This window comes from Muricoccus pecuniae, from assembly GCF_014199205.1.
GTDB lineage: Bacteria > Pseudomonadota > Alphaproteobacteria > Acetobacterales > Acetobacteraceae > Roseomonas > Roseomonas pecuniae.
Genome location: NZ_JACIJD010000004.1, coordinates 1 through 55,307, shown reverse-complemented (window position 1 = coordinate 55,307; position 55,307 = coordinate 1). Strand labels below are relative to the sequence as shown.

The window sequence follows — 55,307 nt, the reverse complement described above, 5'->3', positions numbered from 1 at the left end:
CGCCGAGATTGGGCGAGCGCAGCACGCCGAAGGCGTCCGTCCAGCGCGCGGGCAGCCCGGCCTCCCGCCGCCGGCTCAGCTCGTAGATGCCGAGCGCCGCGACCGGCCCGACGAGGGCGAAGCCCGAGATCAGCGGCCACATCATCGGCATCAGCTCCCCGTCCGAGGCGACCTGGGCGGCGACGAGGCCGATCACGGGGTAGATGAGGGCGAGGAAGACGAGCTGCGTCGGATGGGCGAGGAAATCGCCCCATCCCTCGCGCAGCGCGCTCAGGACATCGTCCGCGTCGATCCGTCGGATTCTTGGCTCCCGCGCCGCTTCCGCCCGCGGGGCGATGCGGTCCAGGGTGGTTGCGCCGGCGCCTCTTGCTGCCGCCATCACACGTCCTCCCGGGCGCCGCTTCCTGCGGCTGCCCTTGTTTCTGTTCGGAAGGCCCGGGGACCATCGCGGAAGAGGAGGAACGCGCCGCGCGGTGCCGGGTCGTCCATCCACGGAGTTGGTGCCGCCGGGCGGAAGGACAAGCCCAGGGTGGCTGGCGGCGGGCTTGCGGCGCGAGGAGGGGAGGGGCAGCTTGCGGCGCCATGAGGCTCCCCCTCCACGCCCTCCTGATCGCCCTTCTCGCCGCGGCGGCGCCGCTGGTCGCGCTGGGGTCGGAGCTGTTCCTCGGCATGGCCCCCTGCGCCCTCTGCCTCTGGCAGCGCCCGCCCTACTGGGCGGCGGCCGCCATCGCCGTGCTGGCGGCGGTGCTGCGCTCGCGCGCGCTGCTGGCGGTGGCGGGGCTGGCCGTGCTCGCCTCGGGCGCGGTCGCGGGGCTGCATGTCGGGGTGGAGCAGGGATGGTGGCCGAGCCCGCTGCCCTCCTGCGCCGCCCCCTCGGTGGCCGGGGCGGCGGGCGGCGCCGCGAGCGTGGACGACCTCATGCGGAGCCTCGCCCCGGTGCCCTCCAAGCCCTGCGACGCGCCCGCCTTCCTCATTCCCGGCCTGCCCGTCTCGATGGCGGCGATGAACCTGGCCTACGCGCTTGCGCTGGGCGGGCTGGCGCTTACCTGGGCCCGTAGAGAGACGGAGGACGCATGAGCACGACCGAGGGGCGCAGCACGCTGGAAGGTCGCCTGCCCGGCGATCCCACGCCACGCGAGTACGTGGAGCGCACGATCCGCGTGGACCATGCCGGGGAGTACGGGGCCAAGCGCATCTACGAGGGGCAGCTCGCGGTCCTCGGGCGCACGAAGTACCGGCCCATCCTGGAGCACATGAAGGAGCAGGAGCAGGTCCATCTCGACACCTTCTCCCGCCTGATCGCCGAGCGCCGGGTGCGGCCGACCGCCCTGCTGCCGATCTGGCACGTGGCCGGCTTCGCCCTCGGCGCGGCCACCGCGCTGATCGGGCATCGCGGCGCCATGGCCTGCACCGTCGCGGTGGAGGAGGCGATCGACGAGCACTACGCCGCCCAGTACGAGACGCTCGGCGAGGACGAGAAGCCGCTGCGCGACGAGATCGAGCGCTTCCGCCTGGAGGAGCTGGAGCACCGCGACATCGGGCTGGAGAACGAGGCGGAGCTGGCGCCGGCCTACAAGCTGCTCGCCGCCGTCATCAAGGCAGGCTGCAAGGTGGCGATCAAGGTGAGCGAGCGGGTCTGACCCGCCCGCCCAACGCCTTCCCCCCTACGTCCTCCATGTCGGGCCGGAGCCGGGCAGGCGCGGCCGGCGCGGCGTGGGCGGCGGGGGGGCGGGCGGCGCCGCCACGGGGGGCGGGGGCAGGGGCGCCTCCACCGCGGCCGGCACCGGCTCGGGCGGGTTCCCGGCCAGCGCCCCGATCACCCGCATCGTGACGCCCAGCAGCGGGTCCCGCAGGCCGCGGCGCAGGTCCGCCGCCTCCGGCGCCAGCATCATCGCGAGGAAGACCCGCCGCTCCAGCAGCGTGGCGCAGGCGAGCTGGCGGCGGGGGATCTCCCCGCGGAGCTGCGCGTCGAGGCAGCGGGCCACGGGCCCCGCCTCCGCCGCGCGGACGGCGAAGTGGCGGAGCGCCACGTTCTCCCGGCGGGAGGCTGCGTCCACCGCGACCGCGCGGGCCACCACCTCCATCGCCACTCCCAGCTCCGCTTCCTCTCCGCCCACCCGCGCAGGCGGCGCGAGCGCATGGATCGAGAGGGCCGACCCGTTCGGATGGACGTAGCGGGCGAGAGGGGTGCCCGGCGTCCCCTCCGGCGGAAGCCGGCGGAAGCCGTCGATCTCCTGGGGCAGGCGCCCCGCCACGCTTTCCGGCACCGGCTCGGGAAGGGTGCGTCCGCCGCAGGAGGCGAGGAGGAGCGCGAGAAGAGGCAGGACAGCCCGGCAGTGCATCCCGCCCTTCTAGCCCGGCGAGGCGCGGCGGCATAGGAAGTCCCGGGGCGGCAGGCGTGGCGGAAGGGCGGCGCGGGACAACCGGCTCGCCCCGAGAGGTGTTACCCCCGGCAATGCAGCGGCTGACCGACGGCGTGATGAATCAGGAGATGCCCGGGACCCCGGGTGAGAGGGGAGCGGCCGGGGGCCGGGAGCGGACCGTCCGCACGCGCCTCATCCTCATCGCCCTCTCGGTCGCCCTTCCGGCGGCCCTCGCGCTCGGCCTTGCCGCCCTGGAGGGCTGGCGCACCGCGCGCGAGCGGACGGATTCGATGCTGCGGGCCCGGGCCGAGGCGCTGGCGAACGGCGTGGCGCGCGAGCTCACCCTCGCCCGCGCGATGCTGGAGGCCCTGGCCACCTCCCCCGCCCTGGCCGGCGGCGACCTGGAGGCCTTCCACGGCCAGGCCGCCCGGGTGAGGAGGGGCCCGGACACGCGGATCTCGCTCAGCGGCCCTGACGGCCAGGTGCTCCTCCACTCGCGCCTTCCCTGGGGTGCGGCGCTGAGCCCGCGCGGGGATCGCGAGGTGGTCCGCCAACTCTTCGCGACCGGAGAGCCCCAGGTTTCCGATACCTATTCCGGGCCGGTAAGCGGCGATCCCCTCGTCGCGGTGGACGTGCCGGTGCGCGGCGCCGACGGGGTGGTGCTCTACGACCTCAGCATCGGCCTGTTCGCCGCCTCCTTCAGCCAGGTGATCGCCGAGCAGCGCCTGCCCGCGACCTGGCGCGCGACCGTCCTGGACGGGAAGGGCGTGCTCGTCGCGAGGAGCCACGGCACGGAGAGGTTCGCCGGCCGCATGGCCGCGCCTCGTTCGCTGGAGGCGATCCGGGCGGGGATCAACCCCTTCGAGACGACGGCGCAGGAGGGGGTGGCGGTGCGCGGCGCCCATGCGCCGGTGCCGGGCACGCGCTGGACCGCGGTGGTGGTGGTGCCGCAGGAGGAGCTCGCGCGGCCCCTGCGCGCGGGCCTCATCACCGCCGCCGCGACGGGGGGCGGGCTGCTCCTGCTCGGCCTCTTCCTCGCGCTCTGGCAGGGGCGCCGGCTGACGGCGGCCTTCTCGGCCCTCGCCGCGGGGGCCGACGCGCTCGGGCGCGGCGAGGTCCCCGCCCGCCCTCCGCGGGGCGTGGCGGAGGCGAGCCGCGTGGGGGCGGCCCTCGTCCGCGCCGCCGGGGCGCTGGCGGAGCGCGAGGCCGAGCGGGCCGATGCCGACCGCCGGCAGGCGATCCTGATCAACGAGCTGAACCACCGCGTGAAGAACACGCTCGCGACCGTCCAGGCCATCGCCGCCCAGACCCTTCGGCGGGAGCAGGGGGAGAGGGCGCAGGCCTTCACCGATCTCACCACCGCCTCCGCGCGCTCGCCCGTGCCCATGACCTCCTCGTGGCCGGCACCTGGGGCGACACGCCGCTGCCCCAGGTGGTCCGCGCCGCCCTCGCGCCCTGGACGGAGGCGGGCCGCATCCGCATCGCCTGCCACTGCGGGGAGGTCTTCCCCACCCTCCGGCCCGTCCAGGCGCAGGCGCTCGTCCTCGCCCTCCACGAACTCGCCACCAATGCGGCGAAGTACGGCGCCATCTCCAGCCCCGAGGGGATGGTGACGGTGGCCTGCGCGGCCGATCGGGGCGGGGCCCGGGTGGAGTGGGCGGAGAGCGGCGGGCCTCGGCTCGAGCCCGGGGTGCAGCCGCGCCGCGGCTTCGGCACGCGCCTGCTCGAGCGCGCACTGCCGCGGGAGCTCGGCGCCGGATCGCAGGTGTCGCTCCGCTTCGAGCCCGGGGGACTGCGGGCCGTGATCACGATCGGATCGGCGCCGCGGGAGCCGGCGGAGCCCGCCGGGGGCTGACCCCCGCTCCTCGGCAGCCCGCCGCGGAGGCATGACATCCTTGTTACAGGCCTGTGACCGAGAAAGGAAATTAGTAAGTACTGGGGTCTGAACGATCGTCTTGCTACGGGGAGGAAGGATTGCTCCTGACAACGGGCCCGGAAGCCCTTCCACGGCAACATAGCCGGCTCCTCGGTGCCACGGAGGCCAGGAGCGGAAGTTTCCCCTGGGTCCGTCCGATGGTCGGCGTCGCCTTCGTCCTGGTCCTCATCCAGGAGGCCGTCTCCCTCAGGCTCGGCACCATCGCGCCGCACGACTATTTCAGCCCCACGGTGCAGGCGCCCACGGCGCTCGGCGCCTTCGTGCTCACCTTCATCCTCGTCTCGCCCTCCGCCCGGGTCCGCATCCTCATCCTCGGCCTGGGGATCGAGGGGGCGCGGATCCTGTTGCAGGTCGCCACGGGGCGGCCGCTGCTCAACCTCGTGCTCTTTCCCGGCTTCGGCCTGGGCGTCGCGAGCTGGGGCTACCTTGCCTGGGAGGTGCTGGCCACGCGCGGCGCTGAGCGGCAGCGCAACATCGACCTGCTCGCCGCCGCCCTCGCCTTCCCGCTCGGGAACCTGCTGATGTGGCCGAGCGTCTTCGGCAGCATCCCCTTCCTGCCCGTGCTGTTCGACGGCGTGCTGCTCCGCCTCGACGCCACCCTCGGCTTCCAGCCGGCCGCAGCCGTCGGGGCGCTGTTCCGGGAGGTGCCGCCGCTCTTCGCGCTGCACCTCTTCGTCTATGTCCAGCTTCCCCTGGCGATGTGCGTCATCGCCGGGCTCGAGGCGCGGTCGGGGCGGCGGCTGGGGATCGGCCTCATCCCCGTCTCCCTCGCGGCGGCGGGGATCGGCTACGCCTTCTACCTCGCCGTGCCGGCGGTCGGGCCTCGGCCGGTCTTCGGCGATGGCTTTGCCGAGGCGATGCGGGGCCTTGCGGTGATGCCGGCCGAGCCCGTGGTGAACACCACCCACCCCCGCAACGTCATGCCCTCGATGCACGTCACCTGGGCGCTGCTGATCCTTCTCGCCGCCCGGCTGCACGGGAGGCGGGTGCTGATCGGGGCCGCCCTCTTCGCGCTCGGCACCGCGCTGGCGACGCTCGGCCTGGGGGAGCACTACTTCGTCGATCTCGTCGTCGCGCTGCCGCTGGTGCTGCTCATGCGCGGCCTCGGCGCGAACGGCCTTGCCATGGCGCGCGGGGAGCGCTGGGGCGCGGTCGCCCTCGGCGTGGCCCTGCTCGCCGGCTGGGCGCTGATCGGGCGCGGGGTGATCGACCCGACGACCCGGGCCGGGCTAGCGCCGATGCTGATGGCCGCCACGGCCTTTGCCTGCATCGCGGCGGAGAGGACCCTCTTCCGCGCCGAGCGGGGCCTGCGGGCGGCTCCTGCCCTGCCGATCCGCGTGCCCGTGGGGAGGCTGGGCTAGGGAGGGGTCACGCCGGCCCCGTTACCGGCTATCCACCCCCACGCCATGCTGATCGTCTTCAATCCCACTGCCGGCTCGCGCCGCCAGCGGCGCCTGGACCGCGCGCTCGCCGCCCTGCGCGGGCGGGGCCTCCGGCCCGAGGTCGCGCTCACGGCCCGCCCGGGCCATGCCGAGGAGATCGCGCGGGAGGCCGCGCGGGCGGGGGCGGGCACCGTGGTCGCCGCGGGTGGCGACGGCACGATCGCCGAGGTGGCGAGCGGGCTCGCCGGCGGCGAGGCGGTGCTCGGCATCCTGCCGCTCGGCACGGCGAACGTGCTCGCCTGGGAACTCGGGATTCCCCTCCCGCCCGAGGGTGCGGCCGCGGTGCTGGCGGAGGGGCGCATCGCCGCCCTTCGCCCGGGCATCGCGCGCTTCGGGGATGGGCGGACGCGGCTCTTCCTCCAGATGCTCGGCGCTGGCTTCGACGCCGAGGTCGTCGCGCGCCTCGACCTCGGCCTCAAGCGCCGGATCGGCCGGGGGGCCTATGTCTGGCAGACCGCGCGGGAGCTCTCCCGCTACGCCTTCCCCCCCGTGACCGTGCGGATCGGCGGGGAGGCGGTGACAGCGGCCGGGGTGGTCGTCACCAAGGGGCGCTTCTATGCCGGGCGCTACATGCTCGCCCCGGGCGCGCTGCCGGGGGAGGCGGGCTTCCACGTCGTGACCTTCCGCCGGCCGGGCGCGCTGGCCACCGCCCTCTACGGCGCGGCGCTTCCGCTCGACCTCCTGCCCCGACTGCCCGGGGTGGAGGCGCGGCGCGCGGCGGCGCTGCGGATCGAGGGAGGCTCCGTCCCGGTGCAGACCGATGGCGACCCGGCCGGCACCCTGCCGGTCGAGATCGAGGACGCCCCCGCGCCGCTCCGCATCCTTCTTCCGCGCTGAGGCACCGGGGCCTCAGCTCTCCAGCTCGGAATCCCAGTAGAGGTAGTCGCGCCAGCTCTCGTGCAGGTGGTTCGGCGGGAAGGCGCGGCCGTTCTCCTGCAGCTCCCAGCTCGTCGGCTGGCGCGGGCGGTTGCGGGGATGCATCCCGATCTCCCGTGGCAGCTTCGAGCCCTTCCGTAGGTTGCAGGGCCCGCAGGCGGCGACGACGTTCTCCCAGGTCGTGCGCCCGCCGCGGCTGCGGGGGATGACGTGGTCGAAGGTGAGATCCGGCGCCGGGCGCTCCAGCCCGCAGTACTGGCAGGCGAAGCGGTCCCGCAGGAAGACGTTGAAGCGGGTGAAGGCCGGGCGGCGCGCGGCGGGGATGTACTCCTTCAGCGCGATCACGCTCGGCAGGCGCATCGTCAGGCTCGTGGAGTGGACCTCCGTCTCGTACTCGTTCAGCACGGAGACCCGGTCGAGGAAGACCGCCTTCACCGCGTCCTGCCAGGACCAGATGGAGAGCGGGAAATAGGAGAGCGGGCGGAAGTCCGCGTTCAGCACGAGGGCGGGGAAGGACCGGCCGCCCAGGGGCATGCCGAAGCCGGGAAGATCGCCGCAACCCCCGCCGAGCCCTGACCCGCCGTGTATTCCGCTCGCGTGTAATCCGTCTGGCACGCGCCTCTCCTTGCCGGAGGCGCGGCACCACCATCCCTGGGGCTCGGCCGGGCGGTCGGGCCCCAGCTCACGCGGCGCCGCCCCGAACGGGGGGAGGATGGCAGCCGCTCGCGGGGGGCGCAACTCGCGCCTCCCCCTGCTTCATGGGAACGTCACGCAACGCCCGCCGCGCTCAGATCCCCGGCAGCCCCGCCGCGGCGCGCTGGAGGGAGATGGCGCCGGCGGAAAGCCCCGCATCGTCAATGCCGTGGCCGAGGCGGGGAGAGTACACGGCCTCCACCGGCACCCCGGCGTCGCGGAGCTGCCGCTCCGCCGCGCGGCTGCCGGCCACGGGCACCACCTCGTCCGCCTCGCCATGGACGAGCAGCACGGGCGGGCGGCCGCGCAGCTCCGCGCCGAGGGACTCGGGGCCGAGGAGAAGGCCGGAATAGGCAAGGATGGCGGCCGGCGGGGTCGCCCGGCGCAGGCCGCAGAACAGGGCGGTCATGGCCCCCTGGCTGAAGCCCATCAGCATCACATGGGTCTCGGGGATGCCGGCCGCCGCGCATTCGCGCGTGATGGCCGCATCCAGCACGGGGGCGACGGCGCGCACCCCGGCCTCCAGCCGCGCGGGGCTGCGGTCGCTCAGGTCGAACCACTGCCTCCCGAAGGGCGCGCCCTGATAGGGGGTGGGGGCGTGGGGGGAGATGAAGAGCGCCTCCGGCACGGCCTGGCCCCAGCGGGGGGCGAGGTCGATCAGGTCGTTCCCGTCGGCGCCGACGCCGTGGAGGAGGAAGACGATCTGCCTCACCCGGCCCTTCGAGGCGGGGCCCCAGCGGGGCCCGTCCAGCTCTGCCATGACGCTTTCCTTCGGTGTCCCGCCCGGCTAACCCGGGCGCCGCGATGGCAGCAAGCCCCAAGGCCTACCCGGCCGCCACAGATACCACCACACGTTTCGCGCCCAGCCCCACCGGCCTCCTCCATCTCGGCCACGCGCATTCCGCCCTCATCGCCTGGCGCGCGGCGCGGGAGGCGGGCGGGCGCTTCCTCATCCGGATCGAGGACATCGACCGCACGCGCTGCCGGCCGGAATTCACCGAGGCCGTGCTGGAGGACCTCGCCTGGCTCGGGCTGGAGCCGGACGGCCCCGTGCGCGTCCAGTCCCGCCACTTCGGGGAGTACCGCGCGGTGCTGGAGAACCTCCTCGCCCGCGGCCTCCTCTATCCCTGCTTCTGCACCCGGGCCGAGATCGCGCGGGAGGTGGCGGCGATCGGCGCCGCGCCGCACGGGCCGGAAGGGGTGCTCTATCCCGGCACCTGCCGCCGCCTCTCCACGGCGGAGCGGGAGGCGCGCATCGCCTCGGGCGAGGTCTACGCCCTGCGGCTGGACATGGCGGCGGCGCTGGCGGAGGCGGGCGGGCCGCTCCTTTTCGAGGAGGTGGGCGAGGGCCCTCTGCGCTGCGATCCCGCCCGCTTCGGGGACGCGGTGCTCGCGCGCAAGGACACCCCCGCCTCCTACCATCTCTGCGTCACCCATGACGACGCGCTCGGGGGCGTGACGCTGGTGACGCGGGGGGAGGATCTGAAGCCCGCGACCGAGCTGCACCGGCTGATCCAGGCGCTGATGGGCTGGCCCGCCCCCGCCTATCGCCACCACCGCCTGCTGCTCGGCCCCGACGGCAGGCGGCTGGCCAAGCGGGACGGGGCGCCCGCGCTGCGGGAGCTGCGCGCGGCCGGGCGGAGCGCGGCCGAGGTGATCGCCATGGCCGGGGGCTGATTGGGGGGGCGCCCGGCGCCCTCAGCGCCCGGCCCGGACCCCGCGGAGGGGAAGGGCGATGTCGCAGACCAGCCCCGTCCTGGCCCAGTCCAGCGCCACGGTGCCGCCGAGCTGCTGGCGCATGGTGCCGTCCAGCACCCGCGAGCCGAAGCCGCGCCCCTCGGGCGGGGCTGCGAGGGGCGGGCCGCCCGTCTCGGCCCAGCGCAGGCTCAGCGTGCCGTCCCGGAGCGTCCAGTCGATCCGCACCTGCCCGCCCGGCACGGAGAGGGCGCCGTGCTTCGTCGCATTCGTCGCCAACTCGTGCACCGCCATGGCGAGGGGCTGGGCGGCGCTCGCGGGCAGCATGACCGGCTCGCCCTCCAGCTGGGCCCGCCGGCCGTCGCCCCCGAGGAAGGGGCCCACCTCGCCCGAGAGAAGGGCGCGAAGGTCGGCGCCCGCCCAGCGGTCCTCGGCCAGGAGGGTCTGGGCGCGCGCCATGGCCGCCACGCGGCCCTCGATGGCCTGGCGGTAGGAGGGGAGGTCGGCGGCCCGCGTCAGCCGCAGCGCCGCCTGCACCACCGAGAGCGCGTTCTTCGCCCGGTGGTCCACCTCCCGCATCAGCAGGAGCCGCCGCTCCTCGGAGGCCTTTCGCTCGGTGATGTCCTGGGCGACGCCCGCGATGCGGCTGGGGGCGCCGGTGGCGGGGTCGTGCTCGACCACGGCGCCGAAGGAGCTGACCCAGGCCCATTCGCCATTCGGGCGCCGGACCCGGAACTCCGCCTCGAAGCGCGCCGCCTCGCCCCGGGCGGCGGCGCTGAACTTCGCCTTCGCCTCCGGCCGGTCCTCGGGGTGGATGGCGTCCAGCCAGGACCTGAACTCGAACTCCCTGTCGGACGGCACGGCGGGCAGCACGCGGGTGAGGGGCCCCGCGCGGGTACCAGCGCCGCGGAGGATGTCGTACTCCCAGGTGCTGAGCCGCGCGGCCTCGATCGCCAGGCGCAGCCTCGCATTGCTCGCGCGCAGCGCGGCCTCGGCGGCCTTCTGCTCCGTGATGTCGAAATGCGCGCCATAGGTCACGTCCCGCCCGGCCAGGCGCATGCCTTGCACGCGCACGAGCACGTCGCGGAGCTCGCCGCTCCGGGTGCGGTGGCGGGCCTCGAAGCCCTGGAGGCCGGGGCGGATCGTGCCCGCGCGGGCCCGCGCCCGGATGGCGTCGCTGTCGGCGAGGGTGTCGAGGTCCCGGATCGTGAGCCGCGCGAACTCCTCCCGCGAGTAGCCATAGGCCTCGCAGGCATGGGCATTGACGTCCAGCACTTGGTGCGTCGTGGGGTCGATGATGATGAGGGCGAAGGGGGCGAGGTCGAAGAGGGTGCGGTAGCGCTCCTCGCTCTCGCGCAGCGCGGCCTCGGCGCGGGCGCGGCCGACCGCGTCCCAGGTCCGGTCGGCCACCTCGCGCACCAGCCCGGCCTCCTCGGCCGTCCAGCGACGGGGCCTGGATTCGTGGGCGTAGAGGGTGGCGGTCAGCCGGCCGGCCTTGACCAGCGGCGCCACGACCAGGGCGCGGGCGCCGATGCTCTCCCAGGCCACCTGGCTCGCCCTGCCCTGCGTGCGCGGATCGGTCCTGAAATCCTCGATCACCACGGTCCGCCCGGCGCGCAGCTCCGCGACCAGGGTGGGGCCGAAGGCGGCCAGCGGGCGGGGGGTGTCGGCGAGGCCGGCCACCGAGCCGTCCGTCCAGTCGCGCTCGACGCGCACGGTCCCGCCTGCCAGGTCGATCTCGCCATAGCCCGCGCGGGAGATGCCGAGCGCGCGGCCGAGCATGCCGGCGGCGGCGGCCATGGCCTCCACGGGATCCGAGAGATCGCGCAGCAGCGCGTCGAGGTCCTGGCGGAAGGTCTCGCGCGTGTCGGCGCCGCCGCGCTCCTGCGCCTCCAGCAGCCGCAGCGCCGCGCAGAGCGCCTCGTCGGCGTCCCGGTAGCGGCCGGAGGCGAGGCGGGCTTGGAGGAGCGCCTCGGCCTCCGCCGCCCGCTCTGGGTCACGCAATCGCATGGCTGCCAAGGCCATCCCCGGCCGTTCCATGTCAACCATCACAGGTAAATGATAGGTCCGGAAGGGAAACTTTCAGAGATTTGCCTCGCCCCGCAGCACCGGCACGCAGCCGCCCCCGACCGTGGCGCGGATGCCGTCCGCGCCCCGCCGGGCGGTGGTGCGGAGAAGGCTCGGGCGGCCCATTTCGGTGCCCTGGGAGATGTCCAGCCGCGCCTCGGACGCGTCGGTCAGGGAGAGAAGAAGGGCGGCGAGGGGGGTGGCTGCGCTGCCCGTCGCCGCGTCCTCCACCGTGCCGCCGAGCGGGGCGAACATGCGCGCGCGGACCCGGCCCGGCCCGTCATGGGCGTAGAGATAGAGGCTGGCGCGGCCCCCGAGGCCGGGATGGGCATCCGCCATTCGCCGGAAGGCGGCGGTGTCGGGCAGGGCGCGGGAGAGGGCCTCGGGCGCGGCCTCGGCGATGATGAAGGGGTTGCCGGTGCCCGCATGGACCGGCTGATGGGCCCCCGCGCGGATCTCCGCGGGGTCGAGCCCGGCCAGGGCGGCGATCGCGGCGGGGTCGAAGCGCTCGCCGGTCGTCAGGGGCTGCGGGGCGGCGATGGTGGCGCCGGTGACCCCTCCCTTCGCGTCGCGCTCCACCCCCACCTCCACCAGCCCCGCGATCTCCTCGAAGAGAAGCCGGTCCGCGCCGGAGGAGCCTCCCAGCACGAAGCCCGTGCCGACATTCGGGTGGCCGGCGAAGGGCATCTCGTACTTGCGGGTGAAGATCCGCACGCGGGCGGTGTGGGCGGGGTCCTCGGGCGGCAGGACGAAGGTGGTCTCGCTCAGGTTGAACTCGGCGGCGAGGGCCTGCATCTCGGCGTCCGACAGGCCGCGCGCGTCGGGGAAGACGGCGAGCGGGTTGCCGCCGAAGCGGCGGTCCGTGAACACGTCCACGGTGACGAAGGGGTAGCGGCGCATCGGTCCTCCCGGCGCTCCTGGTGGTGGTTCAACCGCCGGCATCGCCCCTTTGCGCGGCCCGGGAAGCCCGGTCCCTGCGCGGCGCGGCGGCCATCGGCGGCGGGGCGTGTGCCGGGCCTAGCGGGCGGGCGGGGCGACCTCCGCATCGCCCTGGCCGCTCGCCGCCAGGGCGCGGGCGACGAAGCCGGAGGCCTTCATCTCCTCCACGAAGGCGCGGAGCCAGGGAAGGGCGACGTCCCGGCCCGCGGGGATGCCGATGGCCTGCTCGATCACCATGAAGCGCCCGGGGATCACGCGCATCCCGGGATTGGCGGCGGCATAGGCGACCAGCGGCTGCTTCACCCCGGCCGCGGCCTCCAGCCCTTCGCGCAGGAACAGCTCGACCGCTTCCGGGGAGCTGGGCGCGCGCCGGAGCTCCGCGCTCTTCAGGGCGCGGGTGAGATAGAGGTCGTAGGCGCTGCCGCGGCCGACCGCGACGCGCGTCCCCGGCCGGTCCACCTCCTCGACCGAGCGCAGGGGGGAGGCCTCCCGCACCATGTAGGTGCCCTCGATCACCACATAAGGCGCGGTGAAGAGGATGCCGGCGGCGCGGACGGGGTCGATGGCGAGGAAGCACAGGTCCCAGGCTCCCTGCTTCCCCGCATCGGTCACCTTCCCCGCGCTGTCATAGGTGACGAACTCCAGCGGCACGCCGAGGCGCCGCCCCAGCTCCGCCGCGAGCTCGGCCGAGACGCCGCGCGGCGCCCCCGTCGCCGGGTCGGGCTGGGCAAGGACGGGGTTGCCGAAGTTGATGGCCACCCGCAGCGTCCCGCTCGGGGCGAGGCTGCGGACGACCTCGGCCGGCGGGGCCTCCGCCCGCGCGGCGCCGTGGGCCATCAGGGCGAGCCCGGCGAGGCCGAGGACTGCGTGGCGGCGATGAGGCATGCTGCCCCTCCTCTGGCCGGGCCGGCGCTCAACCCGCGGATTGGGGCTGGATGCCCGCCTTGCGCGCGGCGTCGCCCCACTTCTCCAGCTCCGCCTGCACGAAGCGCCGCGTCTCCTCCGGGGTGGAGCGCACGACCTCGGCGCCGAGGGTCGCGTGTCGGGCGACGACGTCGGGGAGCATCACCGCCGCGCCGCAATCGGCCGAGAGCTTGGCCAGCACGGGGGCGGGGATGTTGGCGGGGCCCATCACCATGCCCCAGGTCGAGGCCTCGAAGCCGGGCATGAAGGCCTCGCCCACCGTCGGCACGTCGGGCAGCTGCGGCGCGCGGGCGGCGCCGGTGGTGGCGATCGCCTTGAAGTTGCCGGACTGGATATGGGCCAGCGCCGCCGGCACCGTGTCGAACATGATGTCCACCCGCCCGGCCATGATGTCCGGATGCGCCTGGGTGGAGCCGCGATAGGGCACGTAGGTCAGCTCGATCCCCGCGCGCTGGGCGAAGAGGATCGGCGCCAGGCGCACCACCCCGCCCGTGCCGGCGAAGGTGACGGGGGCCGCGCGGGAGTCCTTCGCCCGCGCCACCAGCTCGGCCGGGGTGGAGGGAGCGAAGTTCTTGCCGGCGACGATCACCAGCGGCGTGCGCGTGGTGAGGGTGACGAAGGAGAAGTCCCTCATCGTGTCGTAGGGCAGGCGGTAATAGGCCGCGTTCACGGGGTGCCCGACGGAAACGAGGGCGAGGGTGTGGCCGTCCGGCGTGGACTTCGCCACCACCTCCGTCCCGATGATGCCGTCCGCCCCCGCACGGTTCTCCACCGGCACGGGTTGGCCCCACTGGGCGGCAAGGGGTTCCGCGATCAGCCGCGCGGTGATGTCGGAGACGCCGCCCGGCGTGTAGGGCACGACGATCCGCACGGCGCGGCTGGGGAAGTTGCCCTGGGCGAGGGAGGGGCGCGCGAGAAGAAGCGCGGGCGCGGCCAGGGCGGCCTTCCCTGCGATGCGGCGGGTGATGGTCATGAGCGGTCCTCCTCCGGCGCCGATTCCCGGCTGTCCGCGGGGGAGGTTGCGCGCCCGCCCCCGCGCACGCAACGGGGGAGCGCGTTGCCCTACCAGGGCGTGAAGTCCATCCCCTCCGTCACGCGGCGGCAGGTGGCGGCCATCAGCCGGGCGCAGTTCTCCAGGTCCGACAGGCTCAGCACCTCGCAGGGCGTGTGCATGTAGCGCAGCGGGATGCCGAGCAGCCCCGTGGCGGTGGCGGCGCCGGTGATCTGCATGGCGCTCGCATCCGTCGGCGTGCCGCTGGGAGCCACGCGGATCTGGAGGGGGATGCCGTCCTCCGCCGCCGCCCGGCGGACGAGGTCGAAGAGGACGGGGTTGGCGTTCGCGCCGCGCAGGAGGCTCGGCCCGGCACCGAGGTCGAGCGCGCCGAACTCGGCCGCGCTCACGCCGGGATAGTCGATGGCGTGCTCCATATCCACGGCCAGCCCCAGCAGTGGCTTGATCTCGGCCGTCGAGGTCTGCGCGCCGCGGGAGCCGATCTCCTCCTGCACCGTGCCGAGGGCGTAGACACCGACGCCGGGAGCGAGGCCGCCCTCCTCCCGCAGCAGGCGCAGCGCCTCGGAGACGATGAAGAGACCCGCGCGGTTGTCCAGCCCGCGCCCGACCACGCGGTCCCCCATCAGCTGCTGGAAGGAGAACTGGAAGGTCGCCACGTCGCCGAGGGAGACGACGCTCTCCGCCTCCTTGCGGGAGGAGGCGCCGATGTCGATCCACAGCTCGCTGATGCCCGGCTTCTTCTTCGCCTCCTCCGGGCCGAGGAGGTGGATCGCCTTGCGCCCGATGGCGCCGGCCACGCGCTCCCGCCCGTGGACCCAGACCACCTGCCCGACCGGCACGATGCTGTCATGCCCGCCGATGGGCATGAAGTGGAGCAGCCCTTCCTCGCTGATGTGGTGGATGATGAAGCCGATCTCGTCCATGTGCCCGGCGAGCATGATCCGCACCCGCGCGTCCGGGTTGATGATGGCGATGACGTTGCCGTGGACGTCCGTGGTCACCTTGTCGGCATGATCCCCGGCGCGCCTGCGGTACAGCTCCGCCACCGGGCGCTCGAAGCCGCTGGGCGAAGGCGCGTCCAGCAGGGATTTCAGGAAGTCGAGCGAGGCTTGCTGCATGAGCGGGCATCTTTCCCTGGCGTTCCGGCACGGGTCATGCCGGGGCCACCGCGCCCGCGCCTTCAACAGGGTGAATCCGGCGGGGCCGGCGGTGCCGGGCCTTAACGGGGCAGCGCGCCGCGGGACTGCACGGCCGGGCGCATCAGGCGAGCAGGGCGTCGATCGCCGCGGCCATGCGGAGGTCGCGCTCGCTCAGCCCGCCGGCATCATGGGTGGTGAGGGTGATCTCCACGCGGTTCCATACATTGGACCATTCGGGGTGATGGTCCCCCGCCTCGGCCAGCAGGGCCACGCGGGTCATGAAGGCGAAGGCCTCGGAGAAGTCGCGGAAGCGGAACTCGCGGCGGATGGCGTCGCGCCCGGGAACGGGGGACCAGGCCGGGAGGAGCGAGGGGAGGACGTCCCGCCGGCCGGGGGAGAGGGGGTCTGCCATGCTTTTCTCCTGACGCTCTTGACCTCCGGCGCCCGCATACCCCCTTTCGCGGGATGATGAGCACCGAGAAGCGCTGGGGCGCGCCGCCCACCGCCGAGGACCTGGCCGAGCTGGCCGAGACCGCCTTCGCGGCCATTCCCGCCCCGCTGCGCGAGGCCGTGCGCGGCGCCGCCATCCTGGTGGAGGAGATGCCGGATGACGAGACCCTGGCCGAGCTGGGGCTGGAGCATCCCTGGGAACTCACGGGCCTCTACCGCGGCGTGCCGCTGACCGAGCGCTCCGTCACCGCCCCGCCCGCCGAGCCGGACATGATCTTCCTCTACCGCGAGCCGATCCTGGTGGAGTGGGTGGAGAGCGGGGAGGACCTGTTCCGCCTCGTCCGCAACGTGCTGATCCACGAGATCGCCCATCACTTCGGCTATTCCGAGGAGGGGATCGCCCGGCTGGAGGGCGAGGGGTAGCGCGGGGCTTTCAACCCGCGCGGGGACGCGGCGTTGGGCTGGGGAAGAGGAGTGCCCCATGGCCCATTCGCAGCGCTGGCCCGACACGCTCTGGATCGTCCGCCACGGCGAGAGCGCCGGGAACGTGGCGCGCGACGAGGCGCACCGGAACAACGCCGCCCGCATCGCGCTGGAGGGGCGGGACGTGGACGTGCCGCTGAGCGCGCTCGGGCGGGAGCAGTCCCGCTCCCTCGGCCTGTGGTTCGCCTCCCTGCCGCAGGAGGCGCGGCCGGAAGTGGTGCTCTGCTCCCCCTACAGGCGCGCGCAGCAGACGGCGGCGCTGGTGCATGAGAGCGGCGGGCTGCCGGTGGCGCCCGAGGACTTCGTGATCGACGAGCGCCTGCGGGAGAAGGAGTTCGGCGTGCTGGACGGGCTGACCACCCTCGGCATCCGCGACGTGCAGCCCGACCAGGCCGAGTTCCGCCGCATCCTCGGCAAGTTCTACCACCGCCCGCCCGGGGGCGAATCCTGGTGCGACGTGATCCTGCGCCTGCGCTCCGCGCTGGACACGATCAGCCTCCACCACGAGGGGCGCCGCGTGCTGATCGTGGCACATCAGGTCGTCGTGCTCTGCCTGCGCTACCTCCTGGAGAACATGACGGAGGAGGCGATCCTGGCGATCGACCGGGAGGGCGACGTGCCGAATTGCGGGATCACGGAGTACCGCTTCGACCCGAAGATCGGCGCCTCCGGGGCGCTGCGCCTGCACCGCTACAACTTCGTCGCCCCGCTGGAGCGCGAGGGCACGCCGGTCACGGCCGAGCCGGATGCGAAGGCGGTCGCGCCGTGAGGCGCGCGAGGGGAACCAGAGCATGAGCACGATCGATCCCGCCTGGCTGCGCGCCCACCCACTGCCCGTCCCGGCGGCGGATCACGACAAATCGCAGCGCGGCACGGTGCAGGTGGTCGGCGGCTGCGCCGAGCTGCCGGGGGCGGTGATGCTGGCCGGGGAGGCGGCGCTGCGGGCCGGGGCGGGGAAGCTCCGCATGGCCACCGTCCGCTCCGCGGCGGTCGGGCTCGGCGTGGCCGTCCCGGAGGCGCTGGTCATGGCGCTGGAGGAGACGGCGGAGGGCCACATCGCCCCCGGCGCCGCCGACGCCATCCTGCCGCGGCTCGGCGCCTGCGCCGCGCTGCTGATCGGGCCGGGCCTGCCTTCGGACGGGGCGGAGGAGCTGGTGGCCGCCCTGCTCGGCGGGGTGGAGCCGGGAACCGGCGTGGTGCTGGATGCCGGCGCGCTGGACGACCTGGCCGCCCATCCCGAGGCGATCCGCCGCCATGCCGGCCACAGCGTCGTCACCCCCCATGCCGGGGAGATGGCCGGGCTGCTCGGCATATCGAAGGAGGAGGTCACGGCCGATCCCCTGGCCGCGGCGCGCCGGGCGGCGGAGGCGCTGGGCACCGTGGTCGCGATGAAGGGGGCCGAGACCTGGGTCGTCGGGCCGGGCGGCGAGGCGCTGTCCTGCACCCACGGCCATGTCGGCCTCGCCACCTCCGGCTCCGGGGACACGCTGGCCGGCATCATCGCGGGGCTGCTGGCACGCGGGGCGACGGCGGTGCAGGCGACCGCCTGGGGTGTGTGGCTGCACGCCGAGGCCGGGCATCGGCTGGCCCGGCGCGTGGGCCCGCTCGGCTTCCTCGCGCGGGAATTGCTGGCGGAGGTGCCGTCGATCATGGCTGATCTCTCGGCCGGCGCGGGCCGGGGCTGAGGCCACGGGCGCGGGAGGGTCAGTCCTCCAGCGCCCGCGCCACCTCGCGCCGCAGCGCGGGAATGACCTCCGCGTCGAACCAGGGGTGCTTCTTCGCCCAGACGAGGGTGCGCCAGGAGGGGTGGGGCAGGGGGAAATGCCCGGGCAGGCTCTCGGCGAAGCGCGCCACCCGCTCCCCCAGGGGCAGGCGGGAGCCGAGGACGAAGCGGATGGCGTGCGCCCCCACCAGCAGCCGCAGCCGGAGCCCGGAGAAGAGCGGCAGCACCCGCGGATGCCAGAGCGGCGCGCATTCCGGCCGGGGCGGGCAGTCGCCGCCGCCCGGCAGGCGGCCGGGATAGCACATCCCCATGGGCAGGATGGCGACCTGCGTCGGGTCGTAGAAGCGGTCCTTGTCCAGGCCGAGCCAGTCCCGCAGCCGCTCGCCCGAGGCGTCCTCGAAGGGAATGCCGGAGAGATGCGCCTTCGTCCCCGGCGCCTGGCTGGTGATGAGGATGCGCGTGTCCCGGTGCAGCTGGTGGATCGGGCGGGGGCCGAGGGGGAGGTGCGGCGCGCAGAGCGTGCAGGCGCTGGCCGCCGCCGCGGCCCTCTCCATGGTGGCGCCGGGCGGCAGGCCGGGGTCGCGCGCGGGGCTGTCCGGGGGCGCGGCCGGCGGCGCGGGGGGAAGGCGGGGGCGGATCAGCCCCACCTGGCCAGGGTCTCCCGCACGAAGGCGGGGACGAGTTGGGTCGCCGGGCCGTGCCGGGCCTCGTCGAAGAGGTGGCTGCCCTCGCTCGGCTCCAGGTTCAACTCCAGCGTGTCCGCGCGGTGCCGCACCTCCCGCACGAAGCCCGCGGCGGGATAGACGGCGCCGGAGGTGCCGATGGAGACGAAGAGGTCGCATTCTGCCAGCGCCGCCTCGATCCGCTCCATCCCGATCGGCATCTCCCCGAACCAGACGACATGCGGGCGCAGCGTGCCGGTGCCGCCGCATTCCGGGCAGGCCGATTCCGGGGTGAGGTCGCCGGGCGCGGGGCTGATGGCGGCGCAGCGCAGGCAGCGGGCCTTGGCCAGCTCCCCGTGCATGTGGAGCAGGCGGCGGGACCCCGCGCGGTCGTGCAGGTCGTCCACATTCTGAGTGACGAGGAGGAAGCGGCCCTCCGGCCAGCTGGCATCCAGCTCCGCCAGGGCGTCATGCGCCGCGTTCGGCCGGATGGCGGGGTCGCGCAACTGCGCCCGGCGGGCGTTGTAGAAGCCCTGCACGAGGGCGGGGTTCCGGGCGAAGGCCTCGGGGGTCGCCACCTCCTCGATCCGGTGGCGGGCCCAGATGCCGTCGGGGTCGCGGAAGGTGTGAAGGCCGGATTCGCGGGAGATCCCGGCGCCGGTCAGGATGACGATCTTCGGAGGTGCCATGTCCCGCCCGAGATCGGCACGGTGCCCGCTTCAGGCAAGCTCGTACTCCACCTCCGGCACGTAGACCGGGTTCTCCTTCCCCAGGCGGGAGGAGAAGAGGGTGAAGTGCTCCATCATGACAGGCGGGGCACGGAAGAGGTTGTGGGACTGGACGAAGTTGACGAGCTTCTCCGCCGGCGCCTTGTCCGTGCGGGCGAGGGTCACGTGCGGCGCGAAGCGGCGGCGCTCGGCATCCAGCCCCACGCGCTGCAGCGCCGTCTCGATCTTCTGCTGGAGATGGGTCAGCCCCTCTGTCTTCTCCACCCCGACCCACAGGGACCCGATCTTCCCGCCCTTCTCGAAGGTGCCGACGCCGCGCAGGCACAGCTCGAAGGGGCGGCAGCGGATGGCCGAGAGAGCCTCGTCCACCTCGTCCGCGCGCCAGTTCTCCACCTCGCCGATGAAGCGGAGGGTGAGGTGGTAGTTCTCGGGGGGCACCCAGCGGGCCCCCTGGATGCCGCCCGCGAGCATGGAGAGCTGCGTGCGGAGGCTTTCCGGCAGGGCGAGCGCGACGAAGAGGCGAACCATGGTTCCTAGGCGGGCCTCACCTTGCTGAGCAGTGTCTCGACGGCGGGCATCATGCGACGCACCATTTCGTCAACGCCCTGGGGATTGGGATGGATGCGGTCCGGCTGGTTCAGCGCGGCCTCGCCCGCCACGCCCTCCAGCAGGAAGGGGTAGAAGACGACCTCCGGGTTGTCCCGGGCGATGTCCCCGAACACCTTGGCGAATTCCCGCCCGTAATCGGCGCCGAGATTGGGCGGGGCCAGCATGCCCGCGAGAAGGGTGGGGATGCCGCGCGCCTTGAGTGCGGCCAGGATGGCCCGGAGATTCGCCTCGCTGTTGCGCGGCTCGACCCCGCGCAGCCCGTCATTGCCGCCGAGCGCCACGATCACCGCGTCCGGCCGCTCGGCGAGGGACCATTCCAGCCGGGCGCGGCCGCCCGCCGTGGTGTCGCCGGAGACGCCGGCATCGATCACCGTCACGGCCCGGCCCCCGGCCCGCAGCGCCTCTTCCAGCCGCGCCGGCAGGCCCTGCTCGCGGGAGAGGCCGTAGGCCGCGGTGATGCTGTCCCCCAGCATCAGCAGCCGCACCGGCGCCTGGGCGGAGGCCCGGAAGGCTGGGGCCGTTCCGGCCAGACCCCCGGCGAGACACAGAACGAAACCGGCCGCGCCCCTACCCAGGAGGTTCCGGCGCCCCAATCTCGCCCCCATGCCGGACTCCTTGCCCCAGACCCCGCCCGCCGCGACCCCAACCCCCGGAGGGGCCGCCGCGGAGGCGCTTCCCGGCTCGCCCCTGATCGAGGCGCGCTCTCTGGCCTTCAGGGTGGTGGGGGCAGGGGGTGAGGTCAACATCCTCCGGGGCGTGGACCTCTCCGTGGCCCCGGGCGAGGCGGTGGGCATCGTCGGCCCCTCCGGCTCGGGCAAGACCTCCCTGCTGATGCTGCTGGCCGGGCTGGAGCGCCCGACCGGCGGCACCCTCCGCGTGGCCGGGCACGACATGGCCGGGCTGGACGAGGACGCGCTGGCGCGGTTCCGGCGCGAATCCCTCGGCATCGTGTTCCAGGCCTTCCACCTCGTCCCGACCATGACAGCGCTGGAGAACGTGGCCATCCCGCTCGAATTCGCCGGGCGGAACGACGCGTTCGACCGCGCCGAGGTGGCGCTGCGCTCCGTCGGCCTCGGCCACCGCCTCTCTCACTATCCCGGGCAGCTCTCGGGCGGGGAGCAGCAGCGCGTGGCGCTCGCCCGCGCCTTCGTGGCCGAGCCCGCCCTGCTGCTGGCCGACGAGCCCACCGGCAATCTCGACCGCGCGACGGGGGAGATGGTGATGGACCTCCTCTTCAGCATGCGGGACCGCTTCGCCACCACCCTCGTGCTCATCACCCACGACCCCTCCCTCGCGGCCCGCTGCGAGCGGCAGGTGCGGGTGGAGGACGGGCAGATCGTCTCCGACACGCGCGGCGACCGGGCATGAGCGACGGCATCAGCGACTGGCGCCTCGGCTGGCGCCTTGCCCGGCGGGAGCTGCGGGGCGGGGTGCGGGGCCTGCGGATCGTCCTCGCCTGCCTCGCGCTCGGCGTCGCCTCCATCGCGGCGGTCGGCACGCTGCGCGCCGCCGTGGAGGCGGGGCTGGCGGCGGATGGGGCGCGGCTTCTCGGCGGCGACGTCGCCGTGGCCAATTCCCGGCCCTTCCCGCCGGAGGCCAGGGCCTGGATGGAGGCGCGCGGCGCGCGGGTCTCCGAGGTCGTGACCATGCGGGCCATGGCCGTCGCCCCCTCGGGCGACCGGACGCTGGTGGAGCTGAAGGCGGTCGATTCCGCCTATCCCCTGCTCGGGGAACTCGCGATCGACCCGCCGGGACCGATGGGACAAGGGGCTGGCGGCAACCCGCCCGTGGTCCTCGACCCCCTGGTGGTGGAGCGCCTCGGCCTCTCCCCCGGCGCGGAGGTGCGGATCGGGGAGGCGCGCTTCGCCCTGCGCGGCGGGCTGGTCTCCGAGCCGGACAAGGTGGCGGGGCCGGCCGTGCTCGGCCCGCGCGCCATCATTCCCCTCCCGGCGCTGGACGCCGCCGGGCTGATCCAGCCGGGCAGCCTCGTCACCTATGAAATCCGCGCCGCCCTGCCGGCGGGCGCCGACGCGCCGGGCTTCGTCGCGGCGCTCCGCACCCAGCCCTTCGCCGACAATGGCTGGCGCCTGCGCGACGCCTCCCAGGGGCAGCCGGGGGTGAACCGCTTCCTCGACCAGGCCGCCTCCTTCCTCGTCCTCGCCGGGCTGACCGCGCTGCTCGTCGGCGGCATCGGGGTGGCGACGGGGGTGCGCTCCTGGCTGGAGCAGCGGGCGCGCACCATCGCGACCCTCCGCTGCCTCGGCGCCCCGGCCGGGGCGATCTTCGCGACCTATCTCCTCCAGGTCCTCGGCCTCGCCCTGCTCGGTATCGCGATCGGGCTGGTGGCGGGCTACGCGCTGACCTGGGCCGGGGCTACGGCGCTGGCGGACGCGCTGCCCGTGCCGCCGCGCCTCGGCCTCTACCCCCTCCCGCTCCTCCTCGCCGCGACCTACGGGCTGCTGACGGCGCTCGCCTTCGCCCTCTGGCCTCTCGGCCGGGCGCGGGACATCCCGGGGGCCGCGCTGTTCCGGGAAGGCGTGCAGCCCACCGCCGGGGCTCGGCCGCGGATCGGGCTGCTGCTGGCCAATGCGGCGGCCGTCGCGCTGCTCATTGGCCTCGTCGTCGCCACGGCGGAGCGGCCGCTCTTCGCCCTTTCCTTCTGCGCGGCGGCGCTCGGCACGCTCGCCCTGTTCCGGCTGGCGGCGGCGGCGCTCCAGGCCGTGGCGCGCCGCATCCCCGTGCGGCGGCGGCCCTCGGTCCGGCTGGGGCTGGCCAACCTGCACCGCCCGGGGGCGCCGACGGCGCTGATGCTCGTCTCGCTGGGCATCGGGCTGAGCACGCTGGCCGCCATCGCGCTGATCCAGGGCAACCTGCGCCAGCAGATCACCGAGAGCCTGCCAGACGCCGCCCCCTCCTTCTACTTCATCGACATCCAGTCCGATCAGGCTGGGGAGTTCGACCGCGTGGCCGGGGCGGTGCCGGGGGTGACAGAGGTGCGGCGCGTGCCCTCCCTCCGCGCTCGGATCTCGGCGGTGAACGGGGTGCCGGCCGATCAGGTCCAGGCCACGGAGGAGACGCGCTGGGCGCTGCGCGGCGACCGCGGCCTGACCTATTCCGCCACCCCGCCCGAGGGCACCCGGATCGTGCGGGGCCAGTGGTGGGCGCCGGACTACCGGGGCGAGCCGCTGGTCTCGCTCGACGAGAGGCTGGCTCGGGGCTGGAATGCCGGGCCGGGCTCGACCATCACCGTCAACGTCCTCGGGCGCGACATCCCGCTGCGGGTGACCTCCACGCGGGACATCGAGTGGCGCGGCCTCGGGCTGAACTTCACCATGATCGCCTCCCCCGGCCTGCTGGAGGCGGCGCCGCACACCCACATCGCCACCGTGCGCGGCGATCCCGCGCGGGACGCCACCCTGCTCCGCACCGTGACCGACGCCTTCCCCAACGTCACCGGCATCCGCGTGCGCGACGCGCTGGACGCGCTGGCGGCGCTGCTGCGGCGGCTGGGCACGGCGCTCTCCTCCACCGCGGCGGTCACGCTTCTCTCCGGCCTGCTCGTGCTCGCCGGGGCGGTCGCGGCGGGGCAGAGGCGGCGGATCCGGGACGCGGTGGTGCTGAAGACCCTCGGCGCCACCCGCTCCCAGATCAGGCGGGCCTGGCTGGTGGAGTTCGGCCTGCTCGGGCTCGTGGCGGGGCTGGTGGCCGCGGCGGTGGGCACGGCGGCCTCCTGGGGCGTGACCCGATTTGTCATGCGCGCCGACTGGACCTTCCTGCCCGGCACCCTGGCCGGCACCATCGCCCTCTGCGTGGTGCTGACGCTCGCCATGGGCTATGCGGGCACTGCGCTCGCGCTGCGGGCCAAGGCGGCGCCGCTGCTGCGGAACGAGTGAGGCGCGGCAGACCTCCGGGCAGGTTGCCGCTTGATTTGGATTACAGGAAGTCCATATATCTCCTCGACAGGAGGCGGCGGGTGCCGCCTCCAGGAGGAGTTCTGAAACCCATGGCCTTCGGTCCCGACAACCGGTTCCAGGGCGGCCCGTCCGCCTGGACGCAGCCGACGGGCCGCGCCGCCACCGATGCCGCGACGCTCGATGCCGGCCTGCGCGCCTACATGCTGCGCGTTTACAACTGGATGGCCTCCGGCCTCGCGCTCACGGCCATCACCGCCTACGTCATCGCGAACACCGGCCTGGCCGAGATGTTCTTCCAGGTGGTGCGCACGCCGCGTGGCCTGGCGACCCAGCCGACCATTCTCGGCTTCGCCGCCATCTTCGCCCCGCTGGCCTTCGTGATGGTGCTGTCCTTCGGCATCAACAAGCTGTCCAAGGGCGCGACCCAGGCGCTGTTCTGGGCCTTCTGCGTGGCGATGGGCGCCAGCATGGCGAACATCTTCGCCGTCTATGTCGGCACCTCGATCGCCAGCACCTTCTTCGTCACCGCCGGCATGTTCGCGGCCGTCAGCATCTACGGCTACACCACGAATGCCGACCTGACTCGGATGGGCGGGTTTCTGATGATGGGCCTGTTCGGCATCCTGATTGCCGGCCTGGTCAACATCTTCCTGCAGAGCTCGGCGCTGCACTTCGCGATCAGCGTGATCGGCGTTGTGGTCTTCACCGGCCTCACCGCCTTCGACACGCAGCGGATCAAGAACGACTACATCGAGTACGCCTATGCGGAGGGTTCCGACGAGGCGGCCAAGCGTTCGGTCTTCGACGCGCTGGGCCTCTACCTCAACTTCGTGAACCTCTTCCAGCTGCTGCTGCAGTTCATGGGCGTCCGTCAGCAGTCCGAATAAGGACCGGCGACACGCGGTAGCGACGGCCCCGGGGAGCGATCCCCGGGGTCTTTTTTTGTGCCCGTGCCGCGCCTGGGAGGGCGGCATGAAAAAGCCCGGCTCCCCTCGCGGGGGCCGGGCTCTGGCGCCGGTGGGGCGCGGGTTACTTCTCTTTCTCGACCGTCTTGAGGGTGTCGAGCAGCTTCTGCGTCGCGGCCGCCTTATCCGTGCGGTCCAGCGCCGCGACCTCGGCGGCGAGCCGGTCCATCGCCAGCTCGTAGATCTGCCGCTCGGAGAAGGACTGGTCGGGCTGGCCGGCGTTGCGGTGCAGGTCGCGCACCACCTCGGCGATGGCGATGGGGTCGCCGGAGTTGATCTTCTGCTCGTATTCCTGCGCGCGGCGGGACCACATCGTGCGCTTGATGCGCGCGCGGCCGCGCAGCGTGTCCATCGCCTCGCCCATTACCTTGTCGGAGGCGAGCTTGCGGAGCCCCGAGGAGGCCGCCTTGGCCATCGGGACCTTCAGCGTCATCCGGTTCTCCTCGAAGGTGACGACGATCACCTTAAGGCTCTGCCCGGCGACCGGAACCTCCTCGATCCCCTGCACCTGGCCGACGCCGTGGGTGGGGTAGACGACGAAGTCCCCTGTCCTGAAGTCCTTCCCGGCATTGCCGAGGGGCTTGGGCGGCGGGGCCGGGCGGATCGGGGCCTGGATGACGGGATCGGGTGCGGCTTCTGCGGGCATGCTGGGGGCGGGCGCCTGCTCCTCGGCCATGCCGCCGGGGCGCGCGGCGCGCGGCTCCTCGGATTCAGGCCGGCCGGCGGGCGCCGACTTGGCGGGGGTGGAGGCGCGGGCGGCGGCGGCCTTCGGCGCCGCGGGCTTCGCCGCATCGGCGGCCGGCCTGGCGGCCTCGGTCTTGCGCGGCGCGGCCATGGGCTTGGCCACGGCCGCCTTCGCGGTCGCGTCCGTCTTGCTGCTGCCCTTGCTCTCGGCGGGTGCCTTCATCATGCTCTCCGCGATCCTTGTGGCGCCACCGCCGGCCCGGGGTCGGACGGGCTCGGCGCAGCGGACCCCGCCAGAGCGGGAGTCCCTGCCATCAGGCGCACCGATCCTTGCCCCGCACCCTCATGGGCGGCGGGAGGGGTGATGCCGTCGTTGCGCGATCCTACCACAAAGGGCCGACTCCGTCACCTCGGCCCGCCCGCGGCCATCCCACGCAGCGTTTCCACCGGGGGCAACGCGGCGCGCGCCCTCCGGTTTGACGGAACGGGGAGGATCAGCCGCCGTTAGGGGCGGGGTCGAACAGCTCCTTCTTGCCGGGCTTGCCGTCCCAGTCCTTCGCGTCGGCCGGCGGCTCGCCCTTGCGGGACATGTTCGGCCACTGGGTGGAGTAGGTGCGGTTCAGCTCGGCCCATTCCGTCGCGCGGTCGTCGCTGTCGGGGAGGATAGCCTCGGCCGGGCATTCGGGCTCGCAGACGCCGCAGTCGATGCACTCGTCCGGATGGATGACCAGCATGTTGGCCCCGGCGTAGAAGCAGTCCACCGGACACACCTCGACGCAGTCCATGTACTTGCAGCGAATGCAGTTCTCGGTGACGACGTAGGTCACGTTCACGCCCCTTTACGGCCCGCGGGGCGATAGCGGCCCCGAGCCCCGGCAGATGGACCGATGCGGCCCGGCATGCAAGCCGGGCTTTCTGCAAGCTGGGCCGCGCCAGCGGGATGGCTGGCGCCCGGTGCCGGCTCAACCCGCGCCGAGATCCTCGTAGAGGCCGCGCGCCTCGGCCGGCGGGCCGCGCCGGGCGGCGAGGGACTGGACGCGCCAGACCTTCACCACGCCCCGCTCCGGCCCGCCGAGGGCGAGGGTGAGCACGTCCCCCGGGCGCAGCCGGGCATGGGGCTTGTCCACGGGCTGCCGGTTCAGCCGCACGGCGCCGCTCTCCACCAGCGCCGCGCAGGCCGAGCGGGTCTTGGACAGCCGCGCGCACCAGAGCCACTTGTCCAGCCGCTGCCAGTCGCGATCCTCGGCTTCCGCCATCGCGAGCTGTCAGGACTTCCCGAGCTTCAGCTTCGCCAGCACGGCGAAGGGGCTGTCGGGGTCCGGCCCCTTGCCGCGGGAGGGCTCGAAGACCGGGCGGGGCTGGGCAGGGCCCTCGTCCCGCCGGTCGCGGCGGGGGCCGTTGCCGTAGCCGCCCCGTGGTCCATCGGCGCGCTGGCCGTTGCGGGGACCGCGATCGTCCCGGTTGCCCTGGCGCTCGCCTCCGCCGCCCTGGCGATTGCCCTGGCGCTCGCCGCCCCGATCACCGCCGCCGCGGTTCTGCCGCTCGTCGCGGCGGGGGCCGCGTGGGCCGCGGGCCTCGCGCTGCGTCTCCGGCGCCGCCTCTGCCGGGATGGCGGCACCCTCGGCGGGCGCGGCCTCGGCGCCCTCCGGCGCTGGCGCGGCCTCGGCGGGAGCCCCCTCAGCGGGCTGCGCTCCCGGGGCGGGCTGCGCTCCCGGCGCGCCGTCGCGGCGGGGGCGGCGGTCGCCCCGGCCGCCCTCGCGGCGCTCGCCGCGCCCCTCGCGACGCTCCCCCTGGTTCGCTTCGCGGCGGTCGCCGCCGCGGGCGCGGTGATGGTCCTCGCGCCGGGCGGCGACGAGCTGGGGCGCGGGCGGGCCGAACATCTCCTCCGCCAGCGGCTCGGGCGAGACGAGGCGGAAGCCGAGGGCGTTCAGCACGGAGGGCAGCGTGTCGGCCTTGGCGCCGAGCCGGCTGGCCACGTCCACCGGCAGGGCGGCCGGCGCCCGGCGGGTGAGGTGGCCCAGCTCGCCCGCGATTCGCTCGGCGACGTCGAGCCGCACCAGGGCCGGGCCTGCCTGGACCCATCCCATGGTGGCGCCGAAGCCGCGCGGCCAGTCCCGCGGGGGGGTGATGGAGACGAGCCCGCCGCCGGGGAGGTCCGGCACCGCCGAATTCGCCTTCAGCGCCCAGAGCTGGGCGCGCAGCGCCATCGGGCGGGGCTTGAGCATCTCCGGGATGTAGAGGGCGAAGCGGCCGGCGCGGACGCCGATGGCCTTCAGCTTCGCACGCAGCTCCGGCGTCACCTCCCGCTCCGTGCCGCCGGGCAGGAGGCCGAGGAACTCGCGGAGGCGGAAGAGGTGGCCGCGCAGCTCCGCATCCTCGGCGGCCTTCGCCTCCGCCTCGATCAGGGGCGCGAAGTCGCGGGCGACGAGGGCGTCGAACCAGGTGGCGAGCTTGGCCCGGATGCGCTCGCGGTCGGCGCCGTCGATGAACTCGGAATCGATGGGCTCGATCACCGGCTTCTCCGGCGTGTTGCCGGGCTTGAGCTTGGCGACCTCGGCGGGCTCGGCCTCGCCATCCGCCTTCCAGGTGATGCGCTGGAACTTGGTGAGGGCGAAGGCGTCGTCGGGCGCGGCCTCCAGGGCGGCGACGCGGCGGGGCATCTCCTCGCGAAGCGCGCGGCGGGCGGCGCGCAGCATCACGCGGCGCTCCTCCTCGTCCTCGGCATCGGCGGCCGTCTCGAAGACGAAGCCCTTCACATGGCCGACGGGGTGTCCCTCCACCACGACCTCCCCGTTCCGCGCCACGGCCGAGAGGAGGTTCTCCTCCCCCTCGTCGAGCTTGCGGATGAGGTGGGCCGCGCGGCGGTCCACGAAGCGGGCGGTCAGGCGTTCGTGCAGCGCGTCGGAGACGTGGTCTTCGGCGGCGCGGGCGGCCTCCTGCATGGCGGTTGCGTCCTTCAGCCAGTCGGAGCGGGCGGCGACATAGGTCCAGGTGCGGATGCCGGCAAGCCGGGCCATCAGCGTGTCGAGATCGCCTTCGGTGTTGTCGAGGTAGCGGATCTGGGAGGCGACCCAGTCCGTCGGCAGGGTGCCATCTTCCACGAGATGCCGGAAGACGCGCGCGCAGAAACGGGTGTGGCTCTCATCGGCCAGCTTGCGGAAATCGGGGATCTGGCAGGCTTCCCAGAGCAGGCGCACCCGGGCGCGGCCCTGGGCGAACTTCCGGATCTCCTGATCGCGCGAGAGGTGCTCGAGGGTGATGTGGTCGGTCGCGTCGTTGCCGCGGGCCAGCCCCTGGAAGGGCGGGGGGCGGGAGAGGCTGTCGAGCAGCCCGTCCAGGCTCGAGAGGTCGAGGTCGCTGTTGCGCCAGGCCAGCGTCGTCAGCGGCTCGAAGTGGTGGCCCTCGATCTTCTGCACGAAGTCGTCGGCGAGCGGCGGGCACTCGGCGGTCACGCCGAAGGTGCCGTCCCGCATGCCGCGCCCGGCGCGACCGGCGATCTGGGCGGCCTCCTGGGGGGTGAGGAGGCGCGGGCGGTGGCCGTCGAACTTCTGCAGCCCGGCGAAGGCGACATGGTCCACGTCCATGTTCAGCCCCATGCCGATGGCGTCCGTCGCCACGAGGAAATCCACCTCGCGGTTCTGGTACATCTCCACCTGGGCGTTGCGGGTGCGGGGCGAGAGGCGGCCCATCACCACGGCGCAGCCGCCCCGCCGGCGGCGGATGGCCTCGGCGATGGCATAGACCTCGCCGGCGGAGAAGGCGACGACGGCGCTGCGCGGGGGCAGGCGCGTCAGGCGCGCGGGGCCGGCATAGGTGAGCTGGGAGAGGCGCGGGCGGCTCTCGACCTCGGCCTGGGGGACCAGGCGCTGGAGCAGGGGCCGGATCGTCTCGGCGCCGAGGAACATGGTCTCCACCATGCCGCGGGCGTTCAGCAGCCGGTCGGTGAAGACGTGGCCGCGATCGGCGTCGGCGCAGAGCTGGATCTCGTCCACCGCCACGAACTCGACCCGCCGGTCGAGCGGCATGGCCTCCACCGTGCAGGCGAACCACTTGGCCCCGGGCGGGAGGATCTTCTCCTCCCCCGTGATGAGGGCGACGTTGCGCTCGCCCTTCACGGCCACCATGCGGTCGTAGTTCTCGCGGGCCAGGAGGCGCAGCGGGAAGCCGATGATGCCACTGGAATGGGCCAGCAGGCGGGTGATGGCCAGATGGGTCTTGCCGGTGTTGGTGGGGCCGAGAACGGCCTTCACGCGGGAGGCGAACATCTGGCGGTCAGAGATGGGGCTCATCTGGTGGAACGTGTGGCGCCCCCGGCCGGGCTTGGCAAGCGCGGAGGCGGAGCGGAGTTTGGGGCCGCCCATGACCGTCCCGCCGAACGACCCTTCCCTCGCCCCGCCGGAAGCCCTCGCGGCGGCTCCGGGGGCGGGCCCCATCCCCGCCGCGCCGGCCCCTGATCCCGCCGCCTCCGCATCCCCCGCGCCCATCTCCATGGGCCCCTTCGCCTCTCTCCTGGCCGCGAGCTTCCTCGGCGTCGGCGTGACCATGCCCTTCCTGCCGCCCTTCCTGGCAGGGAAGGGGCTGGGGCCGGAGGGGGTGGCGCAGATCCTCTTCGCCGGCTCGCTCATCCGCTTCATCGTCAGCCCGGCCCTGGGCAGGCTGGCGGACCGGCTGGGGGACGGGCGGCGGGTGCTGATCCCCTGCGCGGCGCTGGCCGCCCTCGCCGCGCCGCTCTTCCTGCCGGCGGAAGGCTTCCTCGCCATCCTCGCGGTGCAGCTCCTCTTCGCCGCCGCCATGGCGCCCCTCGGCCCGCTAGGGGAGGCGATGACGCTGGCGGCCACGCGCCGGGCGGGGGCGGATTACGGGCGGGTCCGGTCGGCGGGATCGGTTGCCTTCATCCTCGGTGCGGTCGGGGCGGGCGGGATGGCGGCCTGGGCGGGATACGCGGCGGTGCCCTGGCTGCTCGCCCTCTCCTATCTCGCGGCGGTGGCGGCCGCCTGGTCCCTGCCCCGGCGGGGGGCGGGGGAGGGCGGGGCCGCGGCGGGGCGGGGCGGGCCGCGCGGGATCTTCGCCCTGCACCTCCTGCGGCGGCCGGGCTTCGGGCGGCTGGTGGCGATCACCGCGCTGACCCAGGGCTCGCACGCGGCCTATTACGGCTTCTCCTCCATCCACTGGGCGCAGGCGGGGCATTCGGCAGAGACGATCGGGCTGCTCTGGTCCCTCGGCGTGCTCTCGGAAGTGGCGCTCTTCTTCTGGGCCCGGCCCCTGCTCGGGCGGCTCTCGCCGAGGGGGCTGATGCTCCTGGCGGCGGGGGCGGGGGTGCTGCGCTGGGGGGCGCTGGGGCTGACGACCGACGCCCTCCTGCTCCTGCCGCTCCAGGTCATGCACGCGCTGACCTTCGGGGCGCAGTACATGGGGGCCATGCGCTGGCTCTCGGCCAACCCGCCCCCCGGGGAGGCGCTGGCGGCGCAGAGCCTGCACGCGGCCCTCGGCAACACGGGGGCGCAGGCCGTCTCCATGCTGGTGGCGGGCTGGCTCTACGCCCGCTTCGGCGGCGGCGCCTTCATGGCCATGGCGGCGCTCTGCGCCCTGGCCGTGCCCGTGGCCCTGGGCTGGCGGGCGGGGCGCCACGGAGGCTGAGCGGGGAGGCTGAGCGGGGTGGCTAAGCGGGGCCGAGGGGATGGCGGTGCCCCGCCGGGGCAGGCATTGTGATGGACAAAAAATTAGGTCGGAAAGAAGGAGACAAGGCCGGGCATGACCATCGCCGGGACGCATGACGCGACGCTGATCGTCCTCTCGATCCTGATCGCGATGGCCGCGTCCTACACCGCCCTGGACCTGGCGAGCCGCCTTCGCGCCTCCACCGGGTGGGCGCGCCTTGCCTGGCTGGCCACGGCCGCCCTGGCCATGGGGGGCGGGATCTGGGCCATGCACTTCGTGGCCATGCTCGCCTTCAGCATGCCGGGGATGGAGGTGGGCTATGATCCCTGGCTCACCCTTCTCTCCCTCGCCCTGGCCATCGGCGCGACGGGCCTGAGCTTCCTCGTCATCGGCCGGCCCGCCCCCGGCCCGGTCCTGCTGATCGGGGGCGGGCTGGTCATGGGGCTGGGCATCGCCGCCATGCACTACACCGGCATGGCGGCGATGAAGATGCCGGCCGACCTGCGCTACGGCCCCTTCTGGGTGGCGGTTTCCGTGCTGATCGCGATCGGCGCCTCGATCGTCGCGCTCTGGCTCACCAGCCGGACGAGCCGGACCGTCCTGCGCCTGCTCGCCGCCGTGGTGATGGGCTTCGCCATCGCCGGGATGCACTATGCCGGGATGCAGGGCGCGGTCTTCACCCTGCAGCCCGGGATGGACGGGGCGCATGGCTGGACGAGCCTGAACCAGCTCACCATCGCCCTCGCCGTCTCGGCCGCCACCTTCCTCATTCTTTTCCTCGCCCTCGTCGCCGCGATGTTCGACCGGCGCTTCGCGAGCCTCTCCGAGCGCGAGGCCCTGGCCATCAGGCGGAGCGGGGAGCGGTTCCGCGCCCTCTACCAGCAGACGCCGCTCCCCCTGCACGCGCTGGACTCCGCCGGGCGGATCGAGGACGTGACCGAGGCCTGGATGGAGCTCACCGGCTATCGCCGGGAGGAGGTGGTGGGGCGCCCCCTGGTGAACTTCCTCACCGAGGAATCCGCCCGGCGGAAGCTGCGCGAGGACTGGCCCGCCCTGCTGCGGCAGGGCGAGGTGCGGGGGCTGGAGTACCGGGTGGTGACGCGGACGGGCGAGTTCCGGGACGTGATGGCCTCCGCGCGCCTCCTGCAAGACCCCGATGGCGGCATCCGCGTGCTCGGTGGCCTGACCGACGTGACGGAGCGCAAGCGGGCCGAGGAGGCCCTGCGCCAGTCCCAGAAGATCGAGGCGATCGGCCAGCTCACCGGCGGGGTGGCGCACGACTTCAACAATCTCCTGGCCGTGGTGATGGGCAACCTGGAGCTGTTGCGGAAGCGCCTCCCGCCCGGCGACGCCAAGGCCGCCTCCCTCGTCGAGAACGCGCTGCAGGGCGCCCGGCGCGGCGCGGGGCTGACGCAGCGCCTCCTCGCCTTCGCCCGCAAGCAGGACCTCCGGCCCAGCGCCGTGGAGGTGGCCGAGCTCGTCCGCGGCATGGCGGAGCTGCTGCAGCGCTCGCTCGGCCCGATGGTGCGGGTGGAGACCCGCTTCGCGCCGGGCCTCCCGCGCGCGATGGTGGACGCGAACCAGCTGGAACTGGCCTTGCTCAACCTGGCGGTGAACGCGCGGGACGCCATGCCCGGGGGCGGCACCCTCCGCATCTCGGCGGAGGAGCGGGCGGTGCTCCCCGGGGCGGAGGAGGGGGAGGGGCTGCGCCCCGGGCGCTACCTTCTCCTCAGCGTCGCCGATACCGGCACCGGCATGGACGCGGCCACCCTCGCCCGAGCGACGGAGCCCTTCTTCACCACCAAGGGCGTGGGCAAGGGCACGGGGCTCGGCCTGCCCATGGTGCAGGGGCTGGCTGCGCAGTCCGGCGGCCGGATGGCGCTGCGGAGCAGCCCGGGGGAGGGAACCACGGTCGAGCTCTGGCTGCCCGCCGCCGCGGCGGGTGCCGGGGAGGAAGCGGCGGAGGCCGGGGCGGCGCCCCTTCCGCCCGGCACCGCCCCGCGGGTGATCCTGGTGGTGGACGACGATCCCCTCGTGCTCGCCAACACCGCGGCGATGCTGGAGGATAGTGGCCACACCGTGCTCCAGGCGGCCTCGGGCGGAGAAGCGCTGGCCTCGCTCGGCGCAGGGCTGCGGGTGGACCTGCTGGTCACGGACCAGGCCATGCCGGGGATGACGGGGACGCAGCTCGCGGAGGCCGTGCGGGCCCGGATGCCCGGCCTGCCCATCCTGCTGGTCACCGGCTATGCCGACCTGCCGGAAGGCGCGGGGGAGGGGGTGAGCCGGCTGAACAAGCCCTTCACCCAGGCCGCCCTCGCCGCCGCCGTGGCCGTGGCAACGGATGGCCCGCCGGCGCTCTCCCTGTCCGAGGCGCAGGGCGCCGATGGGGGCTCCCCAGGCGGCTGAGGTCGCCCGGCAGGGTCAGCGCGCGGCCGGTTGCCACTCCAGCACCCGCCCGGGCATCCCGTCGCCCGGCGCGATCTGCAGCACGGCGGCGAGATGCGCCTCCACCGCGCCGCTGCGCCCCGTAGACTCGATGCGCCAGATCATCCGCCGCCCGGCCTCGCCCTGCGCGGGGGAGGGCGTCCTCAGTCCGCCGGACCGAGAAGGAAGGGGCGGCATCGCGCGGGCCTCCAGGGCCAGGGCGGTGGCGGCCATGGCGGGGGCCGCCTCCGCCGCCGGGCGGGCGCGGCCGGTGTGGACGGTCGCGGCGCCGCGGACCGCCTCGGCCAGGGCAGGGGTGCCGCCGGGCAGGGAGGCCAGCTCGCCCACGGCGCGGAGCCCGGCGCGATGCGCCTCCTCCGCGCGCCGGTCCACCAGGGCGCGGGCCAGGGCCCCGGCCGGGCGCTCCTCCATCCCCGCCGTGCGGAACAGGGCGGCGAGCAGCGGCTCCCCCGCCGCGTTGAGGTCGATCCGCCCGTCCTCGTCGGCGGCGCGGACGAGCGCCTCGCTCCGCCCGATGGGGAAGGCGAACTCGGCCCGCGGCGGGCGGGAGGCGAGGGGCTCGGCCGCGAGGCGGTGGGCGGCCGCCCAGATCCCCCCCTCCGCCGCCGCCCGGGCCGCGGCGAGGTCCGCCTCCACCCGCGCCGCCCCCGCGCCCGCCGCGGCGAGGCGCATCGCCACCGTGCCCGCCACGCCCAGGAGCAGCGCGATCCAGAGCGCGAAGACGAGCGCCGATCCCCGTTTCCTGGCGAGCCGGCCCCTAGCGAACCGGCCCCTAGCGAACCGGCGCGGCATTGATGCGCTGGGGCGGAAGCTCGACGCGCGGCGCCATGTTGGTCATCCGGCTGCGCAGCTCCTCCGTCGCGCGGCGGAGATCCTCGGTGCTCTGCACCACGCGCGGCGTGAGCAGCACCAGCAGCTCCGTCCGCCGGCGCGAGCGGCTTCTCACCCCCGTCAGCTCGCGCAGGACGGGGATGTTGATGAGGAAGGGCAGCCCCGAGCGCGTGCCGCTGTCGGCCTCCCGGATCAGCCCGCCCAGCGCGACCGTCTGGCCGGAGGCGACGGAGACGACGGTGCGGAGCCGGCGCTGCTGGATGGTGGGGCTGTCGATGCCGCTCGTCGTGGTCTGCACGGCGTCCGACACGTCCTGGTCCACGTCGAGCAGCACGCCGCCCGCGGAGTTCACCCGCGGCGTCACGTCGAGCGACACGCCGGTGTCGCGGAGCGAGACGGAGTTGACGATGCGGGTGTCGAGCAGTCCGCCGCCCGAGGCCTGCTGCGTGACCACGGGCACGGAATCGCCCACGCGCAACCGCGCCGTCTGGTTGGACAGCACCATCACCTGGGGCGAGGAGATCACGCGCACGTCGGTGAGGCTGGCCAGCGCGGTCAGCACCACGCTCGCATCCGCGCCGCCGGAATAGAGAAGGTTGAAGCCCGGGAAGGCCCCGGCGATCGCGCCCGTCTCCGTGGGGGAGAGGCGGAACTCGAAGCGGCCCGTGCGGAAGAACCAGGACAGGCCGTATTCCAGGTCCTGGTTCAGCGTCACCTCGGCGATGACGGCATCGACCGCCACCTGCGTCGGCGGGCGGTCCAGCATCAGCACGGCGCGCTCCACCAGGCGCCAGTCGCTCTGGCTGGCATAGACGATGAGGGCGTTCTGCGCCTCGTCCGCCACGATGCGCACGGGCGCGGCCGGCAGACCGCCGCCGGCCCCACCGATGTCGCCGCCCGCGGCGCCGCCACCGATCGGCGGCAGGCCGGGCACGGGCGGGGCGCCGCCGGGCATTCCCCCGGCGCCGGTGCGCGACACCCCCGGCGGCAGCGGGTTGCCGCCCGAGGCCGCGCCGTTCGCGAGCCCCTGGGAGGCGAGGGTGCCGGCCCCGCTCAGCGGCGCCTCGCCGATCGGCGAGGCGGCCCCGTTCGTCATCTGCACGCCCGCCTGCCCCGGCGCGAGCAGGGAGCCCGCCTCCGTCCCGCGCCCGCCGCCCTGGAGGAGCTGGCGCAGCGTGGTGGCCAGCTCGCCCGCGCGGACATACTGCACGCGATGCACGAAGAGCTGCGGCGAGCCGCCCATGCCCGCGGAATCGAGGTTGCGGACCCAGCGCCGCACGCGCTCGAGCTGCTGCGGCTGGGAGGCGACAACGAGCACGGCGTTCATGCGCGCCACGGGCACCACGCGCAGCGATTCCCGCGCATTGCCCTCGCCCCCGAAGATCGAGCCGATCTCCTGCGCCACCGTGGCGGCGGGCGCGGAATCGAGCGGCAGCAGGGCGACGGACTGGTTCCTGATCCAGCCGACATCGAAGCTCTGCGCCGTCTCCAGCAGGCTGGCGAGCTGCGGCCCCGTGCCGGCGAGGAGGAGGATGTTGCGCGCCTCGTCCGCCACCACCGAGCCGCCGCGCGGCGCCAGCGGCTGGAGCACGCGCTGGAGGTCGGCCGCCCGCGCGTGGGAGAGCGGCACGGCGACGATGCCGAAGCCCGGCTCCCGCGCCGCCCCGGCCTGCCGCATGCTGACGGGCGGCCCCGCCTGGAGCGCGCCCTCCAGCGGCACGACGCGGTAGCCGCCCGCATTCCTCAGCAGCGCCGCCCCATTCGCCTCCAGCGCGGATTCCAGGAGGGAGAGCGCAGCGGATTCCGGCACCGGCCGCTGCGTCTGGAGCGTTACCGTGCCGCTGACCCGGGGATCCACGGTGTAGCTGGCGCGCAGCAGGTCCCCCAGTACGGCCTGCACCACCTGGGGCAGCTCGGCCTCGACGAAGTTGAGGGTGACGGTGCCGCCGCCGGACGGGCTCGCGCCGCGCGGCGCGGCGATTCCCGCCGGCCCGCGCGGGGGCGTCGCCACGTCCACCACCGCCCCGCGACCGCGCCCCGCCGTGGCGGCCGGTTCCGGCGGGGGGGAGAGGGGGGTGGGGCCGACCACGCCGGTCGAGGGAGGTGCCGGGCGCCCGGTGGAGGCCTCGATCCGCCGCATGGCCTCGTCGAAGGCCGCGGGCCCCCGGAGTTCGGGTTCCGCGCAGGCGCCGATCGTCAGCGCGAGGGCGAGGGGGGGGAGTGATTTCTTCACGGGCTGCCCAGTGCGGCGGAGTTCGCGCCGAGGATGGCGTTCAGGGTGGTGAGCACGATGCCGGCGACGAGGCCGCCGAGGAGGAGCGTCACGCCGGGGACGAGAAGGGCAAGGAGGCGCTCGGTCGCGCGCTCGGCCTCCTCCTCGTGGATGACGGCCACCTCCTCCAGCATCTCGCGCAGCCGCCCACCCTCCTCGCCGATGCCGATCAGCGTGGTGGCGAGGCGGGGAAGGACGGCTTCCCGGGCGAGGGCGGCGGCGAAGGTGGAGCCGGCCGAGAGCCCGGCCCGCGCGCGCTCCAGCCCCGCCGCGACGGCGGCGTTGCCGGCCGCGGCGCCCGCGTGCTGCAGCGCCTCGGCCAGCGGCACGCCCGCGCCGAGCAGCGTGCCGAGAAGCCGGGTGAAGCGCGCCGTGGCCGAGCGCCAGAGGAGCGGCCCGACCAGGGGAAGGCGGAGGAGCCGCGCGTCGCGCCAGAGCCGGGCCTCCGGGGCCTGCATGGCCCGCCAGGCGACCAGCCCCGCCGAGAGCAGCCCCGCCGCCCCGATCGCCCCCCATTCCCTGAGCCAGGCCGCGGCGTCGAGCATCAGGCGGGTGGAGGCCGGGAGCTTCCCCCCGGCCGCGGAGAAGAGCGGCTCGAGCGCCGGCAGCACCACGCCCACCAGCACCATCACCACGCCGAGGGCGAGGACGAGCACCACGGCGGGGTAGGTGAGGCCGGCGCGGATGCGCTCCGCCACGCGCTCCAGCCGCAGGGTCTCGGCAGCGAGGCGGTCCAGCACCGCGGGGAGGCGGCCCGTGCCCTCGGCGGTGGTGATGGCGGCGGCGTACCAGCCGGGGAAGGCGCCGGGCCGCGCGGCGACCGCGGCCGAGAGGGGCGTGCCGCCGCGCACGGTCTCGTGCAGCCCGCGCAGCAGCCGCCGCGGGCCCGAGGAGGTCTCGGACCCTGCCAGCGCGTCGAGCGCGACATCGAGCTGCAGCCCCGCCGAGAGCAGGAGGCTCAAGCCCCGCGCCAGCCGCGCCATCTCGCGCGGGCGCAGGCGGATGCCGCCGGCCGCGACGGGGGCGGCGATGAGGGAGGCCTCGCCCGCCGGGCGGATCTCCATGGGAAGATGCCCGCCCTCCTGGATGCGCCGCGCGGCGCCCCGCTGGTCCTCGGCCTCGACGCGGCCGCGCAGCGTGCGCCCGTCGGCGGCGATGGCGACGTAGTCGAACTGGCGGGTCGCGCCCATGCTCAGCTCCCGCCCGCCACGCGCAGCACTTCCTCGACGGTCGTGACGCCGGCGAGCGCCTTGCGGAGCCCGGCCTCGCGCAGCCCGCTCATGCCCTCCCGCTCGGCCGCCTCGCCGATCGTGCCGGCATCGGCGCGGCGCAGGATGAGGTCGCGCAGCCCCGGCCCGAGATTCATCACCTGCAGGATGGTGGTGCGCCCGCGATAGCCGCTGCCGCCGCAGGCCGCGCAGCCGCGGGGATGCCAGAGGCGGATCGGGCCCTCTCCCTCATGGAGCCGGTCGAGGCCGAGGCGCTGGACGAGCGGCGCCGGCGCCTCCCGCGCCTCCCGGCATTCCGGGCAGAGCGTGCGGACGAGGCGCTGGGCCAGCACGCCGCGCAGCACGGAGGCGATGAGGTATTCCGGCACGCCGAGATCCATCAGCCGCGTCACCGCGGAGGGCGCGTCGTTCGTGTGCAGCGTGGCAAGGACGAGATGCCCCGTCAGCGCCGCCTGCACGGCCACCTCCGCCGTCTCGGGATCGCGGATCTCGCCGACCAGCATCACGTCGGGGTCGTGGCGCAGCATGGCGCGCAGCGCGTTGGGGAAGGTGAGGCCGATCTGCGGGCGCACCTGCACCTGGCTCACGCCCTCCAGCCGGTACTCCACGGGGTCCTCGATGGTGCAGACCTTCAGCGTCTCGCGGTCCACGGAATTGAGCGCGGCGTAGAGGGTGGTGGTCTTGCCGCTGCCCGTGGGACCGGTGACGAGCACCATGCGGCTGGTCTGTCCCAGCAGCTCGCGCAGCGCCGCGATCTCGGCGGGGGAGAAGCCGAGCGCCTCGAAGTCGAGGGAGACGGCGCCGCGGTCGAGGATGCGGAGCACCACGCCCTCGCCGTCCAGCGCGGGGATGACGGACACCCGGAGATCCACGTCCCGCCCGCGCACGGCAAGGCGCATGCGCCCGTCCTGCGGCAGGCGGCGCTCGGCGACATCGAGCCGCGCCATGATCTTCAGGCGGGAGACGACGCCGGCGCCGAGGGCGCGCGGTACCGTGCCCGCATCCTTCAGCATGCCGTCCACCCGCAGCCGCGTGCGCAGCCCGGCCTCGCTGGGCTCCAGGTGGATGTCGGAGGCGCCGCCCTCCACGGCCTGGAGGATAAGGGTGTTCACGTGGCGGATGACCGGCGCCTCGCTCGCCTGATCCCGCAGCCGATCCGCATCCTCCGGTGCACCGAGGAGGGATTCGACCGGCACGGCCTCCGCGGGCGCGGCGCTCTCCTCGGCGCGGGCGAGCGCGGCCTCGATCGCGGCGGGCGCGGCGACGGCCACCGCGACGGGGCCGCCCGTGGCCAGCGCCGCCGCCTGGACCGCGAAGCCGTCCAGCGGGTCGGCGAGCGCGAGAAGGAGCTGACCCTGCTCCTGCCGCACGGGATAGGCGCGGGCACGGCGGAGGAAGCGAAGGGGCAGACGGTCCAGCAGCGGGGGCGGGGAGGGCAGGTCGTCCCGGCCGAGGAGGGGCAGGGAGAGCGCCTCGGCCGCCGCGGCGGCGAGGGCATCCTCCCCGATCAGGCCGAGGGTCAGCAGGGCGGGGATCAGGGCCTCGTTGGCCGCGCGGCGTGCCTCCTCCGCCCGGGCCAGCGCCGGGGCGGCAACGAGGCCGCGGTCCAGGAGGTGCTGCGCGAGGCGCCTCTCCGCGCCCGCCGCGCCGTCCTCTACGGGAAGGTCCATGACGGCACGCCTCCCATGGCGATCCAGGTGATCCAGGCGGCGGCGGCGAGCGCCGGCACGAAGGGGAGGGAGGCGTCCGGGGCGAGCCGGCCCTCCCGCAGGGCGGTGAGCAGCAGCGCGAGGGCCGCCGCCCCCGCGACGAGCGGGCCGAGACCACCGGGCCCGACCCAGGCCCCGGCCGCGCCCAGCACCCAGGCATCGCCCCGCCCCAGCCCCTCCCGCCCGCGCAGGCGCCGGAACCCGGCCTCGACGGCGCGGAAGAGAAGGTAGCCGGCGGCCGCCCCGGCGAGCGCGGCATGGAGGGATGCCGGCACCATCAGCGCGGCGCGCAGGAAACCGGCGGCGGCGAGCGGCAGGACGAGCGCCGCGTGCACGACACCGTGGCGGAGGTCGATCCAGGCGAGGGCGAGCAGACCCGTGCCGAACAGGGCGGCGCCCGGCCATTCCGCCGGGGGCAGGAGGGGGGCGAGCGAGGCCAGGGCGATGCCACAGAGCGCCGGTTGGGCCGGGAGGGAGAAGCCGTCAGCCTTCATGCGAACCGGCAGGTGTCCGCGGCGAGGGTGTCCATGAGCCCGGCCAAGTCCAGTTTGCGATTTCCGGGACATATCCCGTGAAGAGAAACAATAACGGAAACGTTATTCACGACAACCGGAGATTCCGTTCCTCACGGGTCCGGCATCTCGTGGGATCCCGGCTGTGTCCCAAATGCCCCGGCCCGGTTGCGTGTCGGTCGCGAGTACGTTCACCTCCGTGAAACGCGCATCGGTCAAGGATTCTCATCTCTTCGTGAGAGCCGGGCGTGGCTGGTGCCCAAAAGGCTCCCAGACCCCCTGCCAGTGCCTCTGGGCCACCTCTCAAGGCCAATGAAAACAGTGGTCTATCACGATCGCGAGTGTCTCTAAAGATGGACACATGCTCCGGTTGTGGGACGGGGTTGGTTCTTGAAACGTCTTTCTGCACCGCGGTAATTCCAGATTCGACACGATGAATCGTGGGCGGAGTCAGGACTTGCGGCGCCAAGGGAATACTTTGGGCGGCCCTGGTTTCAACTTCGAGTTGCGGATCTCGGAAGATGAATCGCGCGGCAGCTCTGCCGCTGACCCTGTGGAACGGAGCCGAAACGATGAGGGTGTCGGGGACTGGAACCGTCGAGCGGGATACGGGGCAGGATGCGGGGAAAAGGTGGCGGCTGGGCCCCTGGCCGGCCAGCTTCGGGCTCGCGCTCGCCGGCCTCTCCGTCATGGCAGGTGCCGCCGGCGCGCAGACGAGCTGCACGACGGGCAATACCGTCACCGCCGACGTCGTCGCGATCGACCAGGCCGTGCAGTTCAACCGCTACGGCTCCCACCACCCGGCCTATATGATTTACGCGCTGCGCGACGACGTCGTCTCGAAGAGCGGCGGCACGAGCCTCAGCCCGGGCAACGTCATGCTGCGCCCGGGAAAGCGCCCGCGCCCGCTGGTGCTGCGCGTGAATGCCGGCGACTGCCTCACCATCAACTTCCAGAACCTGCTGAACGCCACGCCCGTCCAGGACCCGAAGGTTTCCGTCGACCAGCCGGCCACGCGGCAGGCGGGGCTGCACGTCGCCGGGTTGAACTACGCCACGGGCGCCGCGGATGACGGCGGCTTCGTCGGCGCCAACGCCACCAGCCTCGCCAATCCCGGCGGCACGCGCACCTACCGCCTCATCGCCTCGCGCGAGGGCGTGTTCAGCTTCTACAACCCCGCCGTCATGGTGGGTGGCGAGAGCAACATCGGCTCCTTCGCCTTCGGCATGTTCGGCGCCGTCGCGGTGCAGCCCAAGGGCGCGGAGTGGTACCGCAGCCAGGTGAGCCGCGCCGACCTCGACCTCGCGACGCGCAAGGACGCGAACGGCCGCCCCGCCAACCTGATCGTGGACGGCGTTGACACCGGCTATCCCGACATCGACTACCTCGCGCGCTATCCCGCGAACCATCCCGTGCCCGGCCTGCGCAACCGCCCGATCCTGGCGATGCGGGACGGCAACAAGCTCGTGCACGGCGACATCAACGCGATCATCACCGGCCCCTCCCGCGGGCGCTTCCCCGAGGGCACCTTCACCGCCAACCCCGTGCTGGAGCCGAACCGCACGGTGCCGCAGGCGGCCTCCGCCGATGGCGGCACGCCGGAGACGCGCGACCGGCGAGACCCGTACCGCGAGTTCGTCATCCAGTTCCACGACGAGATCAAGGCGATCCAGGCCTTCGCCGAGTTCGAGGACGAGGAGCTGGGCCATACGCTGCACAGCGTGCGCGACGGCTTCGGCGTGAACTACGGCGTCACCGGCGCGGGCGCGCAGGTCCTGGCGAACCGCCTCGGCGTGGGCCCCACCGCCCAGTGCGCGGAGTGCAAGTACGAGGAGTTCTTCCTGACCTCCTGGGCGGGCGGCGACCCCGCGCTGCTGGTGGACGTGCCCGCGAACGCGCAGCTCGACGACAGCGGCCGGGCGCGCGACCCGAACGCGCCGCGCTCGCAGCGCGCCCTCTATCCCGAAGACCCCTCGAACGTCTTCAGCAGCTACCTGAACGACCGCGTGATCATGAGGAACACGCATGTCGGCAAGGAGCAGCACATCTTCCACCTGCACGCGCACCAGTGGCTGTACAATCCCGACCAGCCCAACTCCTCCTATCTCGACAGCCAGCTGATCGCGCCCGGCTCGGGCTATACCTACGAGATCGCCTTCAACGGCTCGGGCAACCGCAACCAGGCGGTCGGCGACAGCATCTTCCACTGCCATCTCTACCCGCACTTCGCGCAGGGCATGTGGGGCATGTGGCGCGTCCACGACACCTTCGAGCGCGGCACGGAGCTGGACTCCCGCGGCGTCGCGCTGCCGACCGCGCGCGCCCTGCCGGACGGCGAGATCATGGCCGGCACCGCCATTCCCGCCATCGTGCCCATCCCCGGCATGGCGCTCGCGCCCCTGCCGGCGCCGGTGCGGATCGCGAACGGGCAGGCGGTGTTCGACGCCGCGCCCGCCAGCGCGGAGGAGGCCACGGCCGCGGCCAATCCGGGTTACCCCTTCTTCGTCGCGGGCCAGGCCGGCCACCGCCCGCCGCAGCCGCCGCTCGACATGGCGCATGACGGCGGCCTCCGCCGGCACGTCGTGGTCGGCGGCGAGGCGACCGCGCAGCTCGACCGCTGGGACCTGGACAAGGTGAGCGACAAGCTGGAGATCCGCTGGCTCGACAGCGCGGGCGAGCCGGTGGAGCGCGCCGCCATGGCCTTCCACGCCCAGCGCGCCCATCCGAGCTACGCGCTGACGGGCGGCAGCGGCGTGCGCGCCACGCGGCGCAACTTCATCACCAACGGGCGCCCGCCCGTCGCCGGCGCGCCCTATGCCGATCCCTGCATGCTCGATGACGGGCGTCCCGCGCCCGGCGCCGCCAATCCGCGCCGCTACAAGGTGGCGGCGACGCAGGTGGACCTCGTGATGAACCGCGTGGGCTGGCACTTCCGCCAGGGGCGCATCCTCGCCCTGTGGGAGGACGTGATGCCCACCCTCAACCGCCAGCGCGCGCCCGAGCCGCTGGTGATGCGCGCCACGTCAGGCGAGTGCATCGAGGTTCACCACACGAACCTGCTGCCGAGCGTGAACGAGCTCGACGACTTCCAGGTCCGCACCCCGACCGACATCGTCGGCCAGCACATCCACCTCGTGAAGTTCGACGTGACGAGCGCCGACGGTTCTGGCAACGGCTGGAACTACGAGGACGGCACGCTGGCGCCGGCCGAGGTGCGGGAGCGCATCCACGCCATCCGCGCTAATTACGGCTGCGAGACGGCGGCGGGCGCGAGCAACCCGAACAACTGCCCCGAGGCGAAGCCGCATCCCTTCGCGGCCTTCCAGCGCCCGGAATGGCTGGGCGCGCAGACCACGATCCAGCGCTGGTACGCCGATCCCGTGGTGAACCAGTCGGGGCAGGACAACACGCTCCGCACCGTCTTCACCCACGACCACTTCGGCCCCTCCACCCACCAGCAGAACGGGCTCTACGCCGCGCTCGTGGTGGCGCCGGCGGGCACGAACTGGACGCATCCCGAGACGGGCGCCGCCCTCAACCCCCGCAGCGGCGGGCGCGAGGATGGCGGCCCGACGAGTTGGATGGCCGATGTGCGCACGGCCAACCCCGCGAACTCCTATCGCGAGTTCGTCCTCCAGGTGGCGGACTTCGCCAACGCCTATGAGGCGGGCGGCGGCAACACGGGCCCGGATCCGGCCCGTGCCATCAACCCGCCGGCACGGGCGCGCATCGGCCTGCCCTACCTCATGGGCAAGGAGCAGGTCTGCCCCGGCGGCGGCCCCGCGCCCTGCCCGGAGGCGGTCTCCGCGGCCGATACCGGCACCTTCGTGGTGAACTACCGGAACGAGCCGCTCGCGCTGCGCCTCTACAACCCGAACACCCGGGCGCAGGCGGCGGGCAAGGCGGGCGATCCCTCCTACGCCTTCCGCTCCGACGTGACGCGGGCGATGACGCAGTTCAACAGCCAGCCCAACACCTATCCCGCGCTCACCCGCGGGCTGGCGGCGGGCGATCCCTGGACGCCGATGCTGCGCGCCTATCGCCGGGACCGCGTGCAGGTCCGCATGATGGTCGGCGCGCATGAGGAGGCGCACACGGTACAGTTCAGCGGGCTCCGCTGGCTGTTCAACCAGCACGACCCGAACTCGGGCTGGCGCGCCTCCAACATGCAGGCGATCTCGGAGCACTTCGAGTTCGACATGCCGGTCGTCGCGCCCGAGGGCGACCTCGGTCCGCACACGGACCATCTCTACAGCGTCTCCGCCAGCGCCGACGGCTTCTGGAACGGCGCCTGGGGCCTGATGCGGGCCTATGAATACGCCCGCTCCGACCTGCGGCCCCTGCCGAACAACACGCCGCCCGCCCCCGTGACCCAGACCATCTCCACGGGGGAGACGGTGCAGCTCGGCACCACGGCGACGGTGCGGAACCTGACGCGCTTCAACGGCGTCTGCCCCGTCGATGCCCCCGTCAGGCGCTACGCCGTCTCGGCAGTGGCGGCGAGCCAGGCGATCGCGCCGACGGGGATCATCTACAACCCCCGCGCCGGCAACTTCGCCGCCCAGCGCGGGCCGATTACGGACCCGACCGGGGCGCTCTACGTGCTCGACAGCGACCTGAATGCCGGGAAGCTGCGGCCCGAGGCGCCGGTGGAGCCGCTGGTGCTGCGCGCCAATGCCGGCGACTGCATCGAGGTGACGCTGACCAACCGCCTGCCGGCCAACTGGGCGGACCAGGTGGTGTCCGCCGCGAACCAGGGCTTCAACGCCCTGCCGATGCTGATCGAGCGCTTCAACGCCAATCAGGTGAAGCCCTCGATGGAGGTCGGGCTCAACCCGCAGCTCCTGGCGGTGGATGTGACGCGGCATGACGGCCAGAACATCGGCCTGAACCTCGTCCCGCCGCGGGCGGTGCGGCCGGTGCGGCAGACCGTCGCGGTGGGCCAGAGCACGACCTACCGCTGGTACGCCGGCCTGGTGAACATGGACGCCACCAACAACCTGACGGCGGTGCCGGTCGAGTTCGGCGCGATCAACCTCCTGCCCTCCGACCGGCTGCGGCACAGCGGCAAGGGGCTGGTGGCGGGGATGGTCATCCTGCCCCAGGGCTCGACCTGGGTGACGGATGCGAACACCCGCACCGCCGCCACCGTGACCATGCCCGACGGGCGGCAGTTCCGCGACTTCGCCCTGATGTTCCAGAACGACCTGAACCTGCGGGCGAGCAACAAGCCCGTCTGCCCCGTCGGCGCCGGCGAGGCGGCGGTGGATACGGGCACGCCGCAGAGCGTGACGACCACGGGCTGCAAGGGCCTCGACGATCCCGAGGACTCCGGCAATGCCGGCCTGAACTACCGCGCGGAGCCGATGTGGCTGCGCGTGGGCCACGCCCCCGGCGAGAACTTCGAGCTGACCCGCCGGCTGAACTTCAGCAACGCCCTCTCCAACAGCCGCGTCGGCGGGGTGGATCCGGCCACGCCGGTCTTCACCGCCCGGGCGGGGCAGGAGATGCGCTTCCGCCTGCTGATGGCCGGCGGCCACCCCCGGCCGGGCGTCTTCACCCTGCACGGGCATAACTGGTCGCTGACGCCCTACGCGTCCGGGGTCACGGCCGCCGGGGTGGTGCCCTCGCAGCGGATCGAGGGGGTGCGCGGCAAGCCGGGCTACGCCCCCTCCATGGGGACGGGCGCGCGGGACGCGATCGGGCCGGGGATGCACCACAACGTGGTGGTGGAGGCGGCCGGCGGCCCGGCGAAGGCCGCGGGCGACTACCTCTTCCGCACCCAGTCGCCTGACGTCTTCGACAGCGGCGTCTGGGGCATCCTGCGGGTGACGCCGTGAGCCGCCGCCTGAAGGGAGGGGGGGCGGTGCCGGCCCTCCTCGCCCTGCTGGCGGGGGGCACGGGGGCGGCGGCCCAGCCCGCCGCCATCACCGCCACCCACGCCATGGCCGGGCTGGAGGCGCGGCTGGAGATCCGGCCGATGGGCGGGGAGGCGATCCGCCCGGGGGAGCCGGTGACGGTCTCCCTCAGCTTCACGGCCGAGGATGGAGGCCCCGCGCGCGGCCTGAAGCCCGCCGCCTGGGCTGAACGCAATACCGGCCGCCCGCTCGCCTGCCGGGACCGCGTGCGCGGCTTGTTGGAGAACCGGATGGGCCGCCGGGCGGAGCTGGACCTGAACGCCTGGCAGGTCGCCTACGCGAACGACCAGGGCGCGATCCAGGTGATCGACCCCGTGGGCGGCAACACCCGCACGCGCTCCCTCGCGGTGGTGAACCTGCTCGGCCGTCCCGGCGGCTGGGCGGCGGACGAGCCGCGCGACGCCCTCTTCGTCGCCGTGCCCGAGACGGGCGAGGTGGTCGAGATCGACACCCGCCGCTGGCGGGAGCGCCGCCGGCTGGCCGTGGGCGGCCGCCCGGCGCGCATCGCCCTCGACCCCGCGGGGCTGCGTCTCTGGGTCGGGCAGGACGGGGCGGAAGGCGCGACGGCGGAACTCGCCGTGCTGGACCGCGGGAGCGGCGAGGTGCTCGCCCGCATCCCCGCCGGCGCCGGGCCGCACGTGCCCGTGGCGCTCGGCAACGGCCGCGCGGCCGTCGCCTCGGCGGAGGGCGTCGCCCTGCTCGCCGAGGGCGGGGCGGAGGCGCTGCCGCATCTCGGCGGCGGCTTCACCGACGCGGCCTACTCCCCCCTGGCCGAGGTGACGCTGCTGCTCGATCCCCGGGAGGGGCGGGTGATCGCCCTCACGGGCGAGGGCCGCGTGGCCGGTCTGTGGGAGGTGGCGCCGGGCGCGGCGGGGCTGTTCCTCGACCCCCACGGGCGGTTGCTGATGGTGCCGGAGCCGGGCGAGGGGCGGGTGACCGTCATCGACCTCGCGCGCGGCGCCGTGGCGCATCGCGTGGCGCTCGGCGGCGCGCCGCTCAGCGTCGGCTTCAGCCGCACCCAGGCCTATGTGCAGTCGGGGGAGGGCTCGACCGTCTCCCTCATCGCGCTCGGCAGCCTCGTCGAGGCAGGCACCCCGGCGGTGACGACCATCGCGGCGGGCGAGAGCGGGCTCACCCCCGGCGAGGCCTTCGGCGCCATGGTGGCCGAGGCGCCGGGCGGCGCGGCCATGCTGATCGCCGCGCCCGGCGAGCGCGTGCTGCACTTCTACATGGAGGGCATGGCGGCCCCCGCGGGCGTGCTGCGCCTGCCCCAGGGCCGGCCGCTCGCCGTGATGGCGCTGGACCGCGCGCTGCGCGAGGTGGCGCCGGGCCGGCACGAGACGCAGGCGGTCTTCCCCGCGGGCGGGCGCTACGTCCTGCCCGTGATGGTGCAGGGCGGCGGCTTCCTCCACTGCTTCGAGATCGATTTCGGTGGGGGGGAGGCGCTGCCCCTGGCCCGCCGGCTGAAGCTGGAGGCCGAGGGGCCGGAGGCGCGGGTGATGCGCCCGGGGCAGCCGGCGCCGCTCCGCCTCCGCCTGCGCGGCCCGGCCGAGGAGGGCGCCTGGCGCGAGGCGGGCGATCTCTCAGCCCGCGTCGTGCAACTCGCCGGGCACTGGCAGGTCTCCCTGCCGCTCCGCCCCCTCGGCGACGGGCTCTACGAGGCCGAGGCGGTGGCACCGCCCGAGGCCGGGCTCGTGAACGTCTATGTCGAGTCCCCCTCCCTCGGGCTCGATCCGGCGACCCTCCCCTACATCCCCTTCCGCGCGGTGGAACCATGAGCCCCCCCTTCTTCCGCCCCGGGCGCCGGGCGCTCGCCGGGCTGCTGCTGGCTTCCCTGGCGCCGGGCGCCGCGGGCGCGCATGACGGCCACGCCCATCCCCGCCCGCAGGAGCCGGGGCGCGCCGCCGATGCCGCGCTGCGCCTGCGCCAGCCCCTGCCCGACGCGCGGGTGCTGGACGCCCAGCGCCGCCGTCGCCGCCTCGTCTCCGAGGTGCTGGCCGGGCGGGTGGTGGCCATCGACTTCGTGCTGACGGACTGCGGCACCTTCTGCGCCGCCATCTCCGCTTCCATGGCCGGGGCGCAGGAGCTTCTCGGCCCGCGCCTGTCGCGCGAGGCCGGGCTGCTGAGCGTGGCGCTCGATCCCCTCGGCGGCACGCCGGAGAGCCTCAGCGCCTATGCCGAGCGCTTCGGCGCGGGGCCGGGCTGGAACTTCGTGAACCTTCCTCAGGCGCAGCTCGACGAGGTGCTGCGCCGCCTCGGCGGGCCCGAGGCGGGGGGCGACCACACGCCGATGGTGGTGGTGCTCGACCCCGTGAGGGGGGAGATGCGCCGGCTACTCGGCATTCCCTCGCCGGAGGCGATCGCCTCGGCGGTCGAGGCCGCCCTCGCGGCGCGGAGGGCCTGAGGCGATGGCCACCCCCGCTTCCCGCCGCGGCCTGCTGCTGGCCGCCCCGGCCCTCCTCCTCGGCCTCCGCGCCGCGCCCGCCGCCGCGCTCGAATGCGACGGTCGGGAGCGGGACTACTTCGGCAACGCGACCCTCACGGACCAGGAGGGGCGGCAGGTCCGGTTCTACGACGACGTGCTGCGCGGCCGCACCGTGCTGATCGGCTGGATCTTCACGAGCTGCCCCGATGCCTGTCCGCTGCTCGCCGCGCGGAGCCTGGAGATCGCGGACGCCGCCGCCGCGGCGGGGGCGCCGCCGCGCATCCTGCACCTCACCACCGATCCCCGCCGCGACACGCCGGCGCGGCTGAAGTCCTGGGCCGCGCGCTTCGGGCGCTACGAGGACTGGGTGCTGCTCACCGGCACCCCGGCGGGGCTGCGCGACGTGGCCCGCCGCCTCGGCCAGACGGTGGACGAGGAGCGGCCGGACCGGCACACGACGCTGATGCTGGCGGGCAATGTCGGCGCCCGCCGCTGGGCGAAGCTGCGGCCCGACCTCCAGCCCGCCGCGGCCGGCGCGCAGCTCGCCGACCTCGCCGGGGCGCCGCGGCTGGTGGATGCCGCGACATGCGCGGGCTGACCGCGCTCCTCTTGCTGATGCTGCCCCTCGCCGGGCCGGTGCAGGCCGGCCTCGTCGAGGAAGGGGAGGCGCTGTTCAACCGCGGCGCCCGCCCGGGGGCCGCGGCCCCGAAGGTGAGGACGGCCGGCGGCCAGGTCCTGCCCGCCACGGCGATGCCCTGCGCCGGCTGCCACGGGCGGGACGGCCTGGGCGGCACGGCCGAGGCGGGGCTGCGGCCGCCGGCGGTCCTGTGGTCCGCCCTGTCGCGCCCCGGCGCGGGACGGCCGCCCTATGACGACGCCCTGCTGATGCGCGCCGTGGTGCAGGGCACCGCCGCCGGCGGGCGCGGGCTGGACCCCGTGATGCCGCGCTACGGCCTCTCGGTGGAGGATGGGCGGGCGCTCTCGGCCTATCTGCGCGCGCTGGACGGAATGTCGGCGCCGGGGGTGGAGGAGGGGCTCGTCCGCATCGGGTTGCTGCTGCCCGCAGGGCCCGGTGGCGAGGCCTTCGCCCGCGCCTTCGAGGGTGCCATCGCCGCGGCCGCGCCCGAGGGCGTCTTCGGCCGGCGCGTGACCGTCCTCCCCGCCTCCATCCCCGATCCGGGCGCCTTGGCCGAGGAGGTGGCGCGGCTGGCCGGGGCAGGGCTGCTCGCCCTCGTCTCCGCCCTGCCGGTCGGCCCCGGCGAGGAGGTGGCGGCCCTCGCGGCGCGGGAGGGGGTTCCGCTCCTCTCGGTCCGCGCGGGGGCGGGCGCGGCGGGCCGGGCCTTCGCCCTCCTGCCCGGGCCGGTGGAGGAGGGGGCCGCGCTGCTCCGCCTCGTGCCGGATGCCGGGCGCGCGCTGATCGTGGCGGGGGAGGGCGCGTCGGAGCGCCTGCTCGCCGAGCGCATCGCCGAGCGCTTCGGCGAAATTGACGATGCGGCGCCGGAGGTGGTGCCCCTCCCGGCCCTCGCGGCCCGTGCCGCGGAGGCCTCCGCCGTGCTGCTGGTCGCGGGGCCGGAAGCGGTGGGGCGGGCGGCCTCCGCCATGCGGGGGACCGGGGTGCCCTTGATGATCCCGGGCGCGCTGGGCGGCGGGGCCGCGCCGCGAGCGGCGGCGGCGACCGGGCGCCAGGTCCTGGTGGGCTTCGGCACGCCGCCCGGCGGGGGCGATGGGGCGGCGCGCCAGCGCTTCGCCGCGAGCCCCGCCGCCGCGGCCGGGCTGACCGGACGGCTGGGCCATGCGGCGGGCGAAGTGATGGTGGAGGCGCTGCGCCGCGCCGGGCGCCGCCTGACGCGCGAAGGGCTCTCGGCGGCGCTCGACGCGCCCGAGCCCTTCGAGACGGGCTCGCTGCCGCGGCTGCGCCCTGCCGGCGGCGGCCGGGCGGCGACCGGGGGGATCTTGCTGGGCTGGGTGGACGAGCGGGGGGCGATCCTCCCCGCCTCCGAACCGGCGGCGATGAGGTGACGACATGACGGTGCGGCGGCGCGGGTTGCGGACCGGAAAGCCCTGGCGGGCGAGGGAGCGGGGCTTCACCCTGGTGGAACTGCTGGTGGTGCTGGTGATCCTCGGCCTGCTCGCCGCCGTCGCGGCGCCCCAGGCCATGCGCTATCTCGGCGGCGCGAAGCACGATGCGGCGAAGCTGCAGATCCAGGGGCTGATGACGGCGGTGGACCTCTACCGCCTCGATGTCGGCCGCTACCCCTCGCGCGAGGAAGGGCTGGGCGCGCTGATGCAGGCGCCGGTGGGAGCCCCGCGCTGGAACGGGCCCTATCTCCGCAAGGCCGACCAGCTCATGGACCCCTGGGGGCGTCCCTACCGCTACCGCGCCCCGGGCGAGCACGGCCCCTACGACCTCTTCACCCTCGGCGCGGACGACCGTCCCGGCGGGGCCGGGGAGGATACCGACGTGACGAGCTGGTAGCCGCCATGCGCGCCCCGGGCTTCACCCTGATCGAGGTGCTGGTGGTTCTCGTGATCATCGCCCTCGCCGCGATGGCGGTGCCGAGCCTCCTCGGGGCCGGGCGCGGGGCGCTGGTGCGGGCCGGGGCCGAGGATGCCGTGGCGATGCTGCGCGAGGCCCGCACCGAGGCGCGCCGCACCGGGCGCGACGCGCGGGTGGTGTTCGACACCGCGCTGGGCAGCTTCCGCCGCGCCGATGGCGCCCGCACTGCGCGCCTGCCCGAGGGCGCCCTCCTCGTGGTGGAGGCGGTGGCGTCGGAGATGGATGCGGAGGGGCGGGTGGCGATCCGCTTCGATGGCGAGGGGGGATCGACGGGCGGCCGGGTCCGGGTGGTGGCGGGGGCCCTCTCGGCGGGCGCCGAGGTGGATTGGATGATGGGCCATGTGCGCGCGCTTCCCTGACCCCCGCGCCGAGGGCTTCACCCTCGTGGAGGCGCTGGTCGCGCTGCTCGCCATCGGCGGCGCCGTGGCGACGGTCCTGCCCACGCTCGGCACGGCGATGCGGGCGAGGGCGGAGCGCGAGGGCCAGGTGGCGGCCGCGCTCATGGCCCAGTCCCTGCTCGACGCCCACGCCCCGCCCGGCGCCGCGCGGGAAGGGCGGCATTCCGGACGCGCGCCCGAAGGGGCCTGGAGCGTGGAGGTGGGGCCGGGCGAGCCAGGAGCCGCCGGCACCGCCCTGCGCCCCGTGCGGGTCACGGTGGGGGGCGTGGTGCTGGAGACGCTCCGGCCCGGTCCGGCGGGGACCCCGCCATGACCTCCCGGCCCGGCATGACGCTGGTGGAGACGCTCGTCGGGCTGGTGGTGCTCGGCCTCGTCGCCGCGCTGGGCCTCTCGGCCCTGGGCATCGTCGGGCGGGCGGGGGCCGCGGTGGTGGCGGACCACTCGGCGGTGGCGGCCGCGCAGGACCTGCTGCGGCTGCGGCTGCTCGGGGCGATGCCGCTCGTCGGCCCCGGGCCGGCAGGCCGCCCGGCCGTGCTCTTCGAGGGCGGGGCGGAGAGGCTGGCCTTCGTGACGGAACTGCCCGCCCGCTTCGGCCTCGGGGGGCCGGCGCTGGTGGAGCTGCGGCGGGACGAGGAGGGGGTGCGCCTGTTCTGGCGCGGGTTGGGGGAGGTGGGAAGCGGGGAGGGGGCGGCGGGCCGCCTCCTGCTCGGCGGCGTGGCGGGGCTCCGGCTCCGCTACTTCGGGGCGCCCCGCGCCTCGGAGGAAGCCGCCTGGCGGGAGGTGTGGAGCGATGCCGCGCGGCTTCCCCTCGCGGTGGAGATCGGACTCGCATTCCCGGCGGAGGACGCGCGGCGCTGGCCACCCCTGGTGGTGGCGCCGCGCCTCGCTGGTCTGAGGGAGGAAAGGGTGGAATGACGGCCGTCGCGACGCTCCTCTCGGTTGGGAACGGAGGCTCGGGCTTCCTGCGATGGTGGCGGGAGGAGCTGTCGGGGATGCTGCCCCGCTCGCTCCGCCCGGGCGGGCCGGGCCTGGTCCTCGATCTCCGGGAGGGGCGGCCCGTCCTCGCCCGCTCGGGGCGGCGCGGCCTTCGCCCCCTGGCCTCCTTCCCCCCGGCCGAGGGCGGGGAGGGCCGGCGCGCCCGCCGCCTCCTGGCCACGGCCGAGAGGGTGGCGGTGGTCGTCCCCTCCTCCTGGATCCTGCGCCGCGTGGTGCAGCTTCCCGCCGCGGCCGAGGCGCGGCTGGAGGCGGTGCTGGGCTTCGAGGTCGAGCAGCACGTTCCCTTTCCCGCCGACGAGGTCCTCATGGCCTCGCGGATCCTCCGCCGCCTGCCCGAGGTGCAGCGGATCGAGGTGGAGGTGGCGGTGCTGCCGCGCGGCCTCGTCTCGCCACTCGCCGCCGGGCTGCGCGCCCTGGCCGGGACGGCGGGGCTGGTCGCGATGCCCGATCCGCGCGCCGATTGGCCCCGCATCCCGCTGAACCCTCTCGCGCCGCCGGGTCGCCGCTGGCGCCGGCACCTGGAGACCGCGCTGCTCGGCCTCTGCCTCCTCTCCAGCCTGGAGATGGCGCGGGCGGGGCTCCAGGAGCACGAGCGGGCCGTCGCCGCCGTGGAGGCGCGCGCCGCGGCGGCCCGGCGCGTGGCCGAGAGGGTGCTCGCGCTGGAGGCCGACACGGCGGGGCTCCGCGCGCGCCTCGCCGCCGCCGCGCAGCTCCGCGGCGGCCGGCCCGCCAGCGTGGCCATCGTGGAGGAGCTGGCGGGGATTCTCCCCGACGATGTCTGGCTCTCCGAGCTGCGGCTGACGGGGGACCAGCTCACCGTCTCCGGCTTCGCCACGCGCTCCGACGCGCTGCTGGAGACGCTCGACGCCTCCGCCATCTTCAGCGAGGTCCGCTTCGCCGCCCCCGTGACGCGGGCGCAGCGGGAGGCGGCGGACCGGTTCCGGATCGGCCTGCGCGTCGTCCCGCCCGCCGAGGCGCCGAAGCCCCAGCAGAGGGAGCCGGCGGGATGACCCGTCTCTCCCGCCCCGTCCGGCGGCTGCTCGCCCTCGGGCTGCTGGCCCTGCTTCCCCTCCTTGCCTGGCGCGTGGCGCTGCTGCCCTGGCTGGAGGCGAAGGCGGATCTCTCCGCGCGCGCCGAGAGGGCGCTCACCCTCGCCGCCCGCTCCATGGCGGTCGCGTCCCGCGAGCCCGTCCTGCTGGCCGAGGCGGAGGCGCTGCGCCAGGCCCTCTCGGGCGTGACGGACCTGCCGGCGGGCGGCAGCTACGCCCTGGCCGGTTCCGAGCTGCAGCGGCGGGTGCGGGAGGCGGCGGGCCGGCACCGCGGCACGGTGACGAGCATCGAGACCCTGCCGGAGGGCCGTGGGGAGACGGGCCGCGGCCGGGTTGGCGTGCGCGCCCGGCTGCAGGCCGACCCGGAAGGGGTGCAGAACCTCCTGGCCGAGCTGGAGACGGGGCGGATGCTCCTCCAGGTCCACTCCCTCACCCTCACGGCCTCGGCCGCGGCGCCCGGGCGGCCGCTGGACGTGCAGATCGAGCTGCTCGGGATCCGCCCGGAGGAGGCGCCGCGATGAGCGCCCGGCTCCTCCTGCTCGGCGGCGCCTGCGCCTCCCTCGTCTTCCTCGCGACGCGCGATCCCGTGGTGGTGGTGCCCTGGCCGTCGGCCGTCGCGCATCCGGGGGCGCTGTCCCCCGTGCCTGTCCAGCCACCTCCCGAGCCGCCCGCCGGGCCGTGGTCGGAGCAGAGGGAGAGGCCGCTCTTCGTCGCGGGGCGCCGCCCGCCCGCGCGGGAGAGGGCGCCCGCCCCGGCCGCCGCGCCCGAGGCGGAGGCCCCGCCGCCCGTCGCCGCCTCCGGCGTGATCCTGCGCCCGGACAGCGCGGTGGCGCTGCTGCGTCTCTCCGACGGGCGCTCCCGCCGCGCGGCGCTGGGGGATGACGTGGAGGGCTGGCGCGTGATCCGCATCTCCGCCGAGTCGGTGGAGCTGACGCGCGCCGGCCGGAGCGTGACTCTCGGCGCGCGCCTTCCCTCGGCCGAGGGGCTGCTCCGCCCCGACATGGCGGGAACCACGGCGAGCCTGGTGCTCGCCTCGCCCTGACCGCCCCTCCGCGACGGTGTTGCCGCCGCGACGCGCCGGGCGTGGTTCCGCCGGGGCAGGGCAGGGAGGGCGCGCCGGTCACCCATGGGTGGGGTATGATCGCCCGTTCCCAGGGGATTCGTGGCACATGGGGCGTCGGGTCACTCGCTTCGTCCTGCTCGCCTCCCTTGCCTGCGCCGCGGCGGCCCTGCCCCGGCGTGGCGAGGCGCAGGCCGGCGGTGACTGGTCCGCCTGCCGGCAGGCGATCGCCGAGGCGGAGCCCTCGTCCGGCCTCCCGCCCGGCCTGCTGGGCGCGATCGCGCTGGTCGAGAGCGGCGCGCGGGACCCGGCGACCGGCCGCGCGTCCCCCTGGCCCTGGTCCTACAACGCCGAGGGCGCGGGACGCGCGGCGCCGGGCCGGGCGGAAGCGATCGCCGAGGTGTCGGCTCTTCTTGCCCGCGGCGTGCGCTCGGTCGATGTCGGCTGCATGCAGGTGAACCTGCTGCACCATCCCCGTGCCTTCGCCAGCCTCGCCGAGGGATTCGATCCCCGCGCGAACCTCGCCTATGCCATCCGCTTCCTGAGGGAATTGTACGCCCGCACGGGGGATTGGGGGGAGGCGGTGGCGCGCTACCACTCGGGCGAGGCGGAGCGCGGGCAGGCCTATCGCCGGCGCGTGGCGCTGGCGCAGGTGGCGTCGGGCGGTGCCTCTGCCGCCTGGCCGCCGGTGCCGGACCGGGTTGCCGCCATCCTGCGCAGCGCGGCGCTGGCCGGGCTGGACCGGGAAGAGGCGCGGCGCCTGGAGCGGCACTTCGCCTTCCAGGCCGATCTCTCCTCCGTCCGCGGTCTGATCGCCAGGGATCCCGAGGCAGCCCTCCGCGCCCTCGCCGACCCCCAGCGCTATCGCGGGTTGTCGGGGGAGGACCGTGCCGCGCTGGCCGGGATGGCCGCGCGGGAGGCCGAGGTGGCCCGTTTTCGGCGCG

The 55,307-nt window shown here is 74.7% G+C and carries 50 protein-coding genes and 1 pseudogene (1 of these 51 running past the window's edge); 28 read left to right on the top strand and 23 right to left on the bottom strand.

Annotated features, from left to right (window positions below; genetic code table 11):
- Window positions 1-379: the 5' end (the start) of a DUF2189 domain-containing protein gene (locus tag FHS87_RS05600; protein WP_184514779.1), read on the bottom strand. It extends 440 nt beyond the left edge of the window; only the first 379 of its 819 coding nucleotides appear in the window; its start codon is at window positions 377-379; its stop codon lies beyond the left edge, outside the window.
- A 203-nt stretch (window positions 380-582) separates the two neighbouring features.
- Here FHS87_RS05600 and FHS87_RS05595 point away from each other — a divergent pair, with 203 nt between their 5' ends.
- Window positions 583-1,077: a disulfide bond formation protein B gene (locus FHS87_RS05595; protein WP_184514777.1), complete on the top strand. Its 495-nt coding sequence runs from the start codon at window positions 583-585 to the stop codon at window positions 1,075-1,077.
- Complete coding sequence (locus tag FHS87_RS05590) at window positions 1,074-1,640, top strand: demethoxyubiquinone hydroxylase family protein (RefSeq protein ID WP_184514775.1); 567 nt, start codon at window positions 1,074-1,076, stop codon at window positions 1,638-1,640. Before FHS87_RS05595 ends, FHS87_RS05590 begins: the two co-directional genes overlap by 4 nt.
- Before the next feature lie 24 nt (window positions 1,641-1,664).
- Here the strand turns inward: FHS87_RS05590 and FHS87_RS05585 are convergent, their stop codons facing one another.
- Entirely contained in the window at window positions 1,665-2,342 is a 678-nt protein-coding gene (locus FHS87_RS05585; RefSeq protein ID WP_184514773.1) for a hypothetical protein, read from the bottom strand.
- A gap of 113 nt (window positions 2,343-2,455) precedes the next feature.
- Here FHS87_RS05585 and FHS87_RS05580 point away from each other — a divergent pair.
- The 4 genes and pseudogenes from FHS87_RS05580 to FHS87_RS05565 form a co-directional block, all read left to right on the top strand.
- Window positions 2,456-3,685: pseudogene (locus tag FHS87_RS05580) on the top strand (HWE histidine kinase domain-containing protein); the annotation flags it as partial.
- A gap of 293 nt (window positions 3,686-3,978) precedes the next feature.
- Window positions 3,979-4,218, top strand: coding sequence for a hypothetical protein (locus FHS87_RS05575; protein WP_184515210.1), 240 nt, complete (start codon window positions 3,979-3,981; stop codon window positions 4,216-4,218).
- Window positions 4,219-4,436: 218 nt separating this feature from the next.
- The gene (locus tag FHS87_RS05570) at window positions 4,437-5,660 is read left to right on the top strand and encodes a phosphatase PAP2 family protein (protein ID WP_184514768.1); all 1,224 of its coding nucleotides are present in this window, start codon (window positions 4,437-4,439) and stop codon (window positions 5,658-5,660) included.
- Window positions 5,661-5,705: 45 nt separating this feature from the next.
- Window positions 5,706-6,578: a diacylglycerol/lipid kinase family protein gene (locus FHS87_RS05565; protein ID WP_184514766.1), complete on the top strand. Its 873-nt coding sequence runs from the start codon at window positions 5,706-5,708 to the stop codon at window positions 6,576-6,578.
- A 12-nt stretch (window positions 6,579-6,590) separates the two neighbouring features.
- On the opposite strand, the gene FHS87_RS05560 is transcribed toward FHS87_RS05565, so the two are convergent.
- The gene (locus FHS87_RS05560) at window positions 6,591-7,151 is read right to left on the bottom strand and encodes an HNH endonuclease (protein WP_184515152.1); all 561 of its coding nucleotides are present in this window, start codon (window positions 7,149-7,151) and stop codon (window positions 6,591-6,593) included.
- Between the two features lie 253 nt (window positions 7,152-7,404).
- On the bottom strand, window positions 7,405-8,070 hold the full coding sequence (locus tag FHS87_RS05555) for an alpha/beta hydrolase (RefSeq protein ID WP_184514764.1): 666 nt from the start codon (window positions 8,068-8,070) through the stop codon (window positions 7,405-7,407).
- A gap of 44 nt (window positions 8,071-8,114) precedes the next feature.
- Between FHS87_RS05555 and gluQRS the strand changes: the two genes are divergently transcribed.
- A complete protein-coding gene (gene gluQRS, locus FHS87_RS05550; RefSeq protein WP_184514762.1) occupies window positions 8,115-8,987 on the top strand; it encodes a tRNA glutamyl-Q(34) synthetase GluQRS in 873 nt (290 codons plus the stop codon).
- Between the two features lie 21 nt (window positions 8,988-9,008).
- Here gluQRS and FHS87_RS05545 read toward each other — a convergent pair whose 3' ends face one another.
- The 6 genes from FHS87_RS05545 to FHS87_RS05520 all read right to left on the bottom strand — a co-directional run bounded on the left by FHS87_RS05545 (window position 9,009) and on the right by FHS87_RS05520 (window position 15,498).
- Window positions 9,009-11,015: a PAS domain S-box protein gene (locus FHS87_RS05545; protein WP_184514760.1), complete on the bottom strand. Its 2,007-nt coding sequence runs from the start codon at window positions 11,013-11,015 to the stop codon at window positions 9,009-9,011.
- Between the two features lie 72 nt (window positions 11,016-11,087).
- On the bottom strand, window positions 11,088-11,972 hold the full coding sequence (locus tag FHS87_RS05540; protein WP_184514758.1) for a PhzF family phenazine biosynthesis protein: 885 nt from the start codon (window positions 11,970-11,972) through the stop codon (window positions 11,088-11,090).
- Between the two features lie 117 nt (window positions 11,973-12,089).
- Complete coding sequence (locus FHS87_RS05535; RefSeq protein ID WP_184514756.1) at window positions 12,090-12,896, bottom strand: ABC transporter substrate-binding protein; 807 nt, start codon at window positions 12,894-12,896, stop codon at window positions 12,090-12,092.
- Window positions 12,897-12,924: 28 nt separating this feature from the next.
- On the bottom strand, window positions 12,925-13,908 hold the full coding sequence (locus FHS87_RS05530) for a tripartite tricarboxylate transporter substrate-binding protein (protein ID WP_184514754.1): 984 nt from the start codon (window positions 13,906-13,908) through the stop codon (window positions 12,925-12,927).
- An 89-nt stretch (window positions 13,909-13,997) separates the two neighbouring features.
- Window positions 13,998-15,065 carry a M20/M25/M40 family metallo-hydrolase gene (locus FHS87_RS05525; protein WP_184514752.1) on the bottom strand — a complete coding sequence of 356 codons (1,068 nt, stop codon included), beginning with the start codon at window positions 15,063-15,065 and terminating at the stop codon, window positions 13,998-14,000.
- 142 nt (window positions 15,066-15,207) lie between these two features.
- Complete coding sequence (locus tag FHS87_RS05520) at window positions 15,208-15,498, bottom strand: 4a-hydroxytetrahydrobiopterin dehydratase (protein ID WP_184514750.1); 291 nt, start codon at window positions 15,496-15,498, stop codon at window positions 15,208-15,210.
- A gap of 56 nt (window positions 15,499-15,554) precedes the next feature.
- Between FHS87_RS05520 and FHS87_RS05515 the strand changes: the two genes are divergently transcribed.
- From FHS87_RS05515 to FHS87_RS05505, 3 genes are read left to right on the top strand one after another with little or no spacing between them, the layout of a single operon-like run.
- A complete protein-coding gene (locus FHS87_RS05515; protein WP_184514748.1) occupies window positions 15,555-15,959 on the top strand; it encodes a metallopeptidase family protein in 405 nt (134 codons plus the stop codon).
- Between the two features lie 58 nt (window positions 15,960-16,017).
- Window positions 16,018-16,788 (top strand): histidine phosphatase family protein, encoded by a 771-nt coding sequence (locus FHS87_RS05510; protein WP_184514746.1) that lies wholly within the window; start codon window positions 16,018-16,020, stop codon window positions 16,786-16,788.
- Between the two features lie 22 nt (window positions 16,789-16,810).
- Window positions 16,811-17,704, top strand: coding sequence for an NAD(P)H-hydrate dehydratase (locus FHS87_RS05505; RefSeq protein ID WP_184514744.1), 894 nt, complete (start codon window positions 16,811-16,813; stop codon window positions 17,702-17,704).
- Between the two features lie 19 nt (window positions 17,705-17,723).
- Here FHS87_RS05505 and FHS87_RS05500 read toward each other — a convergent pair whose 3' ends face one another.
- The 4 genes from FHS87_RS05500 to FHS87_RS05485 all read right to left on the bottom strand — a co-directional run bounded on the left by FHS87_RS05500 (window position 17,724) and on the right by FHS87_RS05485 (window position 20,214).
- Window positions 17,724-18,296 (bottom strand): uracil-DNA glycosylase family protein, encoded by a 573-nt coding sequence (locus FHS87_RS05500; RefSeq protein ID WP_184515149.1) that lies wholly within the window; start codon window positions 18,294-18,296, stop codon window positions 17,724-17,726.
- Window positions 18,297-18,379: 83 nt separating this feature from the next.
- The gene (gene cobB, locus FHS87_RS05495; protein ID WP_184514742.1) at window positions 18,380-19,093 is read right to left on the bottom strand and encodes a Sir2 family NAD+-dependent deacetylase; all 714 of its coding nucleotides are present in this window, start codon (window positions 19,091-19,093) and stop codon (window positions 18,380-18,382) included.
- A 30-nt stretch (window positions 19,094-19,123) separates the two neighbouring features.
- Complete coding sequence (thpR, locus tag FHS87_RS05490) at window positions 19,124-19,660, bottom strand: RNA 2',3'-cyclic phosphodiesterase (RefSeq protein ID WP_184514740.1); 537 nt, start codon at window positions 19,658-19,660, stop codon at window positions 19,124-19,126.
- Between the two features lie 5 nt (window positions 19,661-19,665).
- Window positions 19,666-20,214 carry an arylesterase gene (locus FHS87_RS05485; protein ID WP_246418002.1) on the bottom strand — a complete coding sequence of 183 codons (549 nt, stop codon included), beginning with the start codon at window positions 20,212-20,214 and terminating at the stop codon, window positions 19,666-19,668.
- Between the two features lie 142 nt (window positions 20,215-20,356).
- Here FHS87_RS05485 and FHS87_RS05480 point away from each other — a divergent pair, with 142 nt between their 5' ends.
- The 3 genes from FHS87_RS05480 (at window position 20,357) to FHS87_RS05470 (ending at window position 24,542) form a co-directional block, all read left to right on the top strand.
- Window positions 20,357-21,109 (top strand): ABC transporter ATP-binding protein, encoded by a 753-nt coding sequence (locus FHS87_RS05480; protein WP_376766422.1) that lies wholly within the window; start codon window positions 20,357-20,359, stop codon window positions 21,107-21,109.
- A complete protein-coding gene (locus FHS87_RS05475) occupies window positions 21,106-23,634 on the top strand; it encodes an ABC transporter permease (RefSeq protein WP_184514735.1) in 2,529 nt (842 codons plus the stop codon). Before FHS87_RS05480 ends, FHS87_RS05475 begins: the two co-directional genes overlap by 4 nt.
- A 110-nt stretch (window positions 23,635-23,744) precedes the next feature.
- Window positions 23,745-24,542 (top strand): Bax inhibitor-1/YccA family protein, encoded by a 798-nt coding sequence (locus FHS87_RS05470; protein WP_184514733.1) that lies wholly within the window; start codon window positions 23,745-23,747, stop codon window positions 24,540-24,542.
- A gap of 142 nt (window positions 24,543-24,684) precedes the next feature.
- Here FHS87_RS05470 and FHS87_RS05465 read toward each other — a convergent pair whose 3' ends face one another.
- From FHS87_RS05465 to FHS87_RS05450, 4 genes are all read right to left on the bottom strand, one after another.
- Entirely contained in the window at window positions 24,685-25,530 is an 846-nt protein-coding gene (locus tag FHS87_RS05465) for a CarD family transcriptional regulator (protein WP_246417997.1), read from the bottom strand.
- 268 nt (window positions 25,531-25,798) lie between these two features.
- Window positions 25,799-26,131: a ferredoxin FdxA gene (gene fdxA / locus FHS87_RS05460; RefSeq protein WP_184515143.1), complete on the bottom strand. Its 333-nt coding sequence runs from the start codon at window positions 26,129-26,131 to the stop codon at window positions 25,799-25,801.
- Between the two features lie 135 nt (window positions 26,132-26,266).
- On the bottom strand, window positions 26,267-26,560 hold the full coding sequence (locus tag FHS87_RS05455; protein ID WP_184514731.1) for an RNA-binding S4 domain-containing protein: 294 nt from the start codon (window positions 26,558-26,560) through the stop codon (window positions 26,267-26,269).
- Window positions 26,561-26,569: 9 nt separating this feature from the next.
- Window positions 26,570-29,593 (bottom strand): helicase-related protein, encoded by a 3,024-nt coding sequence (locus FHS87_RS05450; RefSeq protein WP_246417996.1) that lies wholly within the window; start codon window positions 29,591-29,593, stop codon window positions 26,570-26,572.
- 70 nt (window positions 29,594-29,663) lie between these two features.
- Here FHS87_RS05450 and FHS87_RS05445 point away from each other — a divergent pair, with 70 nt between their 5' ends.
- Complete coding sequence (locus tag FHS87_RS05445; protein ID WP_184514729.1) at window positions 29,664-30,941, top strand: MFS transporter; 1,278 nt, start codon at window positions 29,664-29,666, stop codon at window positions 30,939-30,941.
- A 114-nt stretch (window positions 30,942-31,055) separates the two neighbouring features.
- Window positions 31,056-33,368, top strand: a complete 2,313-nt coding sequence (locus FHS87_RS05440) for an MHYT domain-containing protein (RefSeq protein ID WP_184514727.1) — start codon at window positions 31,056-31,058, stop codon at window positions 33,366-33,368.
- 15 nt (window positions 33,369-33,383) lie between these two features.
- On the opposite strand, the gene FHS87_RS05435 is transcribed toward FHS87_RS05440, so the two are convergent.
- From FHS87_RS05435 to FHS87_RS05415, 5 genes are read right to left on the bottom strand one after another with little or no spacing between them, the layout of a single operon-like run.
- Window positions 33,384-34,199 carry a hypothetical protein gene (locus FHS87_RS05435; protein ID WP_184514725.1) on the bottom strand — a complete coding sequence of 272 codons (816 nt, stop codon included), beginning with the start codon at window positions 34,197-34,199 and terminating at the stop codon, window positions 33,384-33,386.
- The gene (gene gspD, locus FHS87_RS05430) at window positions 34,180-36,471 is read right to left on the bottom strand and encodes a type II secretion system secretin GspD (RefSeq protein ID WP_184514723.1); all 2,292 of its coding nucleotides are present in this window, start codon (window positions 36,469-36,471) and stop codon (window positions 34,180-34,182) included. The genes FHS87_RS05435 and gspD overlap by 20 nt, the downstream gene beginning before the upstream one ends.
- Window positions 36,468-37,700 carry a type II secretion system F family protein gene (locus tag FHS87_RS05425; protein WP_184514721.1) on the bottom strand — a complete coding sequence of 411 codons (1,233 nt, stop codon included), beginning with the start codon at window positions 37,698-37,700 and terminating at the stop codon, window positions 36,468-36,470. Before FHS87_RS05425 ends, gspD begins: the two co-directional genes overlap by 4 nt.
- A gap of 2 nt (window positions 37,701-37,702) precedes the next feature.
- Window positions 37,703-39,409, bottom strand: a complete 1,707-nt coding sequence (locus tag FHS87_RS05420) for a GspE/PulE family protein (RefSeq protein ID WP_184514719.1) — start codon at window positions 39,407-39,409, stop codon at window positions 37,703-37,705.
- Window positions 39,394-39,942 (bottom strand): prepilin peptidase, encoded by a 549-nt coding sequence (locus FHS87_RS05415; protein WP_184514717.1) that lies wholly within the window; start codon window positions 39,940-39,942, stop codon window positions 39,394-39,396. Before FHS87_RS05415 ends, FHS87_RS05420 begins: the two co-directional genes overlap by 16 nt.
- A 590-nt stretch (window positions 39,943-40,532) precedes the next feature.
- Between FHS87_RS05415 and FHS87_RS05410 the strand changes: the two genes are divergently transcribed.
- The 13 genes from FHS87_RS05410 to FHS87_RS24165 all read left to right on the top strand — a co-directional run.
- Window positions 40,533-45,800, top strand: coding sequence for a cupredoxin domain-containing protein (locus tag FHS87_RS05410; RefSeq protein WP_184514715.1), 5,268 nt, complete (start codon window positions 40,533-40,535; stop codon window positions 45,798-45,800).
- Window positions 45,797-47,656, top strand: a complete 1,860-nt coding sequence (locus tag FHS87_RS05405) for a YncE family protein (RefSeq protein ID WP_184514713.1) — start codon at window positions 45,797-45,799, stop codon at window positions 47,654-47,656. Before FHS87_RS05410 ends, FHS87_RS05405 begins: the two co-directional genes overlap by 4 nt.
- Window positions 47,653-48,282, top strand: a complete 630-nt coding sequence (locus FHS87_RS05400; protein ID WP_184514712.1) for an SCO family protein — start codon at window positions 47,653-47,655, stop codon at window positions 48,280-48,282. The genes FHS87_RS05405 and FHS87_RS05400 overlap by 4 nt, the downstream gene beginning before the upstream one ends.
- 4 nt (window positions 48,283-48,286) lie before the next feature.
- Window positions 48,287-48,901, top strand: coding sequence for an SCO family protein (locus FHS87_RS05395; protein ID WP_184514709.1), 615 nt, complete (start codon window positions 48,287-48,289; stop codon window positions 48,899-48,901).
- On the top strand, window positions 48,889-50,322 hold the full coding sequence (locus tag FHS87_RS05390; RefSeq protein WP_184514707.1) for a hypothetical protein: 1,434 nt from the start codon (window positions 48,889-48,891) through the stop codon (window positions 50,320-50,322). The genes FHS87_RS05395 and FHS87_RS05390 overlap by 13 nt, the downstream gene beginning before the upstream one ends.
- Before the next feature lie 4 nt (window positions 50,323-50,326).
- Window positions 50,327-50,779 (top strand): type II secretion system major pseudopilin GspG, encoded by a 453-nt coding sequence (gene gspG / locus FHS87_RS05385; RefSeq protein WP_184514705.1) that lies wholly within the window; start codon window positions 50,327-50,329, stop codon window positions 50,777-50,779.
- A gap of 5 nt (window positions 50,780-50,784) precedes the next feature.
- Window positions 50,785-51,219 carry a GspH/FimT family pseudopilin gene (locus tag FHS87_RS05380; RefSeq protein WP_184515137.1) on the top strand — a complete coding sequence of 145 codons (435 nt, stop codon included), beginning with the start codon at window positions 50,785-50,787 and terminating at the stop codon, window positions 51,217-51,219.
- Complete coding sequence (locus FHS87_RS05375; protein ID WP_184514703.1) at window positions 51,200-51,571, top strand: type II secretion system protein; 372 nt, start codon at window positions 51,200-51,202, stop codon at window positions 51,569-51,571. Before FHS87_RS05380 ends, FHS87_RS05375 begins: the two co-directional genes overlap by 20 nt.
- On the top strand, window positions 51,568-52,173 hold the full coding sequence (locus FHS87_RS05370) for a prepilin-type N-terminal cleavage/methylation domain-containing protein (protein ID WP_184514701.1): 606 nt from the start codon (window positions 51,568-51,570) through the stop codon (window positions 52,171-52,173). Before FHS87_RS05375 ends, FHS87_RS05370 begins: the two co-directional genes overlap by 4 nt.
- Entirely contained in the window at window positions 52,170-53,264 is a 1,095-nt protein-coding gene (locus FHS87_RS05365) for a PilN domain-containing protein (RefSeq protein WP_184514698.1), read from the top strand. Before FHS87_RS05370 ends, FHS87_RS05365 begins: the two co-directional genes overlap by 4 nt.
- Complete coding sequence (gspM, locus tag FHS87_RS05360) at window positions 53,261-53,824, top strand: type II secretion system protein GspM (RefSeq protein ID WP_184514696.1); 564 nt, start codon at window positions 53,261-53,263, stop codon at window positions 53,822-53,824. Before FHS87_RS05365 ends, gspM begins: the two co-directional genes overlap by 4 nt.
- Entirely contained in the window at window positions 53,821-54,345 is a 525-nt protein-coding gene (locus FHS87_RS05355) for a hypothetical protein (RefSeq protein WP_184514694.1), read from the top strand. Before gspM ends, FHS87_RS05355 begins: the two co-directional genes overlap by 4 nt.
- Window positions 54,346-54,472: 127 nt before the next feature.
- Window positions 54,473-55,307 (top strand): lytic transglycosylase domain-containing protein (locus tag FHS87_RS24165; RefSeq protein WP_184514692.1); only part of this gene is annotated, 835 nt, incomplete at its 3' end.

Bases quoted from the DNA above. Each gene is read 5' to 3' on its own strand.
- FHS87_RS05595 (WP_184514777.1), top strand. From the start codon at position 583: ATGAGGCTCCCCCTCCACGCCCTCCTGATCGCCCTTCTCGCCGCGGCG.
- FHS87_RS05590 (WP_184514775.1), top strand. From the start codon at position 1,074: ATGAGCACGACCGAGGGGCGCAGCACGCTGGAAGGTCGCCTGCCCGGC.
- FHS87_RS05585 (WP_184514773.1), bottom strand. From the start codon at position 2,342: ATGCACTGCCGGGCTGTCCTGCCTCTTCTCGCGCTCCTCCTCGCCTCC.
- FHS87_RS05570 (WP_184514768.1), top strand. From the start codon at position 4,437: ATGGTCGGCGTCGCCTTCGTCCTGGTCCTCATCCAGGAGGCCGTCTCC.
- FHS87_RS05565 (WP_184514766.1), top strand. From the start codon at position 5,706: ATGCTGATCGTCTTCAATCCCACTGCCGGCTCGCGCCGCCAGCGGCGC.
- FHS87_RS05560 (WP_184515152.1), bottom strand. From the start codon at position 7,151: ATGCCCCTGGGCGGCCGGTCCTTCCCCGCCCTCGTGCTGAACGCGGAC.
- FHS87_RS05555 (WP_184514764.1), bottom strand. From the start codon at position 8,070: ATGGCAGAGCTGGACGGGCCCCGCTGGGGCCCCGCCTCGAAGGGCCGG.
- gluQRS (WP_184514762.1), top strand. From the start codon at position 8,115: ATGGCAGCAAGCCCCAAGGCCTACCCGGCCGCCACAGATACCACCACA.
- FHS87_RS05545 (WP_184514760.1), bottom strand. From the start codon at position 11,015: ATGCGATTGCGTGACCCAGAGCGGGCGGCGGAGGCCGAGGCGCTCCTC.
- FHS87_RS05540 (WP_184514758.1), bottom strand. From the start codon at position 11,972: ATGCGCCGCTACCCCTTCGTCACCGTGGACGTGTTCACGGACCGCCGC.
- FHS87_RS05535 (WP_184514756.1), bottom strand. From the start codon at position 12,896: ATGCCTCATCGCCGCCACGCAGTCCTCGGCCTCGCCGGGCTCGCCCTG.
- FHS87_RS05530 (WP_184514754.1), bottom strand. From the start codon at position 13,908: ATGACCATCACCCGCCGCATCGCAGGGAAGGCCGCCCTGGCCGCGCCC.
- FHS87_RS05525 (WP_184514752.1), bottom strand. From the start codon at position 15,065: ATGCAGCAAGCCTCGCTCGACTTCCTGAAATCCCTGCTGGACGCGCCT.
- FHS87_RS05520 (WP_184514750.1), bottom strand. From the start codon at position 15,498: ATGGCAGACCCCCTCTCCCCCGGCCGGCGGGACGTCCTCCCCTCGCTC.
- FHS87_RS05515 (WP_184514748.1), top strand. From the start codon at position 15,555: ATGAGCACCGAGAAGCGCTGGGGCGCGCCGCCCACCGCCGAGGACCTG.
- FHS87_RS05510 (WP_184514746.1), top strand. From the start codon at position 16,018: ATGGCCCATTCGCAGCGCTGGCCCGACACGCTCTGGATCGTCCGCCAC.
- FHS87_RS05505 (WP_184514744.1), top strand. From the start codon at position 16,811: ATGAGCACGATCGATCCCGCCTGGCTGCGCGCCCACCCACTGCCCGTC.
- FHS87_RS05500 (WP_184515149.1), bottom strand. From the start codon at position 18,296: ATGGAGAGGGCCGCGGCGGCGGCCAGCGCCTGCACGCTCTGCGCGCCG.
- cobB (WP_184514742.1), bottom strand. From the start codon at position 19,093: ATGGCACCTCCGAAGATCGTCATCCTGACCGGCGCCGGGATCTCCCGC.
- thpR (WP_184514740.1), bottom strand. From the start codon at position 19,660: ATGGTTCGCCTCTTCGTCGCGCTCGCCCTGCCGGAAAGCCTCCGCACG.
- FHS87_RS05485 (WP_246418002.1), bottom strand. From the start codon at position 20,214: ATGCTGGGGGACAGCATCACCGCGGCCTACGGCCTCTCCCGCGAGCAG.
- FHS87_RS05475 (WP_184514735.1), top strand. From the start codon at position 21,106: ATGAGCGACGGCATCAGCGACTGGCGCCTCGGCTGGCGCCTTGCCCGG.
- FHS87_RS05470 (WP_184514733.1), top strand. From the start codon at position 23,745: ATGGCCTTCGGTCCCGACAACCGGTTCCAGGGCGGCCCGTCCGCCTGG.
- FHS87_RS05465 (WP_246417997.1), bottom strand. From the start codon at position 25,530: ATGATGAAGGCACCCGCCGAGAGCAAGGGCAGCAGCAAGACGGACGCG.
- FHS87_RS05455 (WP_184514731.1), bottom strand. From the start codon at position 26,560: ATGGCGGAAGCCGAGGATCGCGACTGGCAGCGGCTGGACAAGTGGCTC.
- FHS87_RS05450 (WP_246417996.1), bottom strand. From the start codon at position 29,593: ATGAGCCCCATCTCTGACCGCCAGATGTTCGCCTCCCGCGTGAAGGCC.
- FHS87_RS05445 (WP_184514729.1), top strand. From the start codon at position 29,664: ATGACCGTCCCGCCGAACGACCCTTCCCTCGCCCCGCCGGAAGCCCTC.
- FHS87_RS05440 (WP_184514727.1), top strand. From the start codon at position 31,056: ATGACCATCGCCGGGACGCATGACGCGACGCTGATCGTCCTCTCGATC.
- FHS87_RS05435 (WP_184514725.1), bottom strand. From the start codon at position 34,199: ATGCCGCGCCGGTTCGCTAGGGGCCGGTTCGCTAGGGGCCGGCTCGCC.
- FHS87_RS05425 (WP_184514721.1), bottom strand. From the start codon at position 37,700: ATGGGCGCGACCCGCCAGTTCGACTACGTCGCCATCGCCGCCGACGGG.
- FHS87_RS05420 (WP_184514719.1), bottom strand. From the start codon at position 39,409: ATGGACCTTCCCGTAGAGGACGGCGCGGCGGGCGCGGAGAGGCGCCTC.
- FHS87_RS05415 (WP_184514717.1), bottom strand. From the start codon at position 39,942: ATGAAGGCTGACGGCTTCTCCCTCCCGGCCCAACCGGCGCTCTGTGGC.
- FHS87_RS05410 (WP_184514715.1), top strand. From the start codon at position 40,533: ATGAGGGTGTCGGGGACTGGAACCGTCGAGCGGGATACGGGGCAGGAT.
- FHS87_RS05400 (WP_184514712.1), top strand. From the start codon at position 47,653: ATGAGCCCCCCCTTCTTCCGCCCCGGGCGCCGGGCGCTCGCCGGGCTG.
- FHS87_RS05395 (WP_184514709.1), top strand. From the start codon at position 48,287: ATGGCCACCCCCGCTTCCCGCCGCGGCCTGCTGCTGGCCGCCCCGGCC.
- FHS87_RS05390 (WP_184514707.1), top strand. From the start codon at position 48,889: ATGCGCGGGCTGACCGCGCTCCTCTTGCTGATGCTGCCCCTCGCCGGG.
- gspG (WP_184514705.1), top strand. From the start codon at position 50,327: ATGACGGTGCGGCGGCGCGGGTTGCGGACCGGAAAGCCCTGGCGGGCG.
- FHS87_RS05380 (WP_184515137.1), top strand. From the start codon at position 50,785: ATGCGCGCCCCGGGCTTCACCCTGATCGAGGTGCTGGTGGTTCTCGTG.
- FHS87_RS05375 (WP_184514703.1), top strand. From the start codon at position 51,200: ATGTGCGCGCGCTTCCCTGACCCCCGCGCCGAGGGCTTCACCCTCGTG.
- FHS87_RS05370 (WP_184514701.1), top strand. From the start codon at position 51,568: ATGACCTCCCGGCCCGGCATGACGCTGGTGGAGACGCTCGTCGGGCTG.
- FHS87_RS05365 (WP_184514698.1), top strand. From the start codon at position 52,170: ATGACGGCCGTCGCGACGCTCCTCTCGGTTGGGAACGGAGGCTCGGGC.
- gspM (WP_184514696.1), top strand. From the start codon at position 53,261: ATGACCCGTCTCTCCCGCCCCGTCCGGCGGCTGCTCGCCCTCGGGCTG.
- FHS87_RS05355 (WP_184514694.1), top strand. From the start codon at position 53,821: ATGAGCGCCCGGCTCCTCCTGCTCGGCGGCGCCTGCGCCTCCCTCGTC.